At 68.6% G+C, this 55,109-nt stretch carries 60 protein-coding genes (2 of these 60 running past the window's edge); 49 read left to right on the plus strand and 11 right to left on the minus strand.

The window, feature by feature from the left end; genetic code table 11:
• The 30 genes from IEX18_RS04400 to IEX18_RS04545 all read left to right on the plus strand — a co-directional run.
• Positions 1 to 2 carry a 2-nt sliver of a hypothetical protein gene (locus IEX18_RS04400; RefSeq protein ID WP_188657446.1) on the plus strand. The gene continues 658 nt to the left of window position 1, outside the view, so a 2-nt sliver of its 660-nt coding sequence is all that appears in the window; its start codon lies beyond the left edge, outside the window; its stop codon straddles the left edge of the window (only 2 of its three bases are visible, at positions 1 to 2).
• A gap of 109 nt (positions 3 to 111) precedes the next feature.
• On the plus strand, positions 112 to 354 hold the full coding sequence (locus IEX18_RS04405; protein ID WP_188657448.1) for a hypothetical protein: 243 nt from the start codon (positions 112 to 114) through the stop codon (positions 352 to 354).
• Between the two features lie 122 nt (positions 355 to 476).
• Positions 477 to 968 carry a MarR family winged helix-turn-helix transcriptional regulator gene (locus IEX18_RS04410; protein WP_188657450.1) on the plus strand — a complete coding sequence of 164 codons (492 nt, stop codon included), beginning with the start codon at positions 477 to 479 and terminating at the stop codon, positions 966 to 968.
• Positions 969 to 1,113: 145 nt separating this feature from the next.
• Positions 1,114 to 1,491: an HNH endonuclease signature motif containing protein gene (locus IEX18_RS04415; protein WP_229664356.1), complete on the plus strand. Its 378-nt coding sequence runs from the start codon at positions 1,114 to 1,116 to the stop codon at positions 1,489 to 1,491.
• Between the two features lie 30 nt (positions 1,492 to 1,521).
• Complete coding sequence (locus tag IEX18_RS04420) at positions 1,522 to 1,992, plus strand: P27 family phage terminase small subunit (RefSeq protein WP_188657455.1); 471 nt, start codon at positions 1,522 to 1,524, stop codon at positions 1,990 to 1,992.
• A gap of 43 nt (positions 1,993 to 2,035) precedes the next feature.
• The gene (locus IEX18_RS04425; RefSeq protein ID WP_229664357.1) at positions 2,036 to 3,811 is read left to right on the plus strand and encodes a terminase large subunit; all 1,776 of its coding nucleotides are present in this window, start codon (positions 2,036 to 2,038) and stop codon (positions 3,809 to 3,811) included.
• A complete protein-coding gene (locus tag IEX18_RS04430) occupies positions 3,808 to 5,181 on the plus strand; it encodes a phage portal protein (RefSeq protein WP_188657459.1) in 1,374 nt (457 codons plus the stop codon). Before IEX18_RS04425 ends, IEX18_RS04430 begins: the two co-directional genes overlap by 4 nt.
• Complete coding sequence (locus tag IEX18_RS04435) at positions 5,171 to 5,890, plus strand: head maturation protease, ClpP-related (RefSeq protein ID WP_188657460.1); 720 nt, start codon at positions 5,171 to 5,173, stop codon at positions 5,888 to 5,890. Before IEX18_RS04430 ends, IEX18_RS04435 begins: the two co-directional genes overlap by 11 nt.
• Positions 5,891 to 5,972: 82 nt before the next feature.
• Positions 5,973 to 7,226: a phage major capsid protein gene (locus IEX18_RS04440; RefSeq protein ID WP_188657462.1), complete on the plus strand. Its 1,254-nt coding sequence runs from the start codon at positions 5,973 to 5,975 to the stop codon at positions 7,224 to 7,226.
• 66 nt (positions 7,227 to 7,292) lie between these two features.
• Positions 7,293 to 7,802, plus strand: a complete 510-nt coding sequence (locus tag IEX18_RS04445) for a hypothetical protein (protein ID WP_188657464.1) — start codon at positions 7,293 to 7,295, stop codon at positions 7,800 to 7,802.
• Complete coding sequence (locus IEX18_RS04450) at positions 7,799 to 8,113, plus strand: head-tail connector protein (protein ID WP_188657466.1); 315 nt, start codon at positions 7,799 to 7,801, stop codon at positions 8,111 to 8,113. Before IEX18_RS04445 ends, IEX18_RS04450 begins: the two co-directional genes overlap by 4 nt.
• Complete coding sequence (locus IEX18_RS04455) at positions 8,110 to 8,454, plus strand: phage head completion protein (protein ID WP_188657467.1); 345 nt, start codon at positions 8,110 to 8,112, stop codon at positions 8,452 to 8,454. The genes IEX18_RS04450 and IEX18_RS04455 overlap by 4 nt, the downstream gene beginning before the upstream one ends.
• Positions 8,454 to 8,936: an HK97 gp10 family phage protein gene (locus IEX18_RS04460; protein WP_188657469.1), complete on the plus strand. Its 483-nt coding sequence runs from the start codon at positions 8,454 to 8,456 to the stop codon at positions 8,934 to 8,936. Before IEX18_RS04455 ends, IEX18_RS04460 begins: the two co-directional genes overlap by 1 nt.
• Positions 8,933 to 9,331 (plus strand): hypothetical protein, encoded by a 399-nt coding sequence (locus IEX18_RS04465; RefSeq protein WP_188657471.1) that lies wholly within the window; start codon positions 8,933 to 8,935, stop codon positions 9,329 to 9,331. Before IEX18_RS04460 ends, IEX18_RS04465 begins: the two co-directional genes overlap by 4 nt.
• Positions 9,332 to 9,342: 11 nt before the next feature.
• Entirely contained in the window at positions 9,343 to 9,561 is a 219-nt protein-coding gene (locus IEX18_RS04470) for a hypothetical protein (RefSeq protein WP_188657473.1), read from the plus strand.
• Between the two features lie 68 nt (positions 9,562 to 9,629).
• Positions 9,630 to 10,070: a hypothetical protein gene (locus IEX18_RS04475; RefSeq protein ID WP_188657475.1), complete on the plus strand. Its 441-nt coding sequence runs from the start codon at positions 9,630 to 9,632 to the stop codon at positions 10,068 to 10,070.
• Positions 10,071 to 10,167: 97 nt separating this feature from the next.
• On the plus strand, positions 10,168 to 10,578 hold the full coding sequence (locus tag IEX18_RS04480; protein WP_188657477.1) for a hypothetical protein: 411 nt from the start codon (positions 10,168 to 10,170) through the stop codon (positions 10,576 to 10,578).
• A 137-nt stretch (positions 10,579 to 10,715) separates the two neighbouring features.
• Positions 10,716 to 11,006: a hypothetical protein gene (locus IEX18_RS04485; RefSeq protein WP_188657479.1), complete on the plus strand. Its 291-nt coding sequence runs from the start codon at positions 10,716 to 10,718 to the stop codon at positions 11,004 to 11,006.
• A gap of 30 nt (positions 11,007 to 11,036) precedes the next feature.
• A complete protein-coding gene (locus IEX18_RS04490; RefSeq protein WP_188657481.1) occupies positions 11,037 to 16,328 on the plus strand; it encodes a phage tail length tape measure family protein in 5,292 nt (1,763 codons plus the stop codon).
• Positions 16,325 to 19,699, plus strand: a complete 3,375-nt coding sequence (locus IEX18_RS04495; protein ID WP_188657482.1) for a hypothetical protein — start codon at positions 16,325 to 16,327, stop codon at positions 19,697 to 19,699. The genes IEX18_RS04490 and IEX18_RS04495 overlap by 4 nt, the downstream gene beginning before the upstream one ends.
• A gap of 9 nt (positions 19,700 to 19,708) precedes the next feature.
• A complete protein-coding gene (locus tag IEX18_RS04500) occupies positions 19,709 to 20,230 on the plus strand; it encodes a hypothetical protein (protein ID WP_188657483.1) in 522 nt (173 codons plus the stop codon).
• Positions 20,214 to 20,498 (plus strand): hypothetical protein, encoded by a 285-nt coding sequence (locus IEX18_RS04505; RefSeq protein ID WP_188657484.1) that lies wholly within the window; start codon positions 20,214 to 20,216, stop codon positions 20,496 to 20,498. Before IEX18_RS04500 ends, IEX18_RS04505 begins: the two co-directional genes overlap by 17 nt.
• 11 nt (positions 20,499 to 20,509) lie before the next feature.
• Positions 20,510 to 20,791: a hypothetical protein gene (locus IEX18_RS04510; protein ID WP_188657485.1), complete on the plus strand. Its 282-nt coding sequence runs from the start codon at positions 20,510 to 20,512 to the stop codon at positions 20,789 to 20,791.
• Entirely contained in the window at positions 20,788 to 20,973 is a 186-nt protein-coding gene (locus IEX18_RS04515) for a hypothetical protein (RefSeq protein WP_188657486.1), read from the plus strand. Before IEX18_RS04510 ends, IEX18_RS04515 begins: the two co-directional genes overlap by 4 nt.
• A 39-nt stretch (positions 20,974 to 21,012) precedes the next feature.
• Positions 21,013 to 21,249, plus strand: coding sequence for a DUF7940 domain-containing protein (locus tag IEX18_RS04520; RefSeq protein WP_188657487.1), 237 nt, complete (start codon positions 21,013 to 21,015; stop codon positions 21,247 to 21,249).
• On the plus strand, positions 21,246 to 21,803 hold the full coding sequence (locus IEX18_RS04525) for a glycoside hydrolase family 108 protein (protein ID WP_188657488.1): 558 nt from the start codon (positions 21,246 to 21,248) through the stop codon (positions 21,801 to 21,803). The genes IEX18_RS04520 and IEX18_RS04525 overlap by 4 nt, the downstream gene beginning before the upstream one ends.
• A gap of 17 nt (positions 21,804 to 21,820) precedes the next feature.
• Positions 21,821 to 22,135 (plus strand): hypothetical protein, encoded by a 315-nt coding sequence (locus IEX18_RS04530; protein ID WP_188657489.1) that lies wholly within the window; start codon positions 21,821 to 21,823, stop codon positions 22,133 to 22,135.
• A 22-nt stretch (positions 22,136 to 22,157) separates the two neighbouring features.
• Complete coding sequence (locus IEX18_RS04535) at positions 22,158 to 22,433, plus strand: spike base protein, RCAP_Rcc01079 family (protein WP_188657490.1); 276 nt, start codon at positions 22,158 to 22,160, stop codon at positions 22,431 to 22,433.
• Positions 22,434 to 22,548: 115 nt separating this feature from the next.
• On the plus strand, positions 22,549 to 24,903 hold the full coding sequence (locus IEX18_RS04540; protein WP_188657491.1) for a sialate O-acetylesterase: 2,355 nt from the start codon (positions 22,549 to 22,551) through the stop codon (positions 24,901 to 24,903).
• Positions 24,904 to 24,918: 15 nt separating this feature from the next.
• On the plus strand, positions 24,919 to 26,907 hold the full coding sequence (locus IEX18_RS04545; RefSeq protein ID WP_188657492.1) for a hypothetical protein: 1,989 nt from the start codon (positions 24,919 to 24,921) through the stop codon (positions 26,905 to 26,907).
• 296 nt (positions 26,908 to 27,203) lie between these two features.
• Here IEX18_RS04545 and IEX18_RS04550 read toward each other — a convergent pair whose 3' ends face one another.
• Positions 27,204 to 27,386, minus strand: a complete 183-nt coding sequence (locus tag IEX18_RS04550; protein WP_188657493.1) for a hypothetical protein — start codon at positions 27,384 to 27,386, stop codon at positions 27,204 to 27,206.
• Between the two features lie 41 nt (positions 27,387 to 27,427).
• On the opposite strand from IEX18_RS04550, the gene IEX18_RS04555 reads away from it, so the two are divergent.
• Positions 27,428 to 27,742 carry a hypothetical protein gene (locus IEX18_RS04555; protein ID WP_188657494.1) on the plus strand — a complete coding sequence of 105 codons (315 nt, stop codon included), beginning with the start codon at positions 27,428 to 27,430 and terminating at the stop codon, positions 27,740 to 27,742.
• A gap of 680 nt (positions 27,743 to 28,422) precedes the next feature.
• Positions 28,423 to 29,211, plus strand: coding sequence for a DNA adenine methylase (locus IEX18_RS04560; protein ID WP_188657495.1), 789 nt, complete (start codon positions 28,423 to 28,425; stop codon positions 29,209 to 29,211).
• Between the two features lie 87 nt (positions 29,212 to 29,298).
• Here IEX18_RS04560 and IEX18_RS04565 read toward each other — a convergent pair whose 3' ends face one another.
• Entirely contained in the window at positions 29,299 to 29,577 is a 279-nt protein-coding gene (locus IEX18_RS04565; RefSeq protein ID WP_188657496.1) for a hypothetical protein, read from the minus strand.
• Positions 29,578 to 29,583: 6 nt separating this feature from the next.
• On the opposite strand from IEX18_RS04565, the gene IEX18_RS04570 reads away from it, so the two are divergent.
• On the plus strand, positions 29,584 to 30,837 hold the full coding sequence (locus IEX18_RS04570) for a tyrosine-type recombinase/integrase (protein WP_188657497.1): 1,254 nt from the start codon (positions 29,584 to 29,586) through the stop codon (positions 30,835 to 30,837).
• Between the two features lie 197 nt (positions 30,838 to 31,034).
• Here the strand turns inward: IEX18_RS04570 and IEX18_RS04575 are convergent, their stop codons facing one another.
• The 3 genes from IEX18_RS04575 to IEX18_RS04585 form a co-directional block, all read right to left on the minus strand.
• Complete coding sequence (locus tag IEX18_RS04575; protein WP_188657498.1) at positions 31,035 to 31,961, minus strand: helix-turn-helix domain-containing protein; 927 nt, start codon at positions 31,959 to 31,961, stop codon at positions 31,035 to 31,037.
• A gap of 296 nt (positions 31,962 to 32,257) precedes the next feature.
• The gene (locus IEX18_RS04580) at positions 32,258 to 33,226 is read right to left on the minus strand and encodes a rhamnan synthesis F family protein (protein WP_188657499.1); all 969 of its coding nucleotides are present in this window, start codon (positions 33,224 to 33,226) and stop codon (positions 32,258 to 32,260) included.
• A gap of 92 nt (positions 33,227 to 33,318) precedes the next feature.
• A complete protein-coding gene (locus tag IEX18_RS04585; protein WP_188657500.1) occupies positions 33,319 to 34,167 on the minus strand; it encodes a rhamnan synthesis F family protein in 849 nt (282 codons plus the stop codon).
• 384 nt (positions 34,168 to 34,551) lie between these two features.
• On the opposite strand from IEX18_RS04585, the gene IEX18_RS04590 reads away from it, so the two are divergent.
• The 3 genes from IEX18_RS04590 (at position 34,552) to IEX18_RS04600 (ending at position 36,760) form a co-directional block, all read left to right on the plus strand.
• Positions 34,552 to 35,505: an SDR family oxidoreductase gene (locus IEX18_RS04590; RefSeq protein WP_188657501.1), complete on the plus strand. Its 954-nt coding sequence runs from the start codon at positions 34,552 to 34,554 to the stop codon at positions 35,503 to 35,505.
• Positions 35,484 to 35,840: a hypothetical protein gene (locus IEX18_RS04595; protein WP_188657502.1), complete on the plus strand. Its 357-nt coding sequence runs from the start codon at positions 35,484 to 35,486 to the stop codon at positions 35,838 to 35,840. Before IEX18_RS04590 ends, IEX18_RS04595 begins: the two co-directional genes overlap by 22 nt.
• 266 nt (positions 35,841 to 36,106) lie before the next feature.
• The gene (locus IEX18_RS04600) at positions 36,107 to 36,760 is read left to right on the plus strand and encodes a hypothetical protein (protein ID WP_188657503.1); all 654 of its coding nucleotides are present in this window, start codon (positions 36,107 to 36,109) and stop codon (positions 36,758 to 36,760) included.
• A gap of 54 nt (positions 36,761 to 36,814) precedes the next feature.
• Here IEX18_RS04600 and IEX18_RS04605 read toward each other — a convergent pair whose 3' ends face one another.
• Positions 36,815 to 37,306 carry a nucleoside deaminase gene (locus tag IEX18_RS04605; RefSeq protein WP_188657504.1) on the minus strand — a complete coding sequence of 164 codons (492 nt, stop codon included), beginning with the start codon at positions 37,304 to 37,306 and terminating at the stop codon, positions 36,815 to 36,817.
• Entirely contained in the window at positions 37,293 to 38,696 is a 1,404-nt protein-coding gene (locus tag IEX18_RS04610; protein ID WP_188657505.1) for an ABC1 kinase family protein, read from the minus strand. Before IEX18_RS04610 ends, IEX18_RS04605 begins: the two co-directional genes overlap by 14 nt.
• Positions 38,697 to 38,909: 213 nt before the next feature.
• Between IEX18_RS04610 and IEX18_RS04615 the strand changes: the two genes are divergently transcribed.
• From IEX18_RS04615 to pncB, 13 genes are all read left to right on the plus strand, one after another.
• Positions 38,910 to 39,074, plus strand: a complete 165-nt coding sequence (locus tag IEX18_RS04615) for a hypothetical protein (RefSeq protein ID WP_188657506.1) — start codon at positions 38,910 to 38,912, stop codon at positions 39,072 to 39,074.
• Between the two features lie 306 nt (positions 39,075 to 39,380).
• Positions 39,381 to 39,749 (plus strand): CsbD family protein, encoded by a 369-nt coding sequence (locus tag IEX18_RS04620; RefSeq protein WP_188657507.1) that lies wholly within the window; start codon positions 39,381 to 39,383, stop codon positions 39,747 to 39,749.
• A gap of 13 nt (positions 39,750 to 39,762) precedes the next feature.
• Positions 39,763 to 41,274, plus strand: a complete 1,512-nt coding sequence (locus IEX18_RS04625; protein ID WP_188657508.1) for a PAS domain S-box protein — start codon at positions 39,763 to 39,765, stop codon at positions 41,272 to 41,274.
• On the plus strand, positions 41,271 to 41,471 hold the full coding sequence (locus IEX18_RS04630; protein ID WP_188657509.1) for a hypothetical protein: 201 nt from the start codon (positions 41,271 to 41,273) through the stop codon (positions 41,469 to 41,471). The genes IEX18_RS04625 and IEX18_RS04630 overlap by 4 nt, the downstream gene beginning before the upstream one ends.
• A gap of 2 nt (positions 41,472 to 41,473) precedes the next feature.
• The gene (locus IEX18_RS04635) at positions 41,474 to 42,355 is read left to right on the plus strand and encodes a hypothetical protein (protein WP_188657510.1); all 882 of its coding nucleotides are present in this window, start codon (positions 41,474 to 41,476) and stop codon (positions 42,353 to 42,355) included.
• Between the two features lie 71 nt (positions 42,356 to 42,426).
• Entirely contained in the window at positions 42,427 to 42,570 is a 144-nt protein-coding gene (locus tag IEX18_RS04640) for an entericidin A/B family lipoprotein (RefSeq protein WP_188657511.1), read from the plus strand.
• A 244-nt stretch (positions 42,571 to 42,814) separates the two neighbouring features.
• The gene (locus tag IEX18_RS04645) at positions 42,815 to 44,464 is read left to right on the plus strand and encodes a Na+/H+ antiporter (RefSeq protein ID WP_188657512.1); all 1,650 of its coding nucleotides are present in this window, start codon (positions 42,815 to 42,817) and stop codon (positions 44,462 to 44,464) included.
• 253 nt (positions 44,465 to 44,717) lie between these two features.
• Complete coding sequence (locus IEX18_RS04650) at positions 44,718 to 45,167, plus strand: hypothetical protein (protein WP_188657513.1); 450 nt, start codon at positions 44,718 to 44,720, stop codon at positions 45,165 to 45,167.
• 354 nt (positions 45,168 to 45,521) lie between these two features.
• Complete coding sequence (gene cyoA, locus IEX18_RS04655) at positions 45,522 to 46,403, plus strand: ubiquinol oxidase subunit II (protein ID WP_229664358.1); 882 nt, start codon at positions 45,522 to 45,524, stop codon at positions 46,401 to 46,403.
• Positions 46,403 to 48,418 (plus strand): cytochrome o ubiquinol oxidase subunit I, encoded by a 2,016-nt coding sequence (cyoB, locus tag IEX18_RS04660; RefSeq protein ID WP_188657839.1) that lies wholly within the window; start codon positions 46,403 to 46,405, stop codon positions 48,416 to 48,418. Before cyoA ends, cyoB begins: the two co-directional genes overlap by 1 nt.
• Complete coding sequence (gene cyoC, locus IEX18_RS04665) at positions 48,415 to 49,104, plus strand: cytochrome o ubiquinol oxidase subunit III (RefSeq protein WP_188657515.1); 690 nt, start codon at positions 48,415 to 48,417, stop codon at positions 49,102 to 49,104. Before cyoB ends, cyoC begins: the two co-directional genes overlap by 4 nt.
• Positions 49,101 to 49,496 (plus strand): cytochrome o ubiquinol oxidase subunit IV, encoded by a 396-nt coding sequence (gene cyoD, locus IEX18_RS04670; RefSeq protein ID WP_188657516.1) that lies wholly within the window; start codon positions 49,101 to 49,103, stop codon positions 49,494 to 49,496. The genes cyoC and cyoD overlap by 4 nt, the downstream gene beginning before the upstream one ends.
• A 177-nt stretch (positions 49,497 to 49,673) precedes the next feature.
• A complete protein-coding gene (pncB, locus tag IEX18_RS04675) occupies positions 49,674 to 50,978 on the plus strand; it encodes a nicotinate phosphoribosyltransferase (RefSeq protein WP_188657517.1) in 1,305 nt (434 codons plus the stop codon).
• Between the two features lie 120 nt (positions 50,979 to 51,098).
• Here pncB and IEX18_RS04680 read toward each other — a convergent pair whose 3' ends face one another.
• The 4 genes in view from IEX18_RS04680 to IEX18_RS04695 are tightly spaced (at most 1 nt apart) and all read right to left on the minus strand, a layout consistent with a single transcriptional unit that may run on beyond the window.
• The gene (locus IEX18_RS04680; RefSeq protein WP_229664359.1) at positions 51,099 to 52,157 is read right to left on the minus strand and encodes a zinc-dependent alcohol dehydrogenase; all 1,059 of its coding nucleotides are present in this window, start codon (positions 52,155 to 52,157) and stop codon (positions 51,099 to 51,101) included.
• Positions 52,154 to 53,212 (minus strand): lactonase family protein, encoded by a 1,059-nt coding sequence (locus IEX18_RS04685; protein WP_188657518.1) that lies wholly within the window; start codon positions 53,210 to 53,212, stop codon positions 52,154 to 52,156. The genes IEX18_RS04680 and IEX18_RS04685 overlap by 4 nt, the downstream gene beginning before the upstream one ends.
• The gene (locus IEX18_RS04690; RefSeq protein ID WP_188657519.1) at positions 53,209 to 53,925 is read right to left on the minus strand and encodes an SDR family oxidoreductase; all 717 of its coding nucleotides are present in this window, start codon (positions 53,923 to 53,925) and stop codon (positions 53,209 to 53,211) included. The genes IEX18_RS04685 and IEX18_RS04690 overlap by 4 nt, the downstream gene beginning before the upstream one ends.
• Position 53,926: 1 nt before the next feature.
• Positions 53,927 to 55,109, minus strand: the 3' portion of a protein-coding gene (locus IEX18_RS04695) for a hypothetical protein (RefSeq protein ID WP_188657841.1). 1,031 nt of this gene lie beyond the right edge of the window; the window shows 1,183 of its 2,214 coding nt (coding positions 1,032–2,214); the start codon falls outside the window, past its right edge — the gene reads right to left on this strand; the stop codon is at positions 53,927 to 53,929.

Below are 55,109 nucleotides of genomic sequence, written 5' to 3' on the forward strand. Positions count from 1 at the left end.
GAGCGGCTTTCGGGAAAGACGATCTGGGGCACCTGCCCTTGCGCGCCCGCCACCCTTCCCCGCGATGTGTCGCGGCGGAAGTCGTAAGCATATCCAGATCCGGAGGTGGCAATGGCCGCACCCAAGCCCCGCACGGGCGGCGATACGCTGCGCCTGGCGGCCGACCGCCTCTATGCCCTTGCCGACCGCTATGACGCCCAGCAGCGAACGCAAGGCGAGCGGCAGGAGCTGCACGACCAGATCGAGGTCACCGCTGACGAGATACGCAGCGTGGTTCGGGGTAGCTCGCGCATCGTATGCCCGCCAAAGTGCATGGTGGCGCTTGCGGATGGTTCGATATCGGCAGGCTGGTAGAGGATCGGCCCCTATTATTAGGTTGGTTCGTCCTGTGTCTGCAGCGCCACAGCGGTATACAAATCGGCAACCTTGAGGGTGCGCGGTAGCTATGTTCCCGCCGAGCTGCCATCCGCGGCAGCATGACTGCCATTCTCCTCCCATCGCCCGACCTCTTCCTGCGGGAGGATGCGATCCGCGGTGGCATGGACCTGATCTTCTTCACCAATACAAGATATCTGAAGAGCGCGGACGAGCGGCTCGCGGCGGCGGGGCTCGGCCGTGCGCATCACCGGGTGATGTACTTCGTTCAGCGCAAGCCGGACATCACCGTGTCCGAGCTGCACCAGATCCTGGGCATCACCAAACAATCCTATAATCGGGTCGCCAAGGACCTGATCGCGCGCAACCTGATGATCCAGCGCGTGGGCGAGAAGGACCGACGGCATCGCCTGCTGCGGCTGACGGACGAAGGCGCCGCCCTGGAGAGGACGATCTTCGAGGAGCTGCACGGCAAGGTCGCCCACGCCTATTCGGCGGCCGGCGGCGAGGCGGTTCGCGGGTTCTGGTCGGTGCTCCAGCACCTGATTGGCGAGGAAGGCCGCACCATGTTCGGCGCGGTGCAGAGACTGTAATCTTTTTCGCCTGTCTCTGCTGAAATCCCTGAGAGGTGGGCATCAATGCTCAAGTGCAGACACCGCTGTTTTCCCGGGGGTGATCGCTATGGCTTGGCCTACCACCAGCCGCCAGTCGCGCGGCTATGGCGCTGCCCACGATCGGATGCGGGCGCACCTCCTTAAGACCGTGGTGGTCTGCGAGGAATGCCGGCGACAGGGCCGCACCACGCTGGGCCGCATCGCCGACCACGTCAAGCCGCTGGCAGAGGGCGGCACAGGCGAGCGGTCCAACTATCAGCTCCTCTGCCAAGCCTGCTCCGACGCCAAGGGGCTGAAGGACAAGGGCCAGCAGGCGCGGGCAATTGGCGTCGATCGAACGGGCCGGCCGACCAGCGCCAGCCATCCGTGGAGCCAGAGCGCGCCCGTAAGCCCTATGTCGCGGCGACGGGTGACACCCCCCGGGGGGGGCGAAAGTCGAGAGGCCGCCGGGGGCAGGACCGAACACGGAGGTTCCTGCGCTGCGCGAGCATTTCCAAAGTAAAAAGTTCGGGGTCGAGAAGGGGTAGCTGCGATGGCGAAAGCCCCTGCAAAATCCACGCGGCGACGCACGCCGGCGGTGCCGGCCGTCGATACCAGCATCGTCGCGGAGCCGGCGTGGCAGATCCTGCTGCCGGATGCGGCCGAGCGTGCCGTCGCGGCCGAACACTGGCGGCGGATCGTCGGCGAGATGACCGAGCGCCAGATCCTGTCGTCGTCGAACGGCCACGCGATCCAGCGCCTGGTGCTCGCCTATCTCGTCTATGACCGCTGCACCCGCCAGCTGGCCGCCGAGGGCGTGGTCGAGGAGCCGAACAAGGAAAACCCGAAGGCGATCGCCCGCCTGTCCATCCACTACAAGGCGATGCGGGAGGCGGAGAAGACGACCGAGCGGCTCGAGGCGCAGCTCGGCCTGTCGCCCGGCCGGCGCGGCAAGGTCGCCAAGGTGACGAAGCAGCGCCAGCGCACCGCCGGCGCCGACGCGTTCCTTGGCCCGGGCGGCTAGGAGGCGGTCGGCCGATCCGACCACGGCCTGGGCAGAGGCGGCGGTGGCCGGCGACTTCGTCGTCGGCGACCTGGTCCGCTACGCGGCCGAGCGGCACCTGCGCGATCTGCGCGACGCCGAGCGCCGCGGCTATTTCTTCCGCCCCGAGCTTGCTCAGCGCGCGCTCAACTTCTTCCCGTCGGTGTTCACGATCACCGACGGTCCCGCAGCCGGGCAGCCGTTCAACCTGTTGCCCTATCAGGTCTTCTGCGTCGGCTCGCTGATGGGCTGGGTCAATGCGGACGGCCGCTGGCGCTTCCGCACCGGCTTCGTCGAAACCGGCAAGGGGCAGGCCAAGTCGCCGATGATGGCCGGCCTCGGCCTCTACGCCATGGGCTGGTGCGGCTTTGCCCGCGCGCAGATCTACTCGATCGCGGCGAACAAGCAGACGGCCAACGTCCTCTTCAAGGACGCGACCGCAATGTGCCGGGCGCAGATCCCGGGCTATGACGAGGGCGAGACGCTCGCGCAGCTTGGCAAGGTACTGTTGCGGGGCGAGGGCGACAACACCCACAAGATCGAGCACCCAGGCTCGCAGTCCTTCTTCCTGCCGCTCGCGGGCGGCGCCCAGCAATCCGGTCCGCGGCCCCGCATGGTGCTGGCCGACGAGATCCACGAGTTCACCGTCGACACCCAGATCGAGATCTGGCGCCGCGCGATCACCAAGGTTGCCGGCAGCGCCATGATGGTGATGGGGACCAACACGCCGGCGACGGCGCAGCTGGTCGGCACGTCCTATTCGAATACCGCGATCGCGATCGCCAAGGGCGACGTGAAGGACGACACGCAGTTTTCCTTCGTCGCCCGGGTCGACAAGCGCGACCACGAGACGGTGTTCACGGACGAACAGTGCTGGCCCAAGGCACTGCCGGCGCTGGGCATCACCTATCCGGTCCAGAACCTGCGCGAGGAGGTCGCGACCGCGCAGACCCGGCTGTCGACGGCGGCCTCGGTCAAGCGGCTCTATTTCGGCATCCCGACCGGCGCGGCCGACTTCTGGATCCGCGAGGACAAATGGGCTGCGGTGCTCGACGTCATCGATGACGATACGATCGCCGCGCTGCGCGACTGCCCCTGCTATCTCAGCCTCGACCTGTCGAAGAAGAACGACCTGACCGCGCTCACCGCTACCTGGCGGGACGGCGCGGGGATCCTGTGGCAGAAGACCTGGTATTGGACGACCGAGGACGGGCTGGTCGACCGCGCGAAGCGCGACCAGGCGCCCTATGACGATTGGGTCGAGGCGGGCTTCCTGACCGCGGTACCGGGCGCGACGATCCACAAGACCTTCCCGGCCGCGCGCGTCGCCGAGCTGTGCGCCACGCACAACGTCCAGGAGCTGACGTTCGATATCGCGCAGTTCGCCGACTTCCTGGAAGCCTGCGGCGAGATCGGGCTGTCGGTCTGGACCTTCGAAGGCCCGGACAAGCCCGCCGGCAACGGCCTGAAGCTGGTGCGTCACGCCCAGGGCACCAAGGTCATGTTCGAGAGCAAGCAGTACTGCATGCCCCGCTCGATCGAGCGGTTCGAGGACCGCATCCTGAAGGGGACGATCGTGATCGACAACTCGCCCGTCACCTATTCGTGCGCGTCCAACGCCGCGATCGACACCGACGGGCAGGAGAACCGGGCCTTCAGCAAGAAGCGCTCGCGCGGCCGGATCGACGGGATCGTCACCTCGGCGATGGGCGCCGGCGCGGCCGATGGCGCCGAGCTCGAGGCGAAAAGCTATGAGGGCGGCTTCTTCGTCGACCTCGATGCCGACGAGGACGAAGCATGAGCGGATATCGTCTGTCGTCGCGGGCGGCCGAGGCCGAGGCCGCCCGCAACGCCGCGCGCGTGGTACCCGAGATCCAGGACTCGAGCAGCGCCGCGGTGATCGCCGGCGACGCCGATATCTTCGAGTGGTTCGGCGGATCCTACCAGGAAGCGGGCGTCACCGTGACGCCGGCGACGTCGATGCGCTCGACCGCGGTGTGGCGGTGCGTGACCCTCAATGCCGGCACGATGATGTCGGCGCCGCTCGGCGTCTACGAGCGGCTGCCGAACGGCATGCGCCGCGAGGTGCCCGACCACCCGTTCAACCGCTTCCTGCAGGTCGAACCGAACGACGACATGAGCGGGCCGGAGTTCATCGAGCTCCAGGCGATCGCCATGCTGCTGACCGGCAACGGCTATGGCCTCATGCGCCAGGCGCGCAACGGCACGATCACCCGGATCGACTATTACCCGCCGGCGCGCGTGTTGCCGTTCCGGTCGACCGATCGCTCGGTCTGGTACCGCTTCACCAACGAGGACGGCTCGAACGAGGATCACCAGGCCTCCTACGTCTTCCACTTTCGCGGGCCCGGGCGCGACGCCGGCGGGATCAAGGGCCTGTCCGCCATCTCGCACCATGCGAAGGCGATCGGCATCAACATCGCGACCCGCGACTATACCGCCGGCCAGTTCGAGCGCGGCCTGCTCACCAACGACTATTTTTCGTTTCCTGAGAACCAGGTGGTCACCAAGGAGCAGCGCGCTGCCTTCAAAGAATATCTGCGGCTGAAGGCGCAGGGCGTCGCCAATGCGCACAACCCGCTGATCCTCGAGAACGGCGCCGAGTGGAAGCGCGTCTCGATCACGGCGAAGGACGCGCAGCTGCTCGAGCTGCTGCAATATTCCGTCGTCGACGTCGCCCGGATCTTCGGCACCCCGCCGCACATGATCGGCGAGACCTCGGCAGCCACCACCTGGGGCACCGGCATCGAGCAGATGACGATCGGCTTCAAGCTCTACACGGTCATGCCGCACATGCGCCGCTTCGCGAAAGAGCTGACCCGCAAGCTCTTCCCGATCATCGGCGCCAGGATCCCGAACCTCTTCGTCGACTTCGATCCGGACGCGCTGCAGGTCGGCGACAGCAAGTCGCAGGGCGAGCTGTTCTCCCGCGCGCTCGGCGGCAACCAGCTGCCCGGCTGGATGAGCCAGAACGAGGTCCGTCGGAAGAAGAACCTGCCCCCGATTCCGGGCGGCGACCGCGTCTACTTCCCGCCCGAAACCCCGCCCGCCGGCGCCCAGCCCGACGATCGCCAGACGCTGGCCGACGACGAAGACGAGCCGAGCGATCCCCCGCCGGCCCCCCGAAAGGACCCCGCCGATGAATCGTAAGCTGCTCGCCCTTGCCCGGGACAATGAAGGGACCGGCGCCGGCATCCGCTCGGAGGTCGCCGACGACGTCACCACCATCTACGTCTATGACGTGATCGACGGCTTCTGGGGCGTGTCGGCAACCGACTTCGCCCGCGAGCTGAAGGCGGTCACCACCCCCAAGGTGCTCATCCGGATCAACAGCCCGGGCGGCGACGTGTTCGAGGCGCGCGCCATGATGACCGCGATCGCCGACCATCCCGCCACCTTCACCGCCCGCGTCGATGGCCTGGCCGCCTCGGCCGCGACCGCGCTGACGATCGCCTGCGACGCGGTCGAGATCGCCGAGGGCGGTTTCTACATGATCCATCAGGCCTGGACCTTCGTCATGGGCAATGCCGATGACCTGAAAGCGACGGCAGAGCTGCTCGGCAAGATCGATGACGTGCTGGTCGACGGCTATGCCGAACGGTCCGGCAAGTCGGCCGACGAGATCCGCGCCTGGATGAAGGCGGAGACCTGGTTCGGCGCGCAGGAGGCGGTCGACGCCGGCTTTGCCGACAGCGTGATCGCGGTGACCGGCAAGAAGGCCAAGGCACAGGCCCGCGCCTTCAACCTCTCCGCGTTCGCCAATGCGCCCAAGGCGCTGACCGAGAAGCAGCCCGAGATCGACGAAGGGCCGCGGCACCGCGCCCTGGCTCGCCTCGGGCTCTACGACCGAACGGCCTGAGCCGCTCACCCCTGGCGCCGGTCCCCCCGGCACCCCTCAAGGCCCTGCCGCGCGGCGGGGCCTTTTCTCTGGAGAAGACCCCATGAACATCAAGGCGCTTCGGGACCAGCGCGCCGCCAAGGCGACGGAAGCCCGCAACCTCATCGAATCCAACACCGGTGCGGGCTACACCAAGGAGATCAGCGACAAGGTCGACGCGATCTACGAGGAGATCGATCGCATCGACGCCAGCATCGCCGCGGCCGAGCGCCAGGCGCAGATCGATGGCGACGCCGCCCAGGACGACGCCGGCCGCGAGCTGGACGACCGCGTCCGCTCGCAGCTCAATCCCGAGCAGCGCGAGCAGCAGGACCGCTACAACAACGCCTTCCGCGCCTTCATCCTGCGCGGTGAGCGCGGCATGACCCAGGCCGAGACGCAGGCCCTGATCGCCGGCCCCGCCATCCAGAACGCCCAGTCGATCGGCTCGCCGGCGTCGGGCGGCTATCTGGTCCCGGCGGGCTGGGGCGGCCAGCTCCTGGAGGCGCTGGCGATGTTCGGCGGCATGCGCGACGTCGCGACCGTCTTCTCGACCGCGGGCGGCAACCCGCTGCCCTGGCCGACGGTCGACGAGACCGCGGCCGAGGGCGAGATCGTGCCCGAGAACGTCGCGGCGGCCGACAGCGACGTCACCTTCGGCACGACCCAGATCGGCGCCTACAAGTACAGCTCCAAGGTCGTGACCATCCCCTTCGAGCTGCTGCAGGACCAGGGCCCCGGCATCGACGTCGAGGCGTTCGTCCGCCGCGCGCTGGCGATGCGCATCGCGCGCATCACCAACCGCCACTTCACGCTGGGCGACGGCGTCGGCAAGCCGCAGGGCCTGGTCACCGCCGCGCCGGTCGGTCGGGCGGGCCTGACGGGCTCGGCGACGTCGGTGTCGCCGGACGACCTGATCTTCCTCGAGCATTCGGTTGACCCGGCCTATCGCTCGCTGCCGGGCGTCGGCTGGATGTTCCATGACTCGACGCTGCGCGACCTGAAGCGGCTGAAGGACAATGACGGCCGTCCGCTGTGGCTGCCCGGCTACACGGCGAAGGAGCCGGACACGTTCCTGCGCTACAAGTACACCATCAACCAGCACATGCCGGTGATGGCGGCTTCGGCGAAGTCGATCCTGTTCGGCGACCTGTCCTCCTACATGATCCGCGACATCATGCAGGTGACGCTCTTCCGCTTCGACGACAGCGCCTACACCAAGAAGGGCCAGATCGGCTTCCTCGCCTGGTCCCGCCACGACGGCAAGCTGGTGACCGCCGGCGCGCCGGTGAAGGCGTACCAAAACTCGGCGTCGTAAGCCGCCCTCGCGCGGCGGGACATCGCGCCCGCCGCGCATCCTCTTCTCGCATCGCAGGAGGCCAGCATGGCCAAACCGAGACGCCGGCCCGTTGCCCCGACGGCCGCAATCATCACCACGCCGGCTGCCGCATCGGCAACCGTCCCGCCGGCGCTCGCCGCGGCAGCCCCGGCCCCGATCGTTGCTGATGCGCCGTCCGCCGCTCCGCAGACGTCGGAGGCGACGCCTCCCGCCGCGATCGTCGTCGATGCGGCGAGCGACCATGGCGGAACGCCGCCTGCGGCAGACGTCGTGACCGAGCCGGCCCCGCCGGCGGCGATCGCGGCCGACACCGCGCCGCAGTCGGACGCCGCTGCGCCGGCTGGCCCCGCCGCGGATGCGGGCGATGAACAGCCCGACGAGAGCTCCAGCGACGCCGACCAGCTGGTCGATGCCCGGGTGCTGGTCGCCTTTGCGGATAGCGAGGTGAACGACATCGTCACCGACACCGCCGACGCAATCGAGCAGCTGCGCGTTGCCGGCCGCGTGGATCCGCATCCGGATGCCGTTGCCGCAGCGCGGGAGCTGCTCGCGTGACCGAGCCCGTGTCCCTCGAGGATATCAAGCGGCATCTGCGCCTGGATCCCGAGGACACGGACGAGGACGCTTACCTGACGTCGCTCCTGGTCGCCGCACGCCGTGCAGTCGAGCTGCAGATCGGTCGGGCGGTCATCGGCGATGATGCTGTTGCCGGCGACGATCTCGCGACCGTGATGCATGCCGTGCGCCTGATCGTCGGCACCTGGTACGGCAACCGCGAGGGCGCGGTGGTCGGCCAGCAGGTCACCTCGATGCCGCAGGGCGTGACCTGGCTGCTCAACCCGCTGCGCGTCTTCGCAAGCGAATGATGATCCCGCGCGGGCGTCTCAAGACGCGACTGACGATCGAGCGGCCCGTCGCGGATAGCAGTTTCGACGGCGCCGGCGCCACGTCCTGGATTGCGGTCCGCAAGGTCTATGCCGAGGTGCTGGACATCCTGCCGAGCCGCGGCGAGCAGCAGCGGGACGGATACTCCAGCTCCGCGTGGAGGGCGCGGGTTCGGATGGACTATCGGGCCGACATCACGCCCGACATGCGGTTCGTCGGGCGGTCGCGGGTCATGCAGATCATCAGCGGACCGGCGCGCGTCGAGCACCTCAACGCGGCCGAATTCATCGTCGAAGAATTTACCCCGGCGGGCGGCTCCTGATGCCGACCGTCAAAGGCCAGGAGGCCGTCGACCGGTTCTTCGAGACGCTGCCGGCGGAGATCGAGACCAAGCTGCTGCGCGGCGCGGCCCGGTCGGGCGCCCACGTCATAGCCGGCGAGGCGAAGCTGCGGACCTGGTCGGACGATATCCGCGACGGCGTCCGCGTGAAGACGAGGGCTGCGCCCGATCGGGTGTCGGGCATCGTGACGATCGTCGGCCAGTGGCCGCGGTCGCTAGCGATATGGGCCGAGCATGGCACCAGCCCGCACGTCATCACGACCCGCAAGGGCTCGCTGGTGGTAGACGCGAAGCTGGTCGGCAGGACAGTCGATCATCCAGGCGCACGCCGCGAGCCGTTCCTCCGGCCGGCGCTGGACACGAAGCTCGGCGAGGCCGTCAGCGCGGCGCAGGCCTACATCAATTCGCGCGTGACGCCCGCCGGCATCGTCGGGCCAGCCGATACCGAGGACGATGAGGCATGAACGGCGTCGACGTCATCGGCGGGCTGCTGCGCAGCTCCGCTGACCTCACCGATGCCTGGCCGGCGGAGAGCATCAAGGCCGGGATGCTGCCCGAGGGCGAGCTGGGGATCCTCGTCCGCTCGATCAGCCTCATCGACTATCAGACGCTCGCTCAGGAGGCGCTGGTCCGCTCGACCGAACGCGTGTCCGTCACCGTGCGGGCGAAAACCTACCGCGACCAAGTCATCGCCATGAAGCTGATCCGCCGCGCATGCGCGGGCGTGATCGCAACGGCGATCGGCGACGCCCGCAACATCTCGGTGCTGACCGCAGGCACCGGGCCCGACGTCATCGGCCCCGGCAACACCTTCGAGCAAGCCCAGGATTTCCGCGTCTCATTCGACGCTCCCGCCTGAAGGAGGCAATCATGACCAAGACGACCACCCCGGCGCCGACCAACGGCGCCGAGACGACCACGGCTGCGCCCGCCGCGAAGTCGACGCCGCACTTCGCCACCCGCGACTTCAACGATGCCGGCACCACCCGGTCGTTCAAGGCCGGTGCCGAGCTGACCGAATGCTCGGACGGCGAGATCGCCAACTATGTCGCGGCCCGCCTCGCCAGCGCCGACAAGCCGGCCGCCTGATCCCCCTTTCCTGCCCGCGACAGGATTGCCCCGCCGGCCGAGCCGGCTCGCCACCTGGAGAATAGAAGATGGCATCCTCGACTGCGGCGGGCTCGAAGCTCGCCATTTCCGCGGGCGTCCCGTCCGCGCAGACCTTTGCCGCGTATGGCGCGCTGACCTACACCACGATCGGCGGCATCGAGTCGATCGGCACCTTCGGCGCGTCGACCGAGGTCGTGAATTTCACGCCGCTCGATGGCGCGATGGAGAAGTACAAGGGCCCGACCAATTACGGTCAGCTGCAGCCGACCGTGAAGGTCGACAGCACCGATGCCGGTCAGAATCTGGTCCGCACCGCGGCCGCGCCCGACAACAACGCGCTCTACGCCGCCAAGATCATCAAGCCGGACGGCAGCATCGGCTATTGCCAGGTCCGCGTGTTCGGCTTCCCCGAGACGATCGGCGCCGCCAACTCGATCATCACCGCCCAGCCGGTGATGGAGATCAACACGCCGATCCTGACGGCCTGACCCCTTTCCGGCCCAGCCGGAATACCCCGCGCCGCCCGCCCCGCCATCGCGGGTGACGGGCGGGCGGCGCACCCCTTCCCGCGAAAGGTAGAACACCGTGGACATCTCCACCCTCGAAGTCGAAGACACCTGCCCGATCCACGTCAAGGACGCCAAGGGCAATCCGCTCTACAAGAACGACGGCACCCCGGTCGTGATCACCGTCTATGGCCCGAGCAGCGACGCCTATGCGCGCCTCGAGACCCGCCAGACGCAGCGCGCGATGAAGCGGCTCGACGAGAACGACGGCAAGCGGGTCGCCATGACCCCGGAGGACCGGCTGACGCAGACCGCCGAGGACCTCGCCGAGATCACCCACAGCATCGACGGGCTGACCAGCGACGGGAAGACCGGCCGCGATCTGGCGCTTGCGATCTACGGCAACCGCAAGCTCGGCTTCATCCCCAACCAGGTGACCGCGAAGCTCAACGACTGGGGAAACTTCGCGCCCGCATCGCCGACGAGCTGACGCTCTTCGTCCGGCAGCTGGCCTGGCTCAACGCCAAGCCGCGGCCGGCGCCCGGCTCACAGCGAGCGCAGGGTTTCGACCTTGCGTCCGCGATCAGCCGCTTCGAACAGGCGAAGCAAGCGGGCGTCGTTCCGCAGATGCCGCCCAACATCATGCCGCATGTCGTCGACCGGTTGACCGAGATCGGGCTGACCGGGTCGAACGGCATGGCGGCCGTCCCGCTGTCGTGGGGCGAGATCAACGAATGGGAGCGGTCGAGCACCGTTCGCATCACCGGCTGGGAAAAGCGCCTGATCCGGGCGCTCTCCGTTGCCTATGTCGCCGAGGGGCATCGCGCCGAAAGCGACACCTGCCCGCCGCCCTGGCTGGGCGAGGCCAACGAAGCGACCAAGGCGGCCGAGGTCGCGGCGCTCGATCTGCTCTTCTGACGATCCACCCTCAACGCGGGAGGCATGCTCATGGACATTGCAGCTCCCGCGTTGGAGGTAGGCCTCGACGTTACCACTGGCAGCGCGCGCGCCGAGATCAACGCCGTGCACCAGGCCTTCAACGAGGCGGCCGGTGACATCATCAGCGGCGCCGGCAGGGTCGAGCATTCCGTCAACGGGCTGACATTCGGGGCGGCGACGGTCCAGTTCCAGGCGTTCGGCAACGTCGCGACGCGCACCAATGCGCAGATCGGCAAGTCGGCCGAGCAGATGACGTTCGCGCTCAACCGCTCGATCGCCGAATTCGGCAAGTCGCGATCGGAGCTGCGGGACATGCGCGCCGAGATGAAGGCCACGGCGGCCGACGATGCCGGCATGCCGGCGGTGGCCGCGGCGCTGCGCCAGGCCAACGCGGCGCTGGGCGAGCTCGAGCGCGAGCAGCGCGCGGCCGCCCGGGGCTTTGCGATGTTCGAGGCGCAGGCTCGCAAGGCTGCCCAGGCCGCGCGCGACGCGGCGCAGGCTGAGGCAACGCTGGCGGCCGAGGCCAATCAGGTCCGCGCCGCGCTCGATCCCATGTTCCTCGCGCAGCAGAAGTTCGATGGCGAGATCGATCGCGCCAATCGTCTGCTAGACGCCGGCGTGATCCACCAGCGCGAATATGCGCAGGAGGTCCAGCGCGCCCGCGATGCCCTCGCCATGCATGCGCGCTCGGTCGCGGGCGCGGCAGGCGGCGCCGACAAGCTCGCCGATGCCAACCAGCGGCTGGCTGTCACCCAGCGCTTCACCGCGGCCGAGACCTTGAACCTGTCGCGCCAGTTCCAGGACATCGGCGTCACCGCTGCGATGGGCATGAACCCGCTCATGATCCTTGTGCAGCAGGGCCCGCAGATCTACGACGTGCTCGACCAGGCCAAGGCCCGCGGTGTCAGCGCCGGCGCCGCCTTCCGGCAGATGGGCCTCGACGTCGTCGATTATGGCGTCGCCGGTTTCAGCCGCCTCGGCGCGCTGATCACGCCGACCAATGCCCTTCTCGCCGGTACCGCCGTGGTGCTGGTGACCGTCGTGCGCGCGCTCGGCTCCTATGGCGAGGCGATGCGCCGCTTCGAGACGACCGCGGTCGGCCTCGGGCGGACGTCGGGCCAGACGGCCAAGCAGCTCGAGGCGATCTCGGAGGCCGCGGCGACGCTCGGCACCCGGTCGCTCGGCAGTGCGCGCGACAGCGTCAACGCCTTCGTCTCGGCCGGCGTCCAGGGCTCGGCGACGCTCACCATGCTCGCCGCCAATGTCGAGCGCTACGCCAAGCTGACCGGTCAGGACGTGCCCGCCGCACAGACCGCGCTCGCCGAAGCGATGGCGGATCCCGCGCGCGCGGCCGACACCTTCACCCAGCAGCTCGGCCTCCTGACCGGCGCGCAGTACGAGCATATCCGCCAGCTCGCCGCGATGGGCGAGCAGGAGCAGGCCGCGGCCGAGCTGACGCGGATCCTGACGCGCGACCTCGCCGCCAACACCAGCGAGACCACGGGCCTCACCCACTATATGGATCTACTCGGCTCTGCCGTGTCGGGTGTCGCGACCGTGTTCGGCCGGCTCGACCAGCGGATCAAGGAAGCCGGCGCCTCCTATGATGCCTGGCTGAAGAAGAACGCCGGCGACTGGGCGGTGAACCTGATCGGCACCGGCAACAAGGCGCCGATGGCGCCGAGCCCCAACGCCAGCCGTAACCAGGACCAGATCGCCGCGCTGAACGCCTCGCAGTCGCTCAACACAACCGGCATGCGCCAGTTCAACGATCTGCTGGCGCAGCAGCGCGTGCTGCAGAAGGGCCTCGCCGATACCACCGGGCTGACCGCCGCCCAGGTGCAGGCGCTTCGCCACGACTATTCGGCGGTCACGGACACGATCAACGCGAACCGCAATGCGTCGGGCGCTTGGATATCGACGCAGGAGCGCGCGCACCTGGTTGCGCAGGCGCAAGCGAAGCTCGCCGGCGCGCGGACGCAGACCGAGAAGGCGGCCGCCCAGCGGCAGATCACCCGCTTGCAGCTCGGCACCCAGGTCCTGACCCAGCAGGAGCGCGAGACGCAGGCGATGGACGCCTATAATCGCGTCGCCGATCGCTACCGCAAGCCCAAGGTCGATCACCGCGCCGAGAACCTCGCGCGCGAGGCGGAGGCGACCGAGGCGCAGATCCGCAACCTCTACAAGCTCGCCGATGCCTATGGCGTGTCGAACGGCGCCGTCCTGATCGCAGAAGCGCAGGTCAAAGCCGAGACCGACGCGATCAAGAAGCGCGGTGACGTCCAGGCCTTTGTCGACCGGCAGATCCGCCTGGCGACTGCCGAGCGGGTCACCGCGGCCGCGCAGGACACCGCCAGCATGCGCCAGCGCGCCGGCATCCAGGACGCGCTCAACCGCGAGGTCGCGGCGGGGAACGTGCCGGCCGAACAGGCCGGCGAGCTGCTGCGCGCGCGCCTTGCGGACCTGCCGCTGCTCGCCGCGGCGCAGGCGAACGAGCTGAAGGCGGCCGAGGCGGCGGGTCGGAAGGACTTTGCCCGCCAGAAGCAGTTCCTCACCGCAGCCGCGGCGGCCCGCGACGCGCTCGATGCCCAGCGCGGCGCGCGCGACCAGCTCAACACGTCGGAGGACAAGAGCCAGATCCTTGCTGCCAAGTCGGCCTCGCAGGACCAGCTCGACTATATGCGCGAGGAGCTGCGGCTGATCGGCGCGACCGAGATCGCCCGCGCCCGCGCCCTGGCCGTCTTCAAGGCCGAGCAGGAAGCCCGCGCGCGCAAGATGACCGGGCCCGACGCTGCCGCCTGGGTGAAGAGCCAGGGCGATATCGCCGCCCAGGGCGTCATCAACACGGCCGCGCTGCGCGAGCAGAACGAGCAGCTGACGTGGGCGGCCGACAAGTGGGACCTGATCGCGACCAACGTCGCCAATGCCGGCCGCGGCATGGCCGATGCGTTCGGCGAGGCCGGCCGCGCGATAGGCGACATGGCGACGATCTATGCCGGCTTCGAAGCGAACCGCACCCGCCTCGAGACCGAGCGCCAGCAGCGCATCTCCACCGCCGGCGGCAACGAGCGGACGATCGCGCGCGCCAACGAGCGCTTTGCCCTGCAGTCCGCGACCGCGCAGATCGGCGCGTTCGGCGACATGACCTCGGCGGCCAAGGGCTTCTTCGACGAGAAGTCGAAGGGCTACAAGGCGATGGTCACCGCGGAGAAGGTCTTCCGCGCGGTCGAGTTCGCCATGTCCGTGCGCTCGATCGCCCAGGACATGGTCGAAACGGTGACGTCGGTCACCAACAGCGGTGCGCGCGCCGCGGCGGCCGGCGCCGAGGGCATCGCCACGCAGTCGAAGCTGCCATTCCCGGCGAACATCGCCGCCATGGCCGCAACCGGCGCTGCGCTGGTCGCGGCCGGCATCGCGATCGTCGGCAGCGGCGGGGGCAAGAGCACGCTCGCCAAGGCCAACGACGGTACCGGCACGGTGCTGGGCGACAGCGCGGCCAAGTCGGAGAGCCTCAAGCGCGGGCTCGATGCGCTGAAGGACGTCGATACGCTGATGCTCGGCACCTCGCGCGAGATGGCCGCGAGCCTGCGATCGATCGACAATCAGATCGGCGGGGTGGCGGCGCTGGTCGTGCGCGCCGGCAACGTCAATGCGGACGCGCAGGCATCGGTCGGCTTCAAGCCCGACCTGATCGGCAAGGTGCTGGGCGGGATCCCACTGGTCGGCGGGCTGCTCTCGAGCCTGTTCGGCAGCACCACCAAGGTGATCGGCAACGGCCTCTATGGCGGCGCGCAGACGGTCGGCTCGATCGTCAACAACGGTTTCGACGCGTCCTACTATTCGGATGTCGAGAAGAAGAAGAAGTTCCTCGGGATCACGACGGGCACGTCCTACTCGACCAAATTCACCGGGGCAGACGCCGGTCTCGAGAACCAGTTCACGCTGATCCTGCGCGACTTCAACAGCGCGATCGGCGCCGCGGCCAAGCCGCTGGGCGAGTCGACCGCCGAGATCGAGCGGCGCGTATCGGGCTTTGTCGTCAACATCGGCAAGATCGACCTGAAGGGTCTGACCGGTACCGAGATTCAGGAGAAGCTCACCGCGGTGTTCGGCGCCGCGGCCGACGGGATGGCGGCTGCCGCCTTCCCGGGCATCGAGCGCTTCCAGAAGGTCGGCGAGGGCGCATTCGAGACGCTGGTGCGCGTGTCGTCGACGGTGGAGGCGGTGACCGCCAGCTTCGACCAGCTCGGCCTCTCGGCTCGCGCGCTCGGCGTCGACGCCAAGATGGGCGTCGCCGCGCAGTTCGACAGCATCAGCGCCATGACCAGCGCGGCCGATGCCTATTTCCAGTCCTTCTATTCGAAGGAGGAGCAGACCGCCGCCAAGACCGCGCAGCTGCGCCGCGTGTTCGTCGAGCTGGGCATGGTGCTGCCCGACAGCCTGGCGGGCTTCCGCTCCCTGGTCGAGGCGCAGGACCTCACCACGCTGGCCGGGCAGAAGACCTATGCGACGCTGCTGCAGCTCGCGCCGGCGTTCGCGGATCTGCAGACGGCGATGACCGGCGCCAAGTCGGCCGCGGACATCCTCGCCGAGCGGCAGGATCTGCAGCGCCGGATCCTCGAGCTCAACGGCGACACGGCCGCGATCCGGGCGCTCGACATCGCCAAGGTCGACGTCTCGAATCGCGCGCTGCAGGAGCAGGTCTGGGCGATCGAGGACGCGCAGAAGGCCGCGCAGGCGGCCGAGCAGCTGCGCGAGGCGTGGACGTCGGTCGGCAACAGCATCGAGGACGAGATCCGCCGGATCCGCGGCCTGTCCGACGGCAGCGGCGGGACGAGCTTCGCCTCGGCCTTCAGCGCGTTCAATGCGGCGACCGCCTCGGCACGTGGCGGCGACCAGGATGCGGCCAAGCTGCTGCCCGGGCTCAGCCAGGCGCTGCTGAAGGCGGCGGGCGATGCCGCGACCAGCCGGCAGGAGCTCGACCGCGTCCAGGCACAGACCGCGGCCAGCCTCGAGGCGACCAACGCGGTGATCGCGGCGATCGCCAAGGGCAACCCGCTCACCGGCGCCGGCACCATGGCGGCTGCGGCGACTGCGGCGCAGGCCGCGGCGCCGGCGTCGACCAGCTCGAGCGATGGCAGCGCATCGGATCTGCGAGCCCTGCGCGACGAGATCGCCGCGATGCGTGCCGAGAACAGCGCCGGCCACGCCAACACCGCCGCGGCCGCGACCCGCTCCGCGAAGGTGCTCGAGCGCGTGTCTGGCGAGACGGGTGACGCCTTCCAGGTCGTGGCCGCATGAAGGTCGTCTACGACAGCGGCGCCGAGGTCGAGCTTGGCTCGGTCGAAGCGTCGCCCACCGTCAATCTGATCGATTACAGTCGGCGGGTCACCGACGACTTCGGGGTAACCACCGTCGTTCCGCGGGCCTTCGCGCGCCGCATGTCTGTCCGCCTCGCCATGCCCATGGCCTCGATCGACGCCGTGCAGCGCACGCTCGCGGATTTGCGCGCAACGCCGGCGACCTGGATTGCCGATGCCCGCCATGGCAGCCTGGCGTTCCGCGGCTTCTACAAGGACTTCGAGCTCACCGCGGCATCGCTGTCAACCTGCACCCTGACGATCGAGGGCGTCGCCACCAGCGAGAGCTTCGACGATCCGGGCGATGATCCCGCACCTGACGGCCGGGCCTCCTCACTGCGTGTGCTGGATTCGGTGATCGTCGGACCGGGCGTGCTGATCTCGAGCAGCGTCGCCGAGGCTGATGCGCCGCAATGGTCGGCCGGCACCACGTACCAGAAGGGCGCGCAGGTTATCCTCGCCGCCAGCCACCGGATCTATGAGAACCTGGTCGACGGCAACGTAGGAGCCGATCCCGCCGGCGCCGGCGGCAAATGGCTCGACGTCGGGCCGACCAACCGCTTCGCCATGCTCGACCAGGCGCTCGGCACCTCGACGATCGCGAGCAGCGATGTCGTCGTTGTCCTGCGCTCGCCGCGGGCGGCATCTGGCGTCGCGATCCTCGACACCAATGCCGCCACGGTGCGGGTGCAGGCGCCGGGGTATGACCGGACGCAGGTTCCCGATGCGTCGGGCAAGGCGCTCTTCCTGGATCTCGCGGTCGCGGCCGGCGCCGATGTGACGGTCACTGCCGCGGTCGCCGCAGCTAACCCGGGTCCGCAGCGCTGGGACGACGGCGCGCAGTGGCTGGACCAGCGTGTCTGGCAGGACAGTCTCGAGGCGGGCGACGGCACGGTGACGATCGGCACGCTGCTGCTGGGCGAGCTGAAGGGCCTCGGGGTCACCGAGACGGCGCCGACCGCCGGGATCATCGACTATTCGAAGAAAGAGACGGACGAGTTCGGCGAGACCACCGTCGTGCCGCGTGCCTGGGCGAAGCGAATGGCCGCACGCTCGATGATCAGCACGGCCGCTATCGATCTGGTCGCCGACCGCCTGGCGGCGCTGCGCGCGCGACCGTGTCTCTGGATCGGCCACTTCGCGCTCGACGCGCTTACCGTGTTCGGCTTCTACAAGGACGTCGAGATCACGGTCGGTACCAGCGTGTCGACGATGTCTCTGGCGGTCGAGGGGTTGAGCAAGGCTGCGCCGACGCGTTCGAGCGGCCTCGGCTCGGTCGCCTGGCCCGACATCACCGACCCTGCCGGCACCAAGCCGGCGAACAATGCCGACGTCACCGGCGAGAACACCTCGAAGGACACGGCCGCGGTGGGCGGCGTGCCGGCGGGCGAGCTGACCGGCCGCCTGCAGACGCTCGAGACCGTCACCATCCCCGCGATCGACGCGGCGGGCGCGGCGGCCGGGCAGCGGATCACCGAGGCGCGCGCTGCGGCCGACCTCGCGCTCAGCCGGATCGAGACCGAAGTCGATCGCGTCGACCAGCGCATCGACAACCTGTCCGCGTCGGGCGGCTATGACGACACGGCGGTGAAGGCCGAGGTCAAGCGCGTCGACGAGGCGGCGATCGGCCGCGACGCTGCGCTCGGCACGCGGATCGACACGGTCAGCGCCTCGGTGACAACCACCGACACGAACCTGCGCGCGGTCATCTCGACCAAGGAACAGGCCGCGGTCGATCGCGAAAACGCGCTCGGCAAGCGGATCGATGACATTATCGCCGAGGGCGGCGGGGGAAGCGACGGCGTCGACATGGTCGCTCGTGCCGAGATCCAGCGGGTCGAGCAGGCGGCTGTGCTGGGGCAGCAGGCGCTCGCGTCGCGGACAAGCCTCATGGAGGCGACGGCCAGCAGCACGGCCGGGATCGTCAACCGCAATCCATCCTTCGCCGTCTGGCAGGATGCTGCTGGGCTACCGCTCAGCTGGGAGTGGTGGAGTCAGATCGCAACGATCGAGCGTCGCGCCCGGGCGGACGGCGTGTCGGGCTATGTTGCTCGCATCTCAAGCGCGGCAGCCCAGCCGACGGGTCTCGCGGACTCGCCGCTGCCATTCTACCCTGGCTGGTACGTCCTCGACGCCGAGGTCGAATTGATCGCCGGCAGCTACGCAGGTGCCGGGTTGACGATTTCGGGTGATGGTGGCCTGCATTTTGCCACCGAGGCCGACATGAACGGCGACGTGTCGGCGACGCGAACCGGTCGACGCCGCTTCACCAAATTGATGCAGCTGACTGTCACGCGCAGCGCGTGGCACGCTATGAACGGCTGGGCTGGATGGCTCCCAGCGGAGCAGATCGCTGCCAAGACGATCGATTGGTACCGCTGCGCAGTCCGCCCGGCGAGCGACGCCGAGATCAAGGCCGGCAAGGCCGACGCGGCTCTTCCCGGCATCACCGCCCGGATCAAGACGACCGAGGACACGCTCGCCGATCTGCCGAACCGCTATGCGACCGCGCAGCGCGCCAGCAACATCGAGGCGTCGGTGGGCGGGGTCACCGGCCGTGTGGGCAGCCTGGAGCGGGTAACCAGCGACGGCACGCTCGCAACATCGCAGCGGGTCGACAATGTCGAGGCGTCGCTCAACGATAGCCGGGCGACCGTGACCCAGCAGGCAGGCGCGATCGCCGGCCTCAACGGCAAGACGGCTGCCTATGTGCGGATCATCGCCGATGCCGGCAACGGGCGGGCTTCGCTCAGCCTCTGGTCGGATCAATATGGCGGCGCGTGGCAGCTCGGCGGCAACGGCTTGATCGATGGCAACCTCACGATCAACGGGACAGTCACTGCGCGTGCCTTCAACGGCGCGAGCATGGCGCGCGAGGCTCGATCGACCTGGAACGGGTCGATCACGCCGGCGCAGGGCCAGACCATCACGATCCCCTGGTCGCTCGGCTTGCCCTCGATCCCGCCGACCGGCCGCTTCATCTACGAGGCGGTCATCCTACTAGAAACCAACGAGGGGCAGGGCTTCACCTCGACCGTCAACGGCCGACCGGCCTACACTCAGTATGTCGGCGGCTACGGCGGCCTGTTCCTCGGCGCAACCGACAACCAGGGTAACATCTACTATCCGCGGGCAAACGCGTCCGATCGCGTGATCGCCGACAGCGACTTCACGCCCAGCTTCGTCGCCCGGATCAACCGCGGGTCCTACGACTCCGGTTACACCTTCGATGGCGACCAATATCAGCGGCAGGTCGCCGCCAGCTACACCGTCACCCGGATCGACCTGAAGGTCACCTGGGTCGCGATCTAGGGACCGCTCATGGAATATTGGATCGTCTACGACCTCGTGACGGGCGCGGAGCTCTATGCCGGCAGCGGCATGCCGGGCACGGCCGCCTATCAGCATCCGCCCGAGGGCGCCGGTATCGTCGTCGTGCCACAGGCGGTGATTGCGCAGCAGCCGCGCGACCTCGACGCGCTGCGCGCCGCGCTGGTGATGGGCGTCGACAACGAAGCCGAGCGGGTTCGCTCGCGCTACGTCACCGCCCTGCCGGCGCAGATCGGCACCTATGTGCTGAAGGAGGCCGCGGCGCGCGCCTGGCTCGCGAACAGCAGCGCGTCGACGGCGATGCTGCTGCCCGAAGCGGCCGCCCGGGGCATGACGATCGCGGACCTGGCCGCCGAGGTCATCGCCAACGCCGATGCCTGGACGCAGCTGTCCGGCGCGATTGAGGGCGTTCGCTTTGCCGCCAAGGCCCGCATTGCCGCGGCGCCGACGATCGGCGCGATCGTCCAGGCGGCGCTCCTCGACTGGTCGGTGCTCGATGCGCCGGCTGGCTGACGTCGCGCTGCAGCTGCTCGTCTCGATCGACCAGCTCGGCCAGGTCCTGCTCGTCGGTACCGCCTACCTCCTCCACCTGACCGACGCCTGCCCGTCGGCCGACGAGACGATCAGCAGCTATGTCGGCCGCGGCGAAATTCGCGGCGCGAGCTGGGCGCTGATCGTCGCCCCCATGATCGACCGCCTGTTCATGCTGCTCGGCGAAGCACCCGGCCACTGCCGGCGCAATGTCGAGGCCGCTATCGAGGGCCAGCCTCCCTCCGCCTGAAGGATTCGCCGATGTCCGAACGAACCGACCCGCCGCGCCTGCCGGCGCTGGTGCCGATGCTCTGCGCCCTTGTCGGCGCACTGGCGACGCTTGGCGGCCTCCTGGTCACCATCGGCGGCTGGCGCGGCGCCGTGGATACGCACCTTGAGACGATCGACCGCCGCCTCGACCAGGCCGAGAGCAACCAACGGACCTACATTCCGGTGTTGCTCGGCTTGAACAAGGACGTGTCCTATCTCGCCGATCGCGCCCGGCGCGAAGACGCGCGAGCCGATCGGGAGCAGGCGAAATGACCGAAGTCGTGGGCGGCGTCCTCATGGCGGTGGGCGGCGGCATGCTGTCGCTGTCTTCGTTCCGGTTGCTCGCCGCCTCTCGCGCGCCGGTCGCCGAAGGCGTCCTCGCGGCGCTGCCCCACACCCCTGTGCCGGCCGACATGCCGGCGGACATGCAGCTGCTGCTCGCGCAGCTCGACTGACCCCGCGCGGCCCGCGCCGCGCCTTGCCGAGGATCCACCATGAAACCGATCGATGACTGGCGGCAGGCCGGCCGCCTGTGGTCGCTGCGCATCTGCGCCGCGGCGGCCGCCCTCTTCACCGCCCTGGCGGTCTTCACCGAGCAGCTCCACCAGCTCTGGCAGCAGCTGCCGCCCGCGGTGCAGGCGATGATCCCCGGTCACGACAAGATCGCGCTCGCGCTCTTCGTTGCCGTGGCGATCGCCCGCCTCGTCCAGCAGCGGAGCCCGAAAGCATGAGGTCGATCGACTCCATGATCGGCGACCTGATCGTCCGCGAGGGCGACTATGTCGACCACCCCGCCGATCGCGGCGGCCCGACCCGCTGGGGCATCACCCAGGCCAAGGCCCGGGAGCACGGGTACCGCGGCCGGATGCAGGATCTACCGCAGGCGACCGCCCGCGAGATCTACTGGCAGCAGTTCGTCCTCGCGCCCGGGATCAACCGCATCGCCGCGCGCTCCGTCGCGATCGCGGCCGAGGCGCTCGACACCGGCGTCAACATGGGCGCGCCGATCGGCGTCATGTTCCTGCAGACCGCCCTCAACGCGCTCAACCGGCAGGGCCGCGACTGGCCGGATCTCGCCAAGGTCGACGGCAACTTCGGCCCGCTCTCCGACGCCGCGCTCGCCACCTGCATCCGGGTACGCGCCCATGATGATTGGGAGGCGGTGCTGCTCGCTGCGATGAACGGCCAGCAGCTCGCCCGCTATCTCGACATCATGGATCGCCGGCCGAACCAGGAAGCCTTCGGCTGGGGCTGGATCCGCAACCGCGTCGCCCTCGCCGCCTGACCCCAAGGAGAACCTCCATGCGCTGCATCCTCGTCCTCGCCCTGGCGGCGAGCCTGTCCGCCTGCGCCACGTCCGGCGCGCACCTGACCCCCGCCGCTGCGAGCGGCGCGATCACGACCGCGCAGGCGACCTTCGACAGCGCGCGGGCCTTCGCCGCGATCTTCATGCCATTCCTGTCCGACGCGCAGCGCGCCCGGGTGGACGCGATCGCCGACGTCGCCGCGCAGGCGCTCGAGACCGCCCGCACCGCCACCACCGCTGCGGCGCGTGCCCAGGCGCTGGCCGACGCGAAGAAGGCGACCGCCGAATACCAGCTGGCGACCGGCAACTGATCGGCAGCGGAAGGAGACGCCTATGGTTGACCCCTATGCGAACGTGTTCCGCGGGATCTCGGATCCCGGCGAGCACTCCGAGCTGGTGACGCCTTCGGACACCACCGACCTGCCGGTCACGCCGAAGTTCTTCTATGTGGGCTATGGCGGCGACGTCGCCCTGATCGGTGACAACGCTCCCGCCGGCGCTGCGCCGACGATTTGGCCGAACGTGCAGAATGGAGGCTACGTCCTCAAGAGTGCGCGGCGAATCTGCGCGACCGGCACGACCGCCAGCGGCATCGTCGCGATCTTCTGATGCGGGCCGCCTTTGCCCTCCGCGTGGCCGCGCTGTCGCGCGCCATCGCCGCGATCGCCCGGCGCTGGGCGGACGCCGACACCTGGACCGACACTCTGACCTGGAAGGACGCCGAATGAGCGTGCTCGAGACGATCCCCAATGGTGCGTCCTACAAGGATGTGCGCGACACCATGAACGACGTGCTCGCCTGGAAGAAGGGTATCATCGCCGGCGGTGGTACGCCGACGCCTACCCCCACGCCGGCGCCGACCTTCACCACGCCTGCGTCGATCACCAGCGACGGCACGCCCCAGGTCGGCGAGACGCTGACGGGCAACGATGGCGTTGTGGCGAATGGCTCGATCTCCGCCCGCGCCTGGCTCCTGGCGGGCGCGACGGTGTCGACCTCGGCACAGTTCACGCCGCAACAGGCTGGCAATTACACGTACCGGGCGACCGCGTCGGGCGCTGGTGGAACGACCAATAGCAGCGCGACAGTCACAGTTGCTGCTGCCACGCCGACCCCGACCCCGACGCCGGCGACGTTCGCGATGACGCAGCTTCCGTCATCGAACCGGGTCTATCAGCGCTCCACCAAGACGGGTGGTGGACCGAACAAGGGCACCGGCACGATCCCGGTGAACCTGAACGTCACGGCATCCGGCGGGATCTATGCCCGCACCAGGGCTGCCGATGGCACGACCGTGCTGCAATCCGCCTGGCTGGCGGTGAACAACGCCCCCGTGGCGAACGGACCCGTCGACATCAGCGGCGTTGAGGCCCGCAACCAGTACTTTTTCCTCGACCTTGCGCCGAGCGCTACCGGACCTTGGACAAACGGCACCGTGCTGGTCGCGATGGGCCGCCTCATCTACCTGTCGGGTCAGTCCCTCCAGGTGCGCAATTTCCGCAGTTCCGGCGACGCCACCACGATCTCCGGGGCGGGCGTGACCTTCGGAGGCAAGGGCGCTGTACTCGGTGGCGGACCGGAGATCGGTACCTCGGGGGCTTGGGTGCAGCCCTCCGACGCGGGGCCGGTCACATCAGCAGGCGCGGCCGAGCTCATCAACCTTCAGGCAAACGCCTTCGGCGTGTGCGTGGGCCTCGTCATGACCGCGGTTGGTAACTCCAGCGTGCAGGCTTGGCAGCCGGGCGGAGACTATCTGAACGCCGCGGTCGCGGCCATCAACGCTGCCGGCAGCAAGTTCGAGGCCGCCTGGTGGTACCAGGGCCACAGCGACGCGGGGCGCATCGTCAAGGACGTCCGGGCCGAGTTCAAGAGCATGATGGACGCTCTCGCGGGCGCCATGATCGGCAGCCCGCCCTCCTGGTACTTCACGGCCATCCCGAACATCAACTCGACCAACTACGGCAACAACCAGTCTCGCAACGGCATCCGAGGCATGTACGAGGACTATGCCAAGCTCACAGCGGCGACCTACCTCCCCATGGAGGATATCCAGCTGCTGTCCGGCGAAGGCGTCCACTGCACGCAGGCAGGTTCCTTGAGGCAGGTGCAGCACTTCCACCGTGCAACCGGCAAGGAGCTGGGCGGACCGGGCGATCAGGGCTGCGTCTACGGTGTGCCCACCGTCAGCGGCACCACCGTCACGCTGCCGTACACGCTGATCAGCGGCGCCACCAACGTCACCACCGTCGGCGACCCTAAGCAGCGCTGGCGGGTATCCGATCTGGGTACGGAGGCCAGTCTTCCTATTACCTCCCTGACGTTCGGACCGACCGCTGCCACCATCGTGCTAGGCCAGGCACCTGCGAGCAGCGCCATTGAGGTCGGCCCATTCTTCCAGTCCGGAGATGACGGAAGGGCGGACATGGCCTTCGCCAATCTCAACGAGGGCGATGGTACAAACATGGTCGGGCGGGAGCTATTTGTACCTGGCCGCGCCATTCTCAGCCGCCCTAAGTTCAACCTCAACACAGCGAACATCACATTTGGCAGCGGGGGCGCCTTTGGGCAGGGACGCACGAGCGGTTACTTTGACGTGCCGATTCCGAGCGCCTTTGGCACGGTGTCGGTCGAGTTCTTCCTCACCGTGAACAACGTAAATGGCGGCATTCAGGTCATCACGACCCTGCCCGGCGACATGGGCTGGCTGGCCATCGACGGGACCCAAATGGGTTTCAACACGGACTGGCAATACACCTTGGCGGCCGGCCAGACCTATCATGTGGTTCTCGTCATTTCGGCGACCGGCAAAACCTGGTTCATGAACGGTCAGTTCGTGCAATTCGGCCCGCTGCAGGACCGTGGGACGGCCGGCCGAGGTGTCGGAATCGGCAGCTTGGGCGGCAACTACGTCTACACCAGGGGCGTCATCGACGAGGTCGCGATGTTCTACAACCCGCAGCGGTACGACAAGGCCGGCTTCGCCGTGCCATCCGCCCCATACAGCGGCAACGAAGACGGCCTTCTCCACCTCTGGCACCTGGACGGCAACGGCACCGACAGCTGCACGCTCAATTCCTGAACGGAGACCACCAGCATGCGCATATATCTCGCTGCACTTGCGACGTTCCTTTCGCTCGGCCTCGCTTCGCCCGGATCGGCGCAGACCGTGTCGGGCTGCGGCACCGTGGCGATCCCGAAGGCCGACCGCACCAGCCGGACGAAGCTGACCGCCGGCGCCGCCTGTTTTGACAAGGCGGCCAGCGTCGCGACCGGCGCGGCCGAGGCGCGCCGCGCGGCGATCGCTGCGCTGCCCACCCCGACGCCGTCCCCCAGCCCGACCCCGATTCCGGCGTCCGCGCCCAGCCCGGCGCCGGCCGAACAGTCGTGGAAGGACTGCGCGGGCGAAGGCGAGGCCTGCACCTTCATCGGTCAGGCTCGGGTGCGTTTCGGCGCAAACGGCAAGTTCGTGACCAAGGTGTTCAACAGCGGCACCCAGTGCGGCAACCAGGTGTTCGGCGATCCGGCACCGGGCGCCGCCAAGCGGTGCAGCTGGCAGCCGACCGACGGCAGCGAGCCGGTCACGGCCGATACGCCCAAGGCGCTGATCCCGGCGGGCGCTCGCGCCTGGCCGGTCGTCGCCAAGCCGACCACCATGCGCGGGCTGCTCGGCATCAACATCGCCGGCCCGGGCGCCTGGTTCTCGGGTGACCAGACCTATGTGAACCTGCTGCGCGGCGCCGAGTGGCGAGTGCGCGGCTGGGAATATGCTGCCCGCAGCGATCTCGGTACCGACGGCATCCCCAAGCCCGAGCTGGTGGCAGCCCTGCAGCCGCTGGCAATCATCAAGCCGGCGCTGGGCAGCCAGACCCGCGACGTGGCTGCCTTCTGCACCTGGAAGGGCAAGGGCACCGTCACGATCGAGGGCGCGGTCCATACTGGCCTCCGCTATTCCGACCATCGCGCCGACCTGATCTTCGTCGCCAACCGCGATATGTCGAAGATGACCTGGCTGAAGATCGGGGCGAGCGATCCGGCTGACCCGATTCGCGATCTCGACTGCCGCGCCGCGGCCGATGCCGGCATCACCGACCTCTTCCTGCCGGACGTGGTCGCCTACTACGGTAACTTCGGCACGCTGCGCATGCTCGACGCCTCCGGCGTCAACGGCAGCGGCAAGTGGCGCTGGGAGAGCCGCACGCTGCCGGGCGACCTCACGCTGGGCGGCGATGGCGGCATGCCGCTCGAGCACCAGGTCGCGCTCGCCGCGGCGGCCGGCGCCGATGCCTGGTACAATCTCAGCTGGAACGCCGACGAGGAGTTCCAGCGCCGCATGGCGCAGCTGATCCATGATGCCACGCCTGCCGATCGGCACGTCTATATCGAGCTGTCCAACGAGACGTGGAATTTCAGCTTCCCAGTCGCCGGCCAGGCCATGACTGACGGCGCGGCGCTCAACCTTTCCGGCGACGGCGACGCCTTCAAGTCGGGCCTGCTGCTCTACGCGCAGCGCGTTGCGGCGCTGATGCGGATCTGGACGCCGATCTTCGCCGACCGCCCCGGACAGCTCGTCCGCGTGGCCGCGACCCAGCAGGACAATCCCTGGACCGCCGGCGTGGTCGTCGGGGAGAGCGGCCTCGGCCGGTCGGGGCTGATCGATGCGCTGGCAGTCGCGCCCTACTTCGGCGCGGCCGTCCCCGCCGCCAACCCGGGCGTGACCAGCCTCGACACGCTGTTCCCGCTGCTGCGCGCCGACATGACGCGGATCCTCAGCACCAGCCAGGCGCAGAACCGCGCGATCGCGAAGCAGTACGGCCTGCGGCTCATCTCCTATGAGGGTGGCCAGCACGTCGTCAGCGACAATGTCGACGTCGTCGCCGGGCTCAACCGCGACCCGCGCATGGCCGCGCTCTACGGGCAGTACATCCCGGAGGCGATCGCCTCGAACGATGCTGACCTCCTGGTGCTGTTCTCGGCGACCGGATCGATCAGCAAGTGGGGCGCCTGGGGCATCCGGGAATATGCCGGCCAGCCGCGCGCCGACGCGCCCAAGCTCGACGCGGTCCTGACGGTGCTCGGCCGTTAACCTTCGATGTGGCGCGGCGGTCTCATGGATCGTTGCGCCACATCAACCGCGCTGATCCAGATCGCATATTCGCATATCTATCGCAGCTAGGATCCTGTCCTTCACTCGACGTCGCCAGCCTCACGCCGGCGATGCGACTGGAAGGGAAAGCATTGTCACGCATCATCGCCTGGATCCGTCGCTGGCTTCGCGGGGCGGAGGCCATCCGAAACGCGCCGAAGGGCCGATGCGCGATCTGCGGCACCTCGACACCAGACGATAATATCTGCGCCGGCTGCGGCCCGGGCGGCTGGTAGCTAGCTGCGCGCGCTCTCGATCGCGGCGTCCGCCAGCTGGCGCATCAGCTGCTGCCAATAGTCCGGCGCCCGCTCCCAGGGTACGTCCTCGAGGTGGCCGTTGCGCCGGCTCTCCCATAGGTCACCGGCGATCTTCTCGCGTAGCGACTCATGATCGTTCGTGGTGCAGATCCGACACGCCATGCGGGTTGATTACCGTTCCCGCTTCGTTCCATCAAGGCGCGATGCGGAGCGCGGAGCGAATCAAGTTGGAGCTGGCGGTGGCGGTACTGCGCCAGGCGATCGGCCGCGATGATCCCGCCGCGGTCCGCTCCGAGGCGATCCGCCTGGCGCTGCGCGTCCTATGGCCGCACTGCCGCGAGCGGTGGCCGCTGGTGACGTTCTGGGAGTCGGGGCAGCAGGACAACGATATCGGCCGCACCCAGGGCGTGACGGCCGCCTTCAACGCGATCGTGCGGCAGCTGCGTCTGGCGGGGGCCTATGGGACAGAAGAACCCGGCCGATCATCCCGACCAGCAATGCCGCCAGCACGGCAGTGACGAGGAGCAGGCGGCGGTGCATGCCGGCCGCGTAGCAGCTCGGCATGTCTCCGATGTGAATTGCTAGGCAGGCCGTCCCCGAAGCCAGATTATGCGGTCACTGACCCGATCTCTTCGCCCGACCCTTCTGCGGCAACCCAAGGCGACTCCGGGCCGAAATCCGACCCCATTACGACCCACTCTCCCGGCGCCCGCTCCTTAGGATAGAAGGATATTCCCGCGGAGCCCTCTGCGGTCATCCGGAGCGCGGATGCTTCGGCTTCTGCTTTCGTCATCGTTGCATTCTAGCAATTGCAGTCGATCGCGCCCAGCGGCAGCAGCGGGCTGCAAGCCAACCGCCTTCAGTCCACCTTGTTCGAGCCCTGTCCGCATGGCATGCCGCCCGGGCCACCCGGAGCTTAGCCGCGACGGATGGTCCCCGCGCGGGGTCTCAGGCTGACCGGTTCGCCGGGTGGCCTGCGAAATAGAAGACCTTCGGGGAATACGCGGGGCGCAGACGCCTGAGCTGCGCGGCTAACCACCCGGTACCAGGTGGTGCGCCAGGCGACCCGCCAGCGTGTTCCCCGAAGCCACCACCACCCAGATCCTGCGGCCGCAAAGGCCAGGACCCTGCCGATCGCGTCGATCGGCGGCCACTCAGCGCGCGTAGCCGACGTGCTCCTCACCAGAGAGCTGAGCCAATGCCCATCACCGCAAACCCTCCCGCGGCTTACCTCGGGGGCAAGCGCAACCTTGCGCGCCGCCTATGCGCGCTCATCGAGACGATCGACCACCGCCAATATATCGAGCCGTTCGTCGGCATGGGCGGCGTGTTCCTGCGCCGCGCAACGCACGCGCCGATCGAGGTCATCAACGATCTGTCCGGTGACGTCGCCAACCTCTTCCGCGTCGTGCGCCGGCACTATGAGCCGCTCGTCGACGCACTCCGCTGGCTTCCCGCCAGCCGGGACGAGTTCGACCGCCAGCTTCGCATGGATCCGGAGGCGCTCACCGATATCGAGCGGGCGGTCCGATTCCTCTACGTCCAGCGCCTGGCGTTCGGCGGCCGCGTCGAGGGGCGCACGTTCGGCGTCCGGAAGGATCAGTCGTCGCGGATCCAGCTGTCCCGCCTGCGGGCAGATCTGCGCGCGCTCAGCCGTCGCCTCGAGCCGGTGACGATCGAGCGCCTGCCCTACCAGGACGTGCTGCGCCGCTATGACGGGCCCAAGGCGCTCTTCTATCTCGACCCGCCCTATGATGAGACCGAGGGATATGGCGTCGCCTTCGGCCGCGACGAATATGTCCGCATGGCCGACCAGCTCGCCGGCATCGCCGGGCAATTCGTGCTGTCGATCAACGCGACCGACTTCGTGCGCGAGACCTTCGCTCGTTTCTCGATCGAGGAGGTCGACACGACCTGGACGCTCGCATCGGCGACTGCCGGCGCCAAGCGCGTGACCGAGCTGATTATCCGCAGTGCGCCGCGCTAAGGCTGGGGTATCTCGGCCGCGAAACAGGGGTATCGAGCGGCTATAAGCCGCAGAAATGCGCGGTCGCGGCGGAGGACCTCTCCGCCGTCAATGATCCGAAATCTCGACTGTAACGCTCACGCGTCTGGCTTCGCTCTTGTGCCGATCATAGACGGTTGCAGTTACGATCGTCTTGCCGAACTCCTCTTTAGGACCATCGCTCAGTACCGCGAAAATGGCTCGCATCGCTGAGCTACATGCTGCTGAAAGATCACGCTCGAGGTGATCCGCCGTTGCAGCGATCTCCCCGCAATCTAATCGAACTAGGAACTGCCGCATCGAGCGACTCTGCTCGCAGGTTTCGACCGCGGCCATAATCAGGATCATAAGTCGATGCTGACAAACGCCGCGGTGAAAGCCGCGCGGCCGCAGGCGCGCGCCTACAAGATCTTCGACGGACACGGCCTGTTCCTGTTCGTGGCGCCGACCGGGCTGCGTTCCTTCCGCATGCGCTTCCGCCTCGCCGGCAAGGAGCAGCTGCTGACGATCGGCACCTGGCCCGAGCTGTCGCTTGTCGACGCTCGGGCCCGCTGCGAGGTTGCGCGCGAGCAGCTCGGCCGCGGCGAGGATCCGCGCACCGCCGGCGCGGCGTCCGCGGCCGAGATGACCGTCGAGCGCGCGGCGCGCGCCTGGCACGCGCACCGCCGGGGCGACTGGACGCCGGTCCACGCGGCCGACGTTATTGCCAGCCTTGAGCGAGACATCTTCCCGGCGATCGGAGCGATGCCGCTCGACCAGGTCACTCGGCCGATCGTGCTGAAAACTCTGCGCGCGATCGAGGCGCGTGGCCGCGTGGAAACGGCGCGCCGGATCCAGCAGCGCGTCAACGCGGTCTTCGCCTTCGCCCGATCGGAGGGCTGGTGCGATCACGATCCCGCCGGCGACGTCGCCGAGGCGCTGAAGCGCGCCCGCGCCCCGCGGCGCCAGCCGGCGATCGTCGACGCCGGCGAGCTGCGCCAACTGCTCGCCGCGGCCGAGCTGGTCGACGCGCCGATCGCGGTGAAGCTCGCCTCGCGCTTCCTCGCTTTGACCGCGGTCCGCCTCGCCGCGGTGCGCGGCGCGCGTTGGTCGGAGATCGAGGACCTGGACGGTGCGGCGCCGATCTGGCGCGTGCCGGCCGCGCGCATGAAGCTGGCGGCGGCGAAGAAGGCGGACGCGTCGAACGATCACCTGGTCCCGTTGTCGCCGGCAGCCGTGGAGGTTCTCAGATACGTGCGCGCGCGCGTATCTCCTGACATTCCCGTCCTGCACATCTTCCCCGGTACCGGCGACGCGGCGCCGATCGCCGAGGGCGCGATCGGCCGGCTCTATCAGCGGGCCGGCTATGCCGGCCGGCATGTGCCGCACGGCTGGCGCGCCAGCTTCTCGACCATCCTCAACGAGCGGCTGCCCGGCGAGCGCGGCGCGATCGATCGCGCGCTGGGGCATGTCGGCGGCGGGCGGGACGACGAAGCCGAGGGGATCAACCGCAAGGTCGAAGGCGCGTACAACCGCGCCGCTCACCTGCCCCGCCGGCGCCGCCTGTTCGAGGAATGGGCCGCGATCCTCGCGGCCGACGATTGCGCCGGGGGCGACGCCAGCGGATAGATCGGCACGGATCCTGCTCGTCCCCCCCGATAGCCCCGGGGCGGCGCAAGCCGCCACGCTCCGACCGCCGATTCTTGGCGATCGGATGGATAGGTCGGGCCCTTTCGGCCTGGGGGGACCGTCATATCGGAGCATGGACCCGCCTAAGCGGGGCCATTCCTCATCTCCTTAGATCCTGAAGGTGGATAGAGCACATTCTATGTGTTCGCGTTTGCGAGCATGGCGTCGACCCGGGCGAGCGCAGCGCGTAGAGCGGGCGACTGGATCTCGGCCGTTGGAGCTTCGCTCATGGCCCGCGCGGCAGCGTTGCCGAGCCGGCGCATCTTGGCCGCCAGGATCTGGGCGAAGCGTTGCCAGACCTTCGGGGCCATTCGGCGCCGGTTGTCGAAGAAATAGGCGTTGGACGTCTGCTCGCGCTGTGGTGCGAATTCGCCGTCGTTGCCGGTCTTGATCGTTCGCCGAACCCAATCGATGAAGCCGTGGTGCTTCAGCCGGCGTAGCGCGGCGACCACGCTGTTGCGGTGACAGGCGGCCTTGGCCGCGATCGCCTCGATCGCCGGGAACAGCCGGCCGGTCTTGAAGTCGACGAAGCGCAGCAGCGCCTTCAGGACGCGCAGGTCGACCAGCTGCAGGCGCTGGCGGCCAGTCTCGATCAGCTCGCGCAGCGGCGCCAGCTCCTGCCGTATCGTCGCAGCGCGGCCGACCGGCAGTCCGCCGGCGTCCAGCTCGGCCGAAAGCGCGTCAAATCGCGCCCGCGCCTCGCGCAGCTTGGCTGCCGGCGTCTCCCGCCTCCCCAGCTCGAACAGCTCCTCCGCCGATGTGAGCAGCGCCTCGCGGTGCGCTAGCCCCTCCCCAGTCGTGCCGTCGCCTATGCGCCCCCATGGCTTCGCCCGGGGATCGTCCTGATCGTAACTGTCGCGGCGGGGCACGCGGCGCCCCTCGCCCTGGTCCGGGCCGCGCCGGGTCTTGGTCAATGCGCCAGCGGCGCCCTTCAGCAGATTTGCGACGTCGCGTCGTGAAGGCGCGCCAGTCGAGGAGGTATACGACATCGTGTCGGCTCCCGGATGGGAAGTCGATGGGCGCACGAAAGCGCCGGCCGAAACGGTGTCGTCGACCGCGCGCATACGTGATGGCGATGGCGTGCGGTGCGCCTAGATGTCAGTGGTGGGCTTCGGCGCAGTTTCGGCGTCGGCCGAAATCACGCACGAGTTTCCGCGGCTTTTTGCGGGGTCAACGAGGGCGCCGGAAGTCAGAAACCGGCGGAAATCCGCGCTAGCGCCTTCGTTGACATCGCAGGGGTCGCAAGTTCAATCCTTGCCACGCCCACCATCGACGGACCTGCCACGGGTTTCGACCCGGCAGGTCCGTCGTTTCCCCCCCAAGAGCGTCGGCACGGATCGCCAAGACCCGCAGCAGCGGTTCAGCCTTGGGCTGCGTTTAGCAGATCGAACCTGTATCGCGCGATGAAGGCTGGGAGATCGGCCGGGGATGCGATGGACACGCTCGGCGCGGCGGCGTCGGCGCTGGCGTCACTCGACACCTTGACCCAGCCATAGCCCGCACTCTCGGTGACATAGAGGATCAGCCGCTCGATCGCATGCTGCAGTGTCCCGCTGACCTGACCCAGCTCCGCGGGAAAGTCGTTCGGCTGAAGTCGCAGGTCCAGCAGGGGCTTGAGCGCTGCGGGCCGGAACCAGAACATCGATCCGGACGGCATGTCCAGCACAAGTCGCGGAGAGAGCGCGATCCCCATCCTCTTGGCGAGTCCCCTGGCCAGCCGATAGTTGCCGTCCCAACTGATCAGATGCCGTATCGGCGCGAAATGCTGCGCCATCACGATCCCGATCGAGGGATCGGTCGCGAAGACGGCGAGGATGCTCGCAACGGTCGCCGGCGAGCCGACCAGCGACTGCGTTAGCGACTCGAACCATTGCCGGCCGATCGTCGAGGTCAGGCTTCGCTTGCTATGCAGATAGAGGATCAGGTCATAGCCATCGTAGACATCGGTGAAGGTCGTCAACTTGGGCGCGATATCCCGGCCGCGATTGTCGCAGAGGCGGACATCGACCCTTCCCCCGGACCATGTCGAAAATGCCCGCTCGATGATCGCCGACTTTTCGGCGGTGTCGGTCGAGATATAGACATCCACCGGACGGGGAATGTTCGCCATCAGCTGCTTCAGCTCGTCGGCCATCTCTTCATGGAAGAGGTGGCAGATGACGGCGATGCGGCCATCGAACCCCGGATCGACCTCATAGTCGAACGGCACCAGCATGCTGGCATCGGGCGCGCCGTCCGGCCGGGGACGCCCCCTGACGCTGAGCGCTTCGATCATCCCCCGCGCGATGCGGCGCTTGATCTTCGCGACGATGCGGTTTGCTGCAGGCATCAGGCATATTCCCGTAAGGATGATCAGAGTGACGACGCGACGTGAAGAGTTGGTGGGCGCGCAGGATCGCCCTTCTCAGCCCTCGCGCGGCGTCATTGCCCGTCTCCGGACCGGCCGGCGTGCAAATCACGTCGGAAGTCGTCGTATACGCAGCGAAGAAAGGCGCTGTCGTCCTCGGCGGAGACATGGCTGAACTTGGCGAAGAGCGACTTCTTCACGAAGGGGAATTTCATCTTCACCAGATCGACCGGCGCGAAGACCGTCAGATCGTCCTGCCCGTGCCAGATCGACCCGACGCTCATGTGCTTGGCGGCTACGTTCGCCAGCCGGGATTCCTGAAGCCGCACGACAGCCATATATTTGGAATAGGCGCGCGTCTCCGGGAACACGCTGCGCAGATGTCGCATCCGCGCCATATCAACGCCGCGGAGCAGAAAGGCGTAGGACTGGATATGGCTCCCGCGGGTCTCGCAGCTCGTCAGGCCGGTAAGGTCCCAGGGCTGTGCCTCCAGAAGAGCCGCCAGGTCCGTGATCGGGCCCAGTACCGAATCGTTGAGGACGATGACGTCGCTGCCGGGCGAATGCCGGGCGATATGCCATAGGCCGATCGCATAGCCCGAAAAGTCGTAGCCTTGCGGCTGCTTGACGATCAGCGCGTCGCAGAGCGGCTCGAGCCTGTCCGCGACGTCCGCGAGACGGGAAGAGGCCGCGACGATCATCAGCTTGCGGCCGCCGCGCTTCAGCGCCTCGATCGTCACGCGATGGTCGTCCGAGACGATGCCGTCCGGCAGGAAGCAGAAGAAGAGGATCCAGTTCGCCGAAGGCCGCACCGCCTTGACCACCGTATGAGCCGGGGCGCGTTCTGCATCGAGCAGCCGATGTACCACGCGGCGCGCCCGCAACTTCAGCGAGGAACCGTTCGTCCTGAAGTCGACAGCCATCGGATACCCTATCGCTGGCCGAGCGTGCCACGCCCATGCGCGACGGCCCGGCCGCGGCCCCTCGCGATGTCATATGGTGTGGATCGGGGATAGACCATGAGCTTTCAGCCTCGTGGCGCTCCGCTGATCCGCACCTTGCGGCGCTGGTCGGCGCAAGGCTACTTAGCCTCACCGCCCTCCGCGCGCACCCGCTTTTTCGGCAGTTCCCGACCCGACCCATCGACCGCATCAACCCTCGCGGGAGCGAAACCCGGCTGCACACCAGGGTCTCGCCGCCAATAGGGGCTTTGGCAGATTGGCTTCCGCCGTCGGATCGCAGCCGGCTCGGGAACGCCCGCGCCGCTGGTTCGTCCGGACAGGACTTTCCCCAACGAGGCGAACGACATGGCCAAGCTCGACGGATTGCGCGTCGTCATCACCGGCGGCTCCAGCGGCATCGGCGCGGCGACCGCGATCGCCTTTGCGAAGAAGGGCGCCCGGCTGGTGCTCGCGGCGCGGGGCGAGGCGGGGCTGAAAGACATCGCCCGGCGCTGCGGCACGGCCGAGACGCGCGTGGTCGACGTCACCGACGCCGCCGCGGTCGCCGCCTTCGCCGCGGAGGCGCGGGACCTGATGGGCGGGATCGACCTGTGGTTCAGCTGCGTCGGCGTCGGCGTGGTCGGCAAGTTCCACGAGGTGCCGATCGCCGACCATGCGCGCATCATCGACGCCAATCTGACCGCGCACATGAACGAGGCGCATGCGGTGCTGCCGATCTTCCTCGCGCAGGATCGCGGCACCTGGGTCAACATGATCTCGGTCGGCGGCTTTATCGCGACGCCCTATGCGGCGGCCTATGCCGCCAGCAAGTTCGGGCTGCGCGGCCTGTCGCAGGCGCTGCGCGGCGAGGTGTCGAAGCACCCGCACATCCATATCTGCGACGTCTACCCGACCTTCGTCGACACGCCGGGCATCGACCATGCCGGCAACTATACCGGCGCGCGGCTGACCCTGCCGCCCGGCGCGCTGGCGCCGAAGACGGTGGCGAAGGCGGTCGTCCGCCTCGCCCGCCACCCGCGCAACACGACCGTGGTCGGTGCGCCGGCGATCGCGCTGAAGCTCGGCCAGCTCGCCGCGCCCAATCTGATGGCGGCGATGATGAACGGCTTCATGGACGTCTGGTCCGCCCGCGCGCCCAAGGGCGCGGACTCGGCCGGCGCGCTCTACGACCCGCCCGAGGGCGCGAGCGGCCCCGACGCCCACCGCCGCGACCCGCACCGCGGGCGCAAGACCGCCGCCGCCGCGGCGGGCCTCGTCGCTGTCGCGGGCCTGGGCGCATGGCTGTGGCGCCGCCGGTAACCCCGGACGGCCGCTATATCGTGGTCCGCGGCCGGCTGTGGCGGCGCGCCAACCCGAATCTTCCCGAAGCCGAGCGGCAGGCGCATGTCGCCGCCCTGATGCAGGCGCGCCGCGCCGTCCGCGCTGCGCTGGGGGCCGGAGATGCGGCGGCGCTGAAGGCCGCGCGGGCGGATGTGGACGCCGCGAAGGTCGCGCTGGGCGAGCGTGGGCCGGTGTGGTGGGAGGATAGCGAGGATCTCAACCGGCATATGGTCAGGAATACGCGGTATGCGGATTGGTTTGCGGGGGTGAAGGGAACGCCGGCCGGGACGGTAGCAAGTCGCACTGAGACTTGAAATGTCGGGCAGGCATGAAGTGTGAAATCCGTTAATGTTGACATCGGCTGTAACGCAAATCCTGATATTACGCATCATAACTTAGATGAAAGCACGCTTTCCCGTTCGTGCTGAGCGAAGTCTAAGCACAGGTTGGTCTGAATCTCCTCGACTGCAATCAGGTAGAACGTCCAGATGTAGGCCAGCCCCAACACAGCTTACCGTAAACAAAGAGGCTTCATTGCCGTTCTTACAAAAAACGGCAACCTAGTCTCTGGGGTGTTACAATGAATATCAATGCATTAGGCGCGTCTCGACTTGCCGCTGTGCGACCGCCACAGCTTGTGACGCCGGCAATTCAGCCACCCCAGGTCGATTCAACCCAGCAGCAGCCGGAGACGCCGAAGCCAAGCGCTGCCGATCCGGCTTCGGGTGGCCGAACCATCACAGCATGGACGCCGGGCGGCAAGCAGCTATTCACCGCGAACCTCTTGCCGGAGCCGGCAAAGGGCGAGCCTCTTTCGGAGGCCGCCCTCGCAGCCCAAGAGGAGTTTGCGAAGTATGCCCGCGACGGCCTCAGCATGATGCAGGAAAACGATGGCCCGATCGTGTATCTCGACCCGGAAACGGGTGAGATTGTGGGAACCGTTGCCGTCAAGAAAGTCCCGGACTCCATTACCGCTGCAATGTACGATACCGGCCCCAAGAGCACGGCCGTCCATTCCGTCGACCGGGAGCCGCCGGAACCGGAGCCTGTCGCGGCGAATACGATCCTGGCCTCTGCCGCCGGCGCATTGGACGATGCCGGGTCATCCAGCCAATCCGTCGAATCGATGATCAAGAACCTGCTGGACGATGGCGCGGTACGCGATCCAAGCGCTGATCAGGCGCTGGCATCGGCGCTGAAACCCGACGGAGTGGGCTTGCCGCGCGTCGCATAGGCGGGCGTCAACGCCACGTCGAAAACGGTCACGCCCGGGGACGAAGGTGCAACCTTACAAATTTGCCTGCTCCGCCTCCGGCAAATCCACATCCGGCGGATAGTAGAGCGCCGCGCACTCGTCGCGCAGGCAGCCGCCCTCGATCACCACGTCGTCGCGATACGCATCCGCGATGAACGCCAGCGTATCCACGTGCCGCGCCTCGAAATACATCCGGTGCACGTCCTCGCGCCCGGCGCCGTAGACGACGCGGCCGACCTTCGACCAGATCGTTGCCATGGTGCACATGCCGCAGGGCTGGAGCGTCGAATAAAGCGTCGCGCCGCGCAACTCCATCTCTCCGCTCGCCTCGCAGGCGCGGCGGATCGCCATCATCTCGGCGTGCGCCGTGGCGTCGGGCAGTTGCTCGGTCTGGTTCGGCTCGGCCGACAGGACCCGCCCGTCGAGCACGATCACCGAACCCAGCGGCGAGTCCGCGGGGTCCGATCCCTTGGTCTTCGCGACCGCGATCGCCATGCGCATCCAGCGCTCGTCATCCTCCGTCATGTCCGCTCAACGCAGCGGGCGGCGCGCCGGTCCCTTCCGATGCAGCCCCGTCCGGTGCGGCCCCGATCGCCGCGGCGGCGAGGCCGCGGACATCGACCCGCGCCTTCAGCCGCGCGGCGAGGAGCGCGGTGCCGCTGACCTTGCGCTGGACGAACAGCGTCTCGACATGCGGCACGTGCCAGGTGTCGCGGTCGGCGATCATCGCCTTCGCCTCCTCGCGCACCACCGGCACGAAGGCGCGGTCGCCGAAGTCGAACGCGCCCGGCCGGTTGAGCGCGGCATCGATCGCGGCGATGATCCGGTCGATCGCCGGCCGATGCGCCGCCGCCGCGGCTTCGCCGAGAAAGCCCGTCTCCACCGCAATGGCGCGGATCCGGTCGAGGTCGCGGGCCAGCCCCGCCTCGATCAGCCGGCGATAGGCGCCCGCCGTCTCCGCCGGCACCGCGCGGGTCGCGCCGAAATCGAGCAGCACCAGCGCGCCCGTGTCCGGCTGCCAGCGGTAATTGGCGAAATTGGGGTCGGTCTGCATCGCGCCGAACGCGAACAGCTCGCGCAGCACCAGCGTGATCAGCGCGGTCATCGCCGCGTCGCGCGCCGCTTGCGGCGCCTCCGCCAGCGCCTCGATCGGGCGACCCTCGACGAAGCGCATCGCCAGCACGCGGCGGGTGGTCAGCACCTCCTCCAGCTCCGGCACGACATAACGCGGATCGCCCGCCAGCCGTTCGCCGTAGAGGCGCATCTGCTCGCCCTCGCGGACATAGTCCGCCTCCTCGGCGAGCTGGCGCTTGGCTTCGGACAGGAGCGGGGCGAGGTCGATCGCGGGCGGCAGCACGCCCGACAGGCGGAGCAGCGTCGCGACATTGTCGACATCGGCGTCGATGCTCTCGGCGACGCCCGGGTACTGGACCTTGATCGCCAGGACGCGGCCGTCGGGCAGCGTCGCGCGATGGACCTGCCCGATCGAGGCGGCGGCCATCGGCGCGGCCTCGAAATGGCGGAAGCGGCGGCGCCAGTCGGCGCCCCATTCGCGCGCCAGCACCTGGTCGAGCTGGCGCGGCGGCATCCGGTACGCCTGGTTGCGCAGCCGCGCGAGGATCGCGGAGAGCTCGGGCGGCAGCACGTCGCCCGCGTCCATCGAGATCATCTGCCCCAGCTTCATCGCCGCGCCGCGCAGGTGCGACAGGCGATCGGCGACGCGCGCGGCATTGGCGGGGGTGAGGATGAGATCGCTCATCGCCGGCCGCTCGCCGGCGGCAAGGCGGCGCGCGCCCTCGGCCAGCATCCCGCCCGCGACACCGCCCGCCAGCCGCCCGAAACTGCCCAGCCGCGCGATCCGGCCGCTCGGCACCGCCCGGTGGCGCGCCGCGCCGACTTCCTCGTCATCCTGCATGACCGCCCAAGCGCGGCAGCGGCGCCGGCGGTTCCCGCGGCCGCACGCCTGCGAGGCTCCCTGTGTAGCCTCGGTTGCCTTCCGTCCGGATTTCGACATCAAGGCCTCGGAAACCCTGCAAAAATACCAGCGAGCCGGTGCAGATCGATCATTGAGGGCGGCGGTTGGGCGGCCCTAGCATGGCGCCCTCCCCATTCCCGAAGGACTATGGCCATGGGCCGATCGATCCAGGAAGAGCGCGACTATCTGGTCGCCCGCAGCGCCGATCATCGCCGGATGGCCGGCCGCGCCCGTGGCGCGCCGCAACGTGCGCTCCACGAACGGTTCGCGGCCCTCTACGCCGCGCGGGCCGACGCCCTTTTGGTAGAAGTCGACTAGTACCCCGCGCAAAAATACCAGGAACGACCTAACCTATTATAGGTTTAGCTCGACGAACCGGTCGCGTGGCGCGGCCGGTCGAGCGGAGAGGTCGTGTGTCACCCATCATCGTCAGCATCGGCGCCCGCCCCGCGGCAGCGACGTGCGCGACGCTGCGGGCGTGGTTCGCCGCCGGCCTTGATCCGCAAGCAGCCGCAGCCGCGACGCGCGGTGCGGCACCGGTGCCGGGTTTCGACGGAGCCGCGCGATGCGGCAGCCGGTCGTTCTGACCCGTCCGCACCGCTTTCCCAGGACGGAGACTTCATCATGAACAAGCATGAACTCAACGGTGGCGCCCGCTATGTCGCGGGCAAGGTCGAGAAGACGGTCGGCGATGTCGTCGACAGCCGCACATGGCAGGTGGACGGCGTGGTCGACCAGGTCGCGGGCGGCGCCGAGCACGCCTACGGCCGCGCCCGCGCCATCGCCGCGGAGGTCGCCGATGCGACGCCCGGCCTGATCGAGGAAGCACGCGAGCGGGTCGGCGGTGCCGCCGCCCGTTCCGCCGAGAGCGCGAAGCGCGGCGGTCGCGCCGCTGCCGACGCGGTGCGCGGCAACCCGGCCGTGGTCTGGGCGGTCGCCGCCGCGCTGGGCGGCCTCGCGCTCGGCTGGCTGGCGCGCGGGCAGCGGGGCTGATCGGTCGCAAGCCTTGGCTACGACGCTCAAATCCTTGCGGGAGACGGTCGATCTCCGACACCTTCGCCAGATCATCGCCGGTCTGGACGAGGGAGTGATCCTGGTCGACCCGGACCAGAGCCTGCTCTGGGCGAACGAGGCCGCGCTGACCATGCACGGCGTCGAGCGCCTGGAGCAGCTCGGCACGACGGTCGACGACTATCGGGCCCGCTTCCAGCTGCGCTACCGCAACAATCACCGGCTCGAGGCGGACGATTATCCGATCGAGCGGGTGGTGGCGGGCGACCGCTTCTCGGAAGTGGTGGTCGAGGTCACCGTCGCGGGCGAGGACGCGCCGCGCTGGGTCCATCAGGTCCGCAGCCTGGTGCTGAACGACCGGGACGAGGACGCGCCCTCCTGCGTCGTCCTCGTCATCCAGGACGTGACCGACCGCTATCAGGCGGAGGACCGGTTCGAACAATCGTTCAACGCCAATCCCGCCCCCGCGGTGATCTGCCGCCTCGCCGACCTGCGCTTCGTCAAGGTCAATCAGGGGTTCGTCGAGATGACCGGCCACGACAAGGGCCAGCTGCTCTGCAAGACGATGTACGACATCGACGTGCTGCGCGGCGCCGAGCGGCGCGATCTTGCGAAGGAGCGACTGTCCGAGGGTCGCACCATCCCGCAGATGGAGGCGGAGCTGGAACTGCCCGGCGGCGGCACCAAGCTGGTGATCGTCGCGGGCCAGCCGATCGAGATGGACGACCAGCCCTGCATGCTCTTCACCTTCGCCGACCTCGAGCCGCGGCGAAAGGCGGAATCGGCGCTGCGCCATAGCGAGGAACGGTTCACCCGCACCTTCCAGATGGCGCCGGTGCCGATGGCGATCGGCGCGCGCGACGGGCATCTGCTGTGCGAGGTCAATGCCAGCTTCACCGCCCTGACCGGCTATGGCTCGGCGGAGATCATCGGCCGCTCGCTCGCCGAGGTCGAGCTGTGGGCGCACGAGCCCGGCCGCCGCGATATCGAGGAGGCGATCGAGAGCGGCCGCGACCTGCGCGGCCACGAGGCACGGATCACCGCCAAGGATGGCGGCCGGATCGACTGCCTCGTCTCGACCGAGGCGATCCGGCTGGGCGAGGATGCCTGCGTGCTCTGGGCCTTCCAGGACATCACCCAGCGCAAGGCGACCGAGCTCGAGCTGGTCGAGGCGATCGAGGCGGTGATGAAGGATACGAGCTGGTTCAGCCGCTCGATCATGGACAAGCTCGCCCGGCTGCGCGCGCCCCAGCCCGATGCGGCCGGCGCGGGACTGGACGATCTGACGGCGCGCGAGCGCGAGGTGCTGGCGCTGATCTGCCGCGGGCTCGACGACAAGAGCATCGCGCGCAGCCTGGGCGTCTCGGGCAACACGGTGCGCAACCATGTCGCGCGCATCTACGCCAAGATCGGCGTCAACCGCCGCACCGCCGCCGCCGCCTGGGCGCGCGCGCGCGGCTTCGACGGCGAGGCGACCGCGGTGAGCCATCGGGAGGTCCCGGCATGAACGACGCACCGGAGAGCCGCCCCGGACAGGACGAACCCGGCAACGACCGGGACGAGGATGACCTGCGCCGCGCCAAGGGCGCCGCGCGCGAGACGATCGGCAAGCTGATCGGCGACGATGCCGCCGTCCGCGAAGGCCGCAAGCAACAGAAGGACGCCGGCGGCAGGCCCGCCGGCGCCGGAACGGAACAGGAGTGAACATGGCTACCAACTTGATGCCCGGCACGGTGCCGGTCGCTGATGCGCTAGGGGCCCGCGCCGGCCGGCGCGTGTCGTGGGGCGCGATCTTCGCCGGCGTGGTGATCGCCGTCGCGGTGCAGCTGCTGCTCGGGATACTGGGCACCGGCATCGGCCTGTCGATGGTCGACCCGGTCGAGGGGACGACCCCGGGCGCGACCGGCTTCGGCATCGGCGCCGGCCTCTACTGGCTGGTGACGACGATCGTCGCGCTGGGCGCGGGCGGCTATGCCGCAGCGCGGGTCTCGGGCGTGACCGAGCGGTTCGATGCGCTGGTCCACGGTCTGGTGGTCTGGGGCGTCACGCTGATCCTGACGCTCTATCTCCTCACCTCGGCGGTGGGCGGGATCATCGGCGGCGCGTTCCGCACCGTCGGCAATGTGGCGGGTGCCGCCGGGTCGACCGTGGGCGCCGCCGCGCCGCGGGTCGCGCAGATCGCCGGCGTCGACGCGGGCGACGTTCGCGAGGAGGCCGCGGCCTATCTGTCCGACGCGCCCTCCGATCCGGCGCAGATGACGCCCGAGCAGGCGCAGAAGGAAATCGCCCGCCAGCTGCCCGCGCTCGCCCGCGGCGGCCAGGACGGCATGCGCGCCGAGAGCCGCATCGTCGACATCGTCGCCGCCCAGCGCAAGATCAGCCGCGGCGAGGCGCAGGCCCAGGTGACCCGCGCGAAGGCCGATTTCGTCCGCACCAAGGACAATGCGATCGCGACCGCCAAGTCGGCGACCGACGCGGCGGCCGGCGCGGCGGCCAGCACCTCCTTCATCCTCGTCTTCGCCCTGCTGGCCGGGGCCGGCGCGGCCGCCTTCGGCGCGACGGTGGCCACTCGCCGCCGGATGCGCTGAGTAACCGCGGCGGGCCGGCGTACCGGGCCCGCCGCCCCCCCCCCATTCCCTAAATTTCCAAGGAGACGATCATGACCCGCAAGATCATCCTCGCCACCGGCCTCACCGCGATGCTCGCGCTGACCGCCTGCAACACCGTCAACGGCGCCGGCCGCGACCTGCGCTCGGCCGGCAGCGCGGTGTCCGACGCCTCGGGCCAGTCCAAGAAGAAGTAAGCGGCGGGATCGGCCGCCCCACGGCCGGCCCGGCGTACGAACCCCTTCCCCCTTCGCGGGGAAGGGGTTTTTCCTGTGTAGCGCCATGGCCGCACGCCGCTCCACCGCCTCGCCGATACGGCGACGGGCCGGGCAGGCGCATGGACGGTCTCCAGCGCCGTTCCCCTGCATCCCAACATCCTGTGTATCGCCCCGCCGGCGATCGCCTATATCCTAGCGGCAAGCCGAAAGGATCCGCCGCACCTTGGACGTCGTCACGCTCTGCCTGTTCCTGCTGCTCGCGGTCGTCGTCAGCGGCATCGTCTCGCGGCTGCTGCCGTCCGCCCTGCCCCGGCCGCTGGTGCAGATCGCATTGGGTGCACTGATCGGCGGCTTCGCCCACGTCCGGGTGGAGCTCGATCCCGAGCTGTTCTTCCTGCTGCTCGTCCCGCCGCTCCTCTTCCTCGACGGCTGGCGCATCCCCAAGGACGAGCTGCTGCGCGACGCGCGGACGGTGCTGGGTCTGGCGCTCGGCCTCGTCTTCCTGACCGTGCTGGGGGTGGGGCTGTTCGTCCACTGGCTGATCCCGGCGATGCCGCTGCCGGTCGCCTTCGCGCTCGCCGCGGTGGTCTCGCCGACCGATCCGATCGCGGTCGGCGCGGTCGCGCAGAAGGTCACGATCCCGCGCCGCATGATGCACATCCTCGAAGGGGAATCGCTGCTCAACGACGCCTCCGGCCTCGTCTGCCTCCGTTTCGCCATCGCCGCGGCGCTGAGCGGCAGCTTCTCGCCATCGGCGGCGGCGACCACCTTCGCCTATACCGCGGTCGGCGGGGTGGCGGTGGGCGCCGGGCTGACCTGGGCGGTGGTGCGCGGCAAGGCGCTGCTCGCCCAGCGGTTCGGCGACGAGGTGGGATCGAACATCCTGATCAGCCTGCTCATCCCCTTCGGCGCCTATCTGGCGGCCGAGCACATCCATGCCTCCGGCGTGCTGGCCGCGGCGGCGGCGGGGATCGCGATGACCTTCGCCGGCAGCGGCGCGGCGGTGGGCGCCGCCACCCGCATCCGCCGCCGTGCGGTGTGGGACATGCTGCAGTTCACGCTCAACGGCGTGGTCTTCGTCCTGCTCGGCGAACAGCTGCCCGACCTGTTCCATGGCGCCCGCCGCGCGATCGCCGACACCGGCCACGACAGCGGCTGGTGGCTGCTCGCCTATGTTCTCGCGATCGTCGCGGTGCTGGCGGCGCTGCGCTTCGGCTGGGTGTGGCTGTCGCTGCGCTTCACCCTGTTCCGTGCGCGGCTGAGCGGCCGGTCGCCGGCGGGCAGCCCGCCGCGGCGGGTCGTCGCCGCCATGTCGGTGGCGGGTGCGCGCGGCGCGATCACGCTGGCCGGCGCGCTCACCCTGCCGCTGACCCTGAACGACGGCAGCCCGCTTCCGGCCCGCGACCTCGTCATCCTGCTCGCGTCCGGAGTGATCCTCGCCTCGCTGGTGATCGCCGCGGCGGGGCTGCCGCTGCTGCTGCGCGGACTGCGCCTGCCGAGCGATGCGGGCCTCGCGGCGGAACGCGACCGCGCCCGCACCATCGCCGCGCGCGCTGCGATCCTGGAGATCGAACGCGTCCGGCACGCGATGTGCGCGGAGGGCGAGGACCCCGACCGCGCCACCGAGGTCGCGGCACGGCTGATGGAGCAGTATCGCGAGCGGATCGAGAGCCTGGGCGCGGACGAGGAAGCCCGCGCCGAGCAGAACCACGACCGCGCGATCGAACGCAGCATGCGCCTCGCCGCGATCCGCGCCGAACGGCAGGCGATCTTCGACCTCGCCCGCCAGCGTGAGCTGGGACTCAGCGTCGCCGAGCAGCTCGGCCGCGAGCTCGACCTCGCCGATGCCCGCTGGAACCGCATGGCGATGTGACAGCCGGCGTTCGCGCAATGTTCCACGTGAAACATCGCCGGGAATCAGCATCGATCGGCAGTATATTCGGGCACCGGCTGTCGGCGATGCGCTGGTTTGCGCCCCCGCCGTTGCGGATCGGCAGGTTCTGCGAGAGGGAGAGGCCGCCACTGGTCTGCGCGTTTGCGAGGGTCCGCCGATGTCTTCCGCAGTTATCGTTGCTGCCGCGCACGCCCAGCCGACACCCGTTTCGTCGGCACAAGAACCACACTTCGTGTCCGATTTCGCGTCTGCGCCGCGTACGTGCGCCGTCCTGCAGGCCGCATATACCGCAGCGAGCGGAGCCAAGACGCTCGCCTACCCTCCCGTCGTTCTGATGGAAGATCGAAGGCTGCACCCCGAAGGCTTCGTGACTTCCTATCCCGCCGAACTGCCGCTGTCCCGCCACGGTTTCGATGACCTCGTAGCCGAAGCGAAGCGGTACGACTTTCCGAACTTCAAGCCGGCTTGTGCATGGCAGGGCAGCCCGGGGCCGAGGGTCGATGGTGAGGGCACACCGACCTTTGTCAGTTTCACGAGCCCCATCTTCTCCTCCGACGGTCGTCTGGCGATCCTGCAGGTCTCGTTCCGGATACAAGGCTGGGGCGGCCACGGCGAAATCTGCGTGGTCCGCCAGCACCGTCGGGGCTGGCGCGCAAGGTGCCGAGCCGGTTGGATGACATAAGGTCATCGATCACCCACACAGCGGCGGCCACAAGCGGGCAGACCGTCCCTCACCTTGATCGCGAGACCGGACGTATCGGCGCGGGATGCAGCGTATAAGGGGCATCTGACTGCGCCGATCGCGCTGACTGCAAGTGCGAAGGCTCAGCGGGAGCATGCTGTGCGCCATCGCCTTAATAACGCTCGTTATTTTCGGCAGCGAAACCGGCCGGCCCGCTCCTGCATTCGGGATCCGGCGCGGAACTTCTGCGGCAGGAACTCGCTTTCTACGACGCGGGCGCGATGGCGTTCTCCGCGGCAGAAGGGGCGTTCCAGAATGGCCTTTGGCCGGTTTCCTGCGGCTAAGGCCGTACCCTTGGCGCTGCTGGCCGCAGTGTCCGGCTGCGCGCCGACCAGCGTGCTCGCGCCCGAAGGTCCCGTCGCCGCCGCCAACCGCCAGATCCTGTTCAACTCGCTGGCGATCATGCTGGCGATCGTCGTGCCGACGATCATCGCCACCCTTGCCTTCGCCTGGTGGTTCCGCGCCGGCAACAGCAAGGCCAGGTACCAGCCGCACTTCGTCTATTCGGGCAAGATCGAGCTGATCGTCTGGTCGATCCCGATCATGATCATCCTGTTCCTGGGCGGCGTGATCTGGGTCGGCAGCCACGACCAGGATCCGCGCCGCCCGGTCGCCGCCGCGCCGGGCCAGACAACGCCGCCGCTGGAGGTGCAGGTCGTCTCGCTCGACTGGAAGTGGCTGTTCATCTACCCCGGACAGGGGATCGCGACGGTCAACCGGCTGGTGCTGCCGGTCGGGCGGCCGGTGCGGTTCCGGCTGACCAGCGCCAGCGTGATGAACACCTTCTTCGTGCCGCGGCTGGGATCGATGATCTACACGATGAACGGGATGGAGACGCAGCTGAACCTGCGCGCAGACCGGGTCGGGCGGATCTGGGGCCAGTCCTCGCACTATAGCGGCGACGGGTTTTCCGACATGAACTTCGCGGTCGACACGGTGAGTGCCGCCGATTTCGACCGCTTCGTCGGCACGGTGCGCGGCGGCGGGCCGGTGCTCGACGTGCCGGGCTATGCCGCGCTCGCCCGGCAGAGCCTCGACGTCCACCCGTTCAGCTATCGCGCCGCCCAGCCCGGCCTGTTCGACGCGATCGTGTCGCAGCAGCTGAAACCCTCGGCGGGACCGCAGGAAGGGCGCGGCGGTCCGCAGGTGTCGCCCAAACCGCCGGAGATGGGATGATGCTGGGTAAACTCGACTGGAGCGCCATCCCCTTCGACCAACCGATCCCGCTGGTCGCGGCGGGCACGGTCGGCCTGATCGGGCTGGCGACGCTCGTCTGGATCACCCGCAAGGGACATTGGCCCTATCTGTGGAAGGAATGGATCACCAGCGTCGACCATAAGCGGATCGGCGTGATGTACACGACGCTGGCGCTGGTCATGCTGATCCGCGGCTTCGTCGATGCCATCATGATGCGCACGCAGCAGTCGATCGCGACCGGCGGCGCGCAGGGCTATCTGCCGCCCGAACATTACGACCAGCTCTTCTCCGCCCACGGCACGATCATGATCTTCTTCGGCGCGATGCCGTTCATCGTCGGGCTGATGAACTTCGTCGTGCCGCTGCAACTGGGGGTGCGCGACGTCGCCTTCCCGACGCTCAACTCGGTCAGCTTCTGGCTGACCGCGGCCGGCGCGCTGCTGGTCAATATGAGCCTCGTCATCGGCGAGTTCGCGCGCACCGGCTGGCTGCCCTATGCCCCCCTGTCGGAGACGAGCTATTCGCCGGGCGTCGGCGTCGACTATTATCTCTGGGCGATCCAGATCGCGGGCGTCGGCACGCTGATGTCGGGGGTGAACCTCGTCACCACGATCCTCAAGATGCGCGCGCCGGGCATGTCGTACCTCCGGATGCCGATGTTCTGCTGGACGGCGCTCGGCTCGAACATGCTGATCGTCGCCGCCTTCCCGATCCTGACCGCGACGCTCGCGATGCTGACGCTGGACCGCTATTTCGGCTTCCACTTCTTCACCAACGATGCCGGCGGCAACATGATGATGTTCATGAACCTCATCTGGGCCTGGGGGCATCCGGAAGTCTATATCCTGATCCTGCCCGCCTTCGGCATCTTCTCGGAGATCTTCTCGACCTTCTCGGGCAAGCCGCTGTTCGGCTATCGCTCGATGGTCGCGGCGACGCTGTTCATCGTCGTCGTCTCCTTCACCGTCTGGCTGCATCACTTCTTCACCATGGGCGCGGGCGCGGACGTCAACGCCGCCTTCGGCATCGCCACCTCGGTGATCGCGGTGGGCACGGGGGTGAAGGTCTTCAACTGGCTGTTCACCATGTATGGCGGCCGCGTCCGCTTCCCGACCCCGATGCTCTGGTCGCTCGCCTTCATGGTCGTGTTCGTGATCGGCGGGATGACGGGGGTGCTGCTGGCGGTGCCGCCGGCCGACTTCATGCTCCACAATTCGCTGTTCCTGGTGGCGCACTTCCATAACGTGATCGTCGGAGGTGTCGTGTTCGGCGCCTTTGCCGGCTACACCTACTGGTTCCCCAAGGCGTTCGGCTTCCGGCTCGACGAGACCTGGGGCAAGCGCGCCTTCTGGCCATCGCTGATCGGCTTCACCCTCACCTTCGGCGCGCTCTACGTGGTCGGGCTGGAGGGGATGACCCGCCGGCTCCAGCATGTCGAGGTGGAGGAATGGGTGCCCTGGCTCCATGTCGCGCTGGCGGGCGTCGGCTTCATGCTGGTCGGCGTCGTCGCGCAGGTGATCCAGCTCGTCGTCAGCATCCGCAATCGCGAGGCGCTGCGCGATACGACCGGCGATCCGTGGGACGGCCGCAGCCTCGAATGGTCGACCGCTTCGCCGCCCCCGCACTTCAACTTCGCGGTGCTGCCCGACGTGCATGGCGAGGAAGTCTATTGGGGCATCAAGCAGAAGGCGATCGAGAGCCAGCAGCTCGCCGAGGCGCCCGCCTATGAGCATATCGTCATGCCGCGCAACAGCGCGACCGGGGTCGTCACCGCCTTCTTCGCGACCGCGATCGGCTTTGCGCTGATCTGGCATATCTGGTGGCTGGCGGGTCTCGGTTTCGTCGGCGCCTACGCCACCTTCGTCGTCTTCGCCTGGCGCAAGGAAGAGGAATATGAGGTGCCCGCCGACGAGGTGAGGGAGGCCGATCACGCCCGCCGCGCCGCGCGCGAGGCGTGGCTGGCCCAGCATCGCGACGAACAGGTGCCCGCATGACCGCCGCCGCGACCGCACCCGGCAGCCACGGCAGCGACCCTTACGCGCTCGGCCGCGACAAGGAGGGCGAAGGCGGCGGCCACGGCCATGGCCAGGCGACGGGCCGCGGCGAGGGCGGCCCCGCCTCCAAGCGGATCGTCGTCGGCTACGGCTTCTGGATCTATCTCCTGTCCGACATCATCATGTTCTCCGCCTTCTTCGCCGCCTATTCGGTGCTGGCGAAGCAGACCGCGGGCGGCCCGACCGGCGCGGAGATCTTCGGCCGGGGCCGGGTGGCGATCGAGACGGGCTGCCTGCTCCTGTCCAGCTATACCTGCGGCCTCGCCAGCCTCGCGGCCGCGCGGAAGGAGGCCAAGGCGACGCTCGCCTGGCTGCTCGCGACCGGGCTGCTCGGCTTCGCCTTCCTCGCGATCGAGGTGCAGGAGTTCGCCAGCCTGATCGGCGAGGGCGCGGGGCCGCAGCGCAGCGCCTTCCTGTCGGGGTTCTTCGCGCTGGTCGGGCTGCACGGGCTGCATGTCGGCGTCGGGCTGCTGTGGCTGGGCACGATGATGGCGCAGATCTGGTCGCGCGGCTTCCGGCCGGAGGTCGAGCGGCGGCTGCTCTGCTTCAACCTCTTCTGGCACGCGCTCGACATCGTCTGGGTCGGCGTCTTCTCGATCGTCTATCTGCTGGGGACCATTGGATGAGCGACCGCAAGCCGCCGCAGGACCAGGGCGACACCATTCCCGGCGATGAATCACCCGACACGGTCGGGCCGCAGGGGGCCATGGGCTATACGCTCGGCCTGTTCCTCGCCGCGCTCCTCACCGCCGCCTCCTTCTGGGCGGCGTCGACCGACCTGATCTGGGGGCCTGCCGTGCCCGCCGCGATCGTGGTGCTGGCGGTGGCGCAGATGGGCGTCCACCTCGCCTTCTTCCTCCACATCACGACGGGGCCGGACAATACCAACAACGTCATCGCGCTGGCGTTCGGCGTGTTCGTGGTGGTGCTGGTGATCGTCGGATCGGTGTGGGTGATGACCCATCTCGACCACAATATGCACAACATGCCGGCCGAGGCGATGATGCGGATGCGGTGAGGGTTGCCCTTCCCTCACACAACCCCGGCCCGTTCGTGCCGAGCTTGTCGAAGCACTGCTTTCCTTTGGCCGGAGCGCTCGTGGCAAGAAGAAGAACGATGCTTCGACAAGCTCATGACGAACGGTAGAGGATGGCTTTGCTCCTCACCGCCATCATCCGCCGGTTGACCCCCGAACATGCCCCTGACCGACATCGCCACCCGCACCTACGACCATGGCTTTCGCCTCGATCCGATCGTGCGCAGCCTGCTCGACACCGATTTCTACAAGCTGCTGATGCTCCAGTTGATCTGGAAGCGGCATCGCGAGACGCAGGTGACCTTCGCGCTCATCAACCGCACCCGCTCGGTCAGGCTGGCGGAGGTGATCGACGAGGGCGAACTGCGCGCGCAGCTCGATCATGCGCGCACCATCCGCTTCACCAAGAAGGAGCTGATCTGGCTGGCGGGCAACAGCTTCTACGCCAGGACGCGGATGTTCCGGCCCGAGTTTCTCGAGTGGCTCGCCGGTTTCCGCCTGCCGCCCTACCAGCTGCACGTCGAGGACGGGCAATATGCACTGACCTTCGCCGGTGCCTGGGCGGAGACGACCATGTGGGAGATCCCGGCGCTCGCGATCGTCAACGAACTCCGCTCGCGCGCCGCGACACACGGCCGCGGGCGGTTCGCGCTCGACATCCTCTACGCCCGCGCCAAGGCGAAGATCTGGGAGAAGGTGGAGCGGCTGCGCGCGCTGCCCGATCTCGCCCTGTCGGACTTCGGCACCCGGCGTCGGCACGGTTTCCTGTGGCAGCGCTGGTGCGTCGAGGCGCTGAAGGAGGGGCTGGGCGAGCGGTTCATCGGTACCTCCAACGTCCTGCTCGCGATGGATGCCGATCTGGAGGCGATCGGCACCAATGCGCACGAGCTGCCGATGGTCGCCGCCGCGCTCGCCCCCGACGATGCCACGCTGCGCGCCGCCCCCTATCGCGTGCTGGAGGAATGGCGCGAGGATTATGACGGCAACCTGCTGGTGGTGTTGCCCGACGCCTTCGGCACCGAGGCCTTCCTGCGCGACGCGCCCGACTGGGTGGCGGACTGGACCGGCTTCCGCCCGGACAGCGCACCCCCGATCGCGGCCGGCGAGCGGATCATCCGCTGGTGGCAGGACCATGGACGCGATCCCCGCGGCAAGCTGCTGATCTTCTCCGACGGCATGGACGTCGACACGATCGAGACGGTCTACCGCCATTTCCAGGGGCGGGTGCGGATGAGCTTCGGCTGGGGCACGAACCTCACCAACGACTTTCGCGGCTGCGATCCCGAAGGCGGCGACGCGCTCGCACCGCTGTCGCTGGTCTGCAAGGTGGTGGAGGCGAACGGCCGGCCGGCGGTGAAGCTCTCCGACAATCCCGCCAAGGCGACCGGCGACCCGGCGGAGGTGGCGCGGTACCTCAGCGTGTTCGGCGAGGACGGGCGGATCACGCAGACGGTGACGGTGTGATGGGATCTCCCCCCTCCCCTTCAGGGGAGGGGCCGGGGGTGGGGCCTGCCCGCAAGCGGTACCTTCGCGGCGACGCCCCACCCCAACCCCTCCCCTGAAGGGGAGGGGCGAAGAATGGCCTCAAATCTCCAGCGCCACGAACACCGCGCCGGTGCGCTCCTTGTCCTGCGCGGTGTCGAACGCCTCGTTGATCCGCTCCAGCGGGAAGCGATGGGTGATCAGCTCCTGCGTGCGCAACTTGCCACGCGCGACGAGGTCGAGCACCTCGCCCTGTTCCGCCCGGATATCGCGCATCGCGAAGCTGGCGCTGGGGATCAGGCGGATCTCCGACATCTGGATGCGCTGCCATTCGAGCGGGATCGCCGTCTCGCCGGCATCGAAGCCGCCGACGATCACCACCGCGCCGCCGCGCCGCGCCATTCTCGTCGCCTGTGGCAGGGTGGTCGGCATCGACTCCCCACCCGCGCATTCGAAGGCGATGTCGACGCCCATGCCGCCGATGAAGTCCTTCACCGCCTGCACCGGATCGGCGCTGCCCGCATCCACCACGGCATCCGCGCCGAGCCGCCTGGCAAGCCCCAGCGAATGCGCCACCGTGTCGATCACGATCACGTCGGCGCCGCTCGCCTTGGCGAGCATCAGCTGGCCGAGCCCGATCGACCCCGCGCCGATGATCGCGACCCGGTCGTTGATCGTCAGGCCGGACAGATGCTGGGCGTGGAGGCAGACCGAGAAGGTATCGATCAGCGCCGCATCGTCGAAGCCGACATGATCGGGCAGGCAATAGAATTTCTGCTGGGGGCCGACGACATATTCGGCATAGGCGCGCGACACGCTCTGCGTCCGCGTCGGATAGAGATCGGGGCAGAGATTGTAGCGGCGCGCGCGGCACCAGTCGCAATGGCCGCAGCCCAACACCGTCTCGATCACCACCCGGTCGCCCGGCGCGACGCGCGTGACGTCCTCGCCCACCTCCACCACCTCGCCGGCGAGTTCGTGCCCCATGATGTGACAGGCGAGCTCCGGCTCGTGCTTCTTCCAGTGGCGCAGGTCGGTGCCGCAGATGCCGGCGATCCGCACCCGCGCCCGCACCCAGTCCGGGGCGGGCAGACGCGGGGTTTCGACATCGGCCAGCTCGAACCGGCCGTCTTCGGTCTTCAGCGCGGCGCGCATCGTCATCCTCCGGGCAGATCAGGCATCAGGAAGGCGGCGCCGGGCACCTCCAGCACCTCCGGGTCGGGCAGCGGGCATCCCAGCGGGTCCAGGCGGAAGAGCGCGACGGTGCCGCTCTCCTCGTTGGCTACGGCGAGCCTGCCGGGCAGCGGCAGGATGAAACGGGGCGAGCGACCGCCGCTCGGCACATGCCCGATCAGCGACGGCATGCCCGTGGCGTCGAGCGCGAAGGTCGCGATGCTGTCATGCCCGCGATTGCTGGCGTAGAGGCGGGTGCCGGCCGGATCGAGCGCGATCGCGCCGCCCAGATTGTCCGATGGCGCATCCTCGGGTTCGATCGGCAGGATAGCCGCCGCGCGGAAGACGCCGCCATCGGGAACCAGCACGGTCAGCGTCGCATCGAGCTCGCTGACCAGATAGGCGACCGGCCGTTCGGGGTGGAAGGCGAGGTGGCGCGGTCCGGAGCCACGCGGCGCGGCATAGAGGCTGCGGACCTCGCCGCCCCCGCGGCCCGTCCGGCGCGCGAAGACGCGGTCGGCGCCGAGGTCGACGGTGATCAGGTCGCCTTCCGTCCCGAAGCCGACCCAATGCGCATGCGGCCCCGCCTGTCGCTCGGGATCGGGTCCGTCGCCGGGATCGTGCCAGCGTCGCGGCGTGCCGGGCAGACCGTCGGCGTCGAGCGGGAAGAGCGCCACGTCGCCGCTGGCGTAATTCGCGACCGCCACCGCATCCTCGGCAGGCGAAAGCGCGAGATGGCACGGTGCCTCGCCGCCGGAGGGCAGATCGTCCAGCACCGCCCAGCCGCCGCTAGCGCTGTACACGGCGATCCGCCCCGCCACCTCGTCGACCATATAATGGTGCCCGTGGCGTGCGGAGACGAGCCCGAACGAGGCATTGCGGACATGCCCGATCGGTGCACCCGTTCGCCAGATGCCGTCGGACACAGTCTCGATCCTTCCCCGCAGGGGGGAGGATTCGTTAGCCCCTTCAGAATCGCAGAACAGCGGCACCAGCCCCGCACCGCCCTTCGCGGCGTAGGTACCGACCAGCAGCCGGGTCACGGCAGCGCCTGGAGCCGCGGCTCGACCCTGAGCGTGACCACATCGACCCGCGGCGGGCGGGTAAGGATGAAGCCGGCCGCCTCGGCGATATCCTCGGCGAGCAGCATCTCGTGCCGGTCGATCTGCTGGCGCTGCTCCTCGGCCGGGGCGGATTGCATGTCGGTGCCGACCGTGCCCGGCTCGATCAGCGAGACGCGCAGGCCGCGCTCCGCCACCTCTTTCCGCAGGGTTTCGGCGAAGGCCTTCAGCCCTGCCTTGGTCGCCGAATAGACGCTTTCGCCCGGCGCATGGATCTCGGCGCTGATCGAGCCGATGATGACCACCTGCCCGCCCTCGCCCAGCCGCGCCAGCGCGGCCCGGGTCGCAGCCATCGCGCCTTCCAGATTGACCGCGAGGACGTAGCGCCACGCGGCGTCCTCCATCTGGTCGATCGGCTCGGCGCCGAGCGCGGCGTTCGAGATCAGTGCGTCGAGCCCGCCGAGCTTCGCATCCGCCTCCGCGAACAGCCGTTCGACCCCCTCGGGCGTGGCGATGTCCGCGGCGATGCCATGGACCTCGCCCGGCAGGCTCTCACAGGCTTTCAGCGCCTCGTCCAACGCCTCGGGGTCGCGGCCCAAAGTGACGATGCGCGCGCCTTGTTCGGCGAACAGCCGCACCATCGCGCGGCCGATGCCGGTGGTGCCGCCGGTGACGACGATCCGCTTGCCCTTCATGTCATGCGCTCCATTGCAGGATCAAACGCCCGCTGGCGGGGACGCGGAAGTCGATACGGTCGGGCGACTGGCCGTGTGCGCCAATCACCTCGCCGTGAACGCTGCTGAGGGTCGCCTCCGGCAGCCGCCGCCGCTTGCGGCGGACCAGCGACAGTCCGGCATGGCAGGTCTCGCCCGCGTCGAGGACGAGGGTCAGCGCCCGCTCGCCCGTCCGCTCGATCGCGCGGACGAAGACGTCGCAGAAGAGGAGGAAGGGCGCATCCTCGATCCGGTGGTGCGAGCGGCTGGCGAAGACCATCGCCGCGCCGCAGCCATAGATTTCCTGCCCCACCTTCCCCGGCCTCTCGCCATTGGCGTAGAGATCCTCGAGCGGGAAACTGAGCCTGGGATTGATCACGCCGCTCTGGTGCGGCGGTTCGGCGATGATGTCGGCGGGCAGCGCGTCGGGATAATAATACCAGGCGCGGTCGAGCGCGTAGCGGCAATATTCGCCGATCAGCATTCGCACCGCCGGCTCCAGATCCGGCCCGCTATCGGCCAGATACGCCTCGAACGCGGTGAAGCTGTCGAAACATTCGTAGATCGCCATATAGGGCGCATCGTGCAGGCAGGTCGCGCCGAGGAAGGTGCGATAATGCGCCGCGGGGCCGATCTCCGACTCCCAGATCTCGCAATTGTGGAAGAAGCTGGCGAGATAGACGTAGCTTTGCGACAGGTAGCGCGCGTCGTTGGTGATCCGCCACAGCCGCATGCACGCCGCCGCGCCCCAGGCGGTCAGGTTCGCCTGATATTCGAGGTTGAAGCGCATCCCGACCGCGGCATCGATCGCGGCCCGCGCCTCGTGCAGATAGGTCTCGTCATCGGTCAGCTGGTAACAGAGCAACATCAGATAGGCGTAGATGCCGCCGACATCGGTCTGGCCGAAACGGTCGTCGTTGCGCGCCCGCGTCTTCACGCTGAAGTCGCGGATGTCGTACATCACCGGCCACGCATAGTGGAAGTGATGCGCGGCGCGGATGCCATAGCCGATCGACTTCATCAGCAGCTCGCGCGCCACCTCGTCGCCGTTCAGCGCCAGCCGGGCGAAGTTGAGCAGCGGGTGATAGAGATACCAGCTGTCGACCGCGTCCGCATCCTTGTCGTCGCCGACATTGGGCAGGTAGCGGCGCACCGTTTCGAGCTCG

It is taken from the genome of Sphingomonas metalli, assembly GCF_014641735.1.
Lineage (GTDB): Bacteria > Pseudomonadota > Alphaproteobacteria > Sphingomonadales > Sphingomonadaceae > Sphingomonas > Sphingomonas metalli.

What these genes read in the sequence shown, in the direction of transcription:
- IEX18_RS04465 (WP_188657471.1), top strand. Translation starts at nt 8,933, where the DNA reads ATGAACGGCGTCGACGTCATCGGCGGGCTGCTGCGCAGCTCCGCTGAC.
- IEX18_RS04575 (WP_188657498.1), bottom strand. Translation starts at nt 31,961, where the DNA reads ATGCGCGCGGTCGACGACACCGTTTCGGCCGGCGCTTTCGTGCGCCCA.
- IEX18_RS04515 (WP_188657486.1), top strand. Translation starts at nt 20,788, where the DNA reads ATGACCGAAGTCGTGGGCGGCGTCCTCATGGCGGTGGGCGGCGGCATG.
- pncB (WP_188657517.1), top strand. Translation starts at nt 49,674, where the DNA reads ATGCCCCTGACCGACATCGCCACCCGCACCTACGACCATGGCTTTCGC.
- cyoB (WP_188657839.1), top strand. Translation starts at nt 46,403, where the DNA reads ATGCTGGGTAAACTCGACTGGAGCGCCATCCCCTTCGACCAACCGATC.
- IEX18_RS04495 (WP_188657482.1), top strand. Translation starts at nt 16,325, where the DNA reads ATGAAGGTCGTCTACGACAGCGGCGCCGAGGTCGAGCTTGGCTCGGTC.
- IEX18_RS04680 (WP_229664359.1), bottom strand. Translation starts at nt 52,157, where the DNA reads ATGACGATGCGCGCCGCGCTGAAGACCGAAGACGGCCGGTTCGAGCTG.
- IEX18_RS04420 (WP_188657455.1), top strand. Translation starts at nt 1,522, where the DNA reads ATGGCGAAAGCCCCTGCAAAATCCACGCGGCGACGCACGCCGGCGGTG.
- IEX18_RS04585 (WP_188657500.1), bottom strand. Translation starts at nt 34,167, where the DNA reads ATGGCTGTCGACTTCAGGACGAACGGTTCCTCGCTGAAGTTGCGGGCG.
- IEX18_RS04590 (WP_188657501.1), top strand. Translation starts at nt 34,552, where the DNA reads ATGGCCAAGCTCGACGGATTGCGCGTCGTCATCACCGGCGGCTCCAGC.
- IEX18_RS04485 (WP_188657479.1), top strand. Translation starts at nt 10,716, where the DNA reads ATGCCGCCCAACATCATGCCGCATGTCGTCGACCGGTTGACCGAGATC.
- IEX18_RS04430 (WP_188657459.1), top strand. Translation starts at nt 3,808, where the DNA reads ATGAGCGGATATCGTCTGTCGTCGCGGGCGGCCGAGGCCGAGGCCGCC.
- IEX18_RS04530 (WP_188657489.1), top strand. Translation starts at nt 21,821, where the DNA reads ATGCGCTGCATCCTCGTCCTCGCCCTGGCGGCGAGCCTGTCCGCCTGC.
- IEX18_RS04565 (WP_188657496.1), bottom strand. Translation starts at nt 29,577, where the DNA reads ATGATCCTGATTATGGCCGCGGTCGAAACCTGCGAGCAGAGTCGCTCG.
- IEX18_RS04520 (WP_188657487.1), top strand. Translation starts at nt 21,013, where the DNA reads ATGAAACCGATCGATGACTGGCGGCAGGCCGGCCGCCTGTGGTCGCTG.
- IEX18_RS04440 (WP_188657462.1), top strand. Translation starts at nt 5,973, where the DNA reads ATGAACATCAAGGCGCTTCGGGACCAGCGCGCCGCCAAGGCGACGGAA.
- IEX18_RS04435 (WP_188657460.1), top strand. Translation starts at nt 5,171, where the DNA reads ATGAATCGTAAGCTGCTCGCCCTTGCCCGGGACAATGAAGGGACCGGC.
- IEX18_RS04605 (WP_188657504.1), bottom strand. Translation starts at nt 37,306, where the DNA reads ATGACGGAGGATGACGAGCGCTGGATGCGCATGGCGATCGCGGTCGCG.
- IEX18_RS04510 (WP_188657485.1), top strand. Translation starts at nt 20,510, where the DNA reads ATGTCCGAACGAACCGACCCGCCGCGCCTGCCGGCGCTGGTGCCGATG.
- IEX18_RS04415 (WP_229664356.1), top strand. Translation starts at nt 1,114, where the DNA reads ATGCGGGCGCACCTCCTTAAGACCGTGGTGGTCTGCGAGGAATGCCGG.
- IEX18_RS04555 (WP_188657494.1), top strand. Translation starts at nt 27,428, where the DNA reads ATGCGGAGCGCGGAGCGAATCAAGTTGGAGCTGGCGGTGGCGGTACTG.
- IEX18_RS04570 (WP_188657497.1), top strand. Translation starts at nt 29,584, where the DNA reads ATGCTGACAAACGCCGCGGTGAAAGCCGCGCGGCCGCAGGCGCGCGCC.
- IEX18_RS04490 (WP_188657481.1), top strand. Translation starts at nt 11,037, where the DNA reads ATGGACATTGCAGCTCCCGCGTTGGAGGTAGGCCTCGACGTTACCACT.
- IEX18_RS04610 (WP_188657505.1), bottom strand. Translation starts at nt 38,696, where the DNA reads ATGCAGGATGACGAGGAAGTCGGCGCGGCGCGCCACCGGGCGGTGCCG.
- IEX18_RS04620 (WP_188657507.1), top strand. Translation starts at nt 39,381, where the DNA reads ATGAACAAGCATGAACTCAACGGTGGCGCCCGCTATGTCGCGGGCAAG.
- IEX18_RS04460 (WP_188657469.1), top strand. Translation starts at nt 8,454, where the DNA reads ATGCCGACCGTCAAAGGCCAGGAGGCCGTCGACCGGTTCTTCGAGACG.
- IEX18_RS04410 (WP_188657450.1), top strand. Translation starts at nt 477, where the DNA reads ATGACTGCCATTCTCCTCCCATCGCCCGACCTCTTCCTGCGGGAGGAT.
- IEX18_RS04405 (WP_188657448.1), top strand. Translation starts at nt 112, where the DNA reads ATGGCCGCACCCAAGCCCCGCACGGGCGGCGATACGCTGCGCCTGGCG.
- IEX18_RS04595 (WP_188657502.1), top strand. Translation starts at nt 35,484, where the DNA reads ATGGCTGTGGCGCCGCCGGTAACCCCGGACGGCCGCTATATCGTGGTC.
- IEX18_RS04455 (WP_188657467.1), top strand. Translation starts at nt 8,110, where the DNA reads ATGATGATCCCGCGCGGGCGTCTCAAGACGCGACTGACGATCGAGCGG.
- IEX18_RS04635 (WP_188657510.1), top strand. Translation starts at nt 41,474, where the DNA reads ATGGCTACCAACTTGATGCCCGGCACGGTGCCGGTCGCTGATGCGCTA.
- IEX18_RS04500 (WP_188657483.1), top strand. Translation starts at nt 19,709, where the DNA reads ATGGAATATTGGATCGTCTACGACCTCGTGACGGGCGCGGAGCTCTAT.
- IEX18_RS04580 (WP_188657499.1), bottom strand. Translation starts at nt 33,226, where the DNA reads ATGCCTGCAGCAAACCGCATCGTCGCGAAGATCAAGCGCCGCATCGCG.
- IEX18_RS04475 (WP_188657475.1), top strand. Translation starts at nt 9,630, where the DNA reads ATGGCATCCTCGACTGCGGCGGGCTCGAAGCTCGCCATTTCCGCGGGC.
- IEX18_RS04690 (WP_188657519.1), bottom strand. Translation starts at nt 53,925, where the DNA reads ATGAAGGGCAAGCGGATCGTCGTCACCGGCGGCACCACCGGCATCGGC.
- IEX18_RS04630 (WP_188657509.1), top strand. Translation starts at nt 41,271, where the DNA reads ATGAACGACGCACCGGAGAGCCGCCCCGGACAGGACGAACCCGGCAAC.
- IEX18_RS04470 (WP_188657473.1), top strand. Translation starts at nt 9,343, where the DNA reads ATGACCAAGACGACCACCCCGGCGCCGACCAACGGCGCCGAGACGACC.
- IEX18_RS04640 (WP_188657511.1), top strand. Translation starts at nt 42,427, where the DNA reads ATGACCCGCAAGATCATCCTCGCCACCGGCCTCACCGCGATGCTCGCG.
- cyoD (WP_188657516.1), top strand. Translation starts at nt 49,101, where the DNA reads ATGAGCGACCGCAAGCCGCCGCAGGACCAGGGCGACACCATTCCCGGC.
- IEX18_RS04445 (WP_188657464.1), top strand. Translation starts at nt 7,293, where the DNA reads ATGGCCAAACCGAGACGCCGGCCCGTTGCCCCGACGGCCGCAATCATC.
- IEX18_RS04550 (WP_188657493.1), bottom strand. Translation starts at nt 27,386, where the DNA reads ATGGCGTGTCGGATCTGCACCACGAACGATCATGAGTCGCTACGCGAG.
- IEX18_RS04545 (WP_188657492.1), top strand. Translation starts at nt 24,919, where the DNA reads ATGCGCATATATCTCGCTGCACTTGCGACGTTCCTTTCGCTCGGCCTC.
- IEX18_RS04505 (WP_188657484.1), top strand. Translation starts at nt 20,214, where the DNA reads ATGCGCCGGCTGGCTGACGTCGCGCTGCAGCTGCTCGTCTCGATCGAC.
- IEX18_RS04540 (WP_188657491.1), top strand. Translation starts at nt 22,549, where the DNA reads ATGAGCGTGCTCGAGACGATCCCCAATGGTGCGTCCTACAAGGATGTG.
- cyoC (WP_188657515.1), top strand. Translation starts at nt 48,415, where the DNA reads ATGACCGCCGCCGCGACCGCACCCGGCAGCCACGGCAGCGACCCTTAC.
- IEX18_RS04560 (WP_188657495.1), top strand. Translation starts at nt 28,423, where the DNA reads ATGCCCATCACCGCAAACCCTCCCGCGGCTTACCTCGGGGGCAAGCGC.
- IEX18_RS04525 (WP_188657488.1), top strand. Translation starts at nt 21,246, where the DNA reads ATGAGGTCGATCGACTCCATGATCGGCGACCTGATCGTCCGCGAGGGC.
- IEX18_RS04535 (WP_188657490.1), top strand. Translation starts at nt 22,158, where the DNA reads ATGGTTGACCCCTATGCGAACGTGTTCCGCGGGATCTCGGATCCCGGC.
- IEX18_RS04600 (WP_188657503.1), top strand. Translation starts at nt 36,107, where the DNA reads ATGAATATCAATGCATTAGGCGCGTCTCGACTTGCCGCTGTGCGACCG.
- IEX18_RS04615 (WP_188657506.1), top strand. Translation starts at nt 38,910, where the DNA reads ATGGGCCGATCGATCCAGGAAGAGCGCGACTATCTGGTCGCCCGCAGC.